Origin of the sequence: Brevibacterium sp. 2SA (assembly GCF_005502845.1) — a bacterium.
In the GTDB taxonomy this organism is placed as follows: Bacteria; Actinomycetota; Actinomycetes; order Actinomycetales; family Brevibacteriaceae; genus Brevibacterium.
This window is the reverse complement of sequence record NZ_SCMW01000007.1, coordinates 1-57671: the sequence shown is the minus strand read 5'-3', so window position 1 is coordinate 57671 and position 57671 is coordinate 1. Positions and strand designations below refer to the sequence as shown.

Annotated in this window: 46 protein-coding genes (1 of these 46 running past the window's edge); 10 read left to right on the top strand and 36 right to left on the bottom strand. The window is 64.4% G+C overall.

From position 1 onward, the window contains the following. The 4 genes from FFS20_RS04840 to FFS20_RS04825 all read left to right on the top strand — a co-directional run. Positions 1–379 carry the 3' portion of a CrcB family protein gene (locus FFS20_RS04840; protein WP_137824791.1) on the top strand. It extends 146 nt beyond the left edge of the window, so only the last 379 of its 525 coding nucleotides appear in the window; its start codon lies off the left edge, out of view; the stop codon is at positions 377–379. Next, positions 376–753 carry a fluoride efflux transporter CrcB gene (crcB, locus tag FFS20_RS04835; RefSeq protein ID WP_137824790.1) on the top strand — a complete coding sequence of 126 codons (378 nt, stop codon included), beginning with the start codon at positions 376–378 and terminating at the stop codon, positions 751–753. The genes FFS20_RS04840 and crcB overlap by 4 nt, the downstream gene beginning before the upstream one ends. A 271-nt stretch (positions 754–1024) precedes the next feature. Then, on the top strand, positions 1025–2503 hold the full coding sequence (locus FFS20_RS04830) for a catalase (RefSeq protein ID WP_137824789.1): 1479 nt from the start codon (positions 1025–1027) through the stop codon (positions 2501–2503). Positions 2504–2722: 219 nt separating this feature from the next. Next, complete coding sequence (locus FFS20_RS04825) at positions 2723–4951, top strand: efflux RND transporter permease subunit (RefSeq protein ID WP_137824788.1); 2229 nt, start codon at positions 2723–2725, stop codon at positions 4949–4951. Between the two features lie 52 nt (positions 4952–5003). Here FFS20_RS04825 and FFS20_RS04820 read toward each other — a convergent pair whose 3' ends face one another. The 13 genes from FFS20_RS04820 to FFS20_RS04760 form a co-directional block, all read right to left on the bottom strand. Continuing rightward, the gene (locus FFS20_RS04820; protein WP_349290512.1) at positions 5004–5690 is read right to left on the bottom strand and encodes a MarR family transcriptional regulator; all 687 of its coding nucleotides are present in this window, start codon (positions 5688–5690) and stop codon (positions 5004–5006) included. 49 nt (positions 5691–5739) lie between these two features. Then, the gene (locus tag FFS20_RS04815) at positions 5740–6057 is read right to left on the bottom strand and encodes a hypothetical protein (protein WP_137824787.1); all 318 of its coding nucleotides are present in this window, start codon (positions 6055–6057) and stop codon (positions 5740–5742) included. A 57-nt stretch (positions 6058–6114) separates the two neighbouring features. Next, complete coding sequence (locus FFS20_RS04810) at positions 6115–6396, bottom strand: hypothetical protein (protein WP_137824786.1); 282 nt, start codon at positions 6394–6396, stop codon at positions 6115–6117. Further along, on the bottom strand, positions 6393–7148 hold the full coding sequence (locus FFS20_RS04805; RefSeq protein WP_137824785.1) for a class I SAM-dependent methyltransferase: 756 nt from the start codon (positions 7146–7148) through the stop codon (positions 6393–6395). Before FFS20_RS04805 ends, FFS20_RS04810 begins: the two co-directional genes overlap by 4 nt. 91 nt (positions 7149–7239) lie before the next feature. Beyond that, positions 7240–7701: a DUF3151 domain-containing protein gene (locus FFS20_RS04800; protein WP_137824784.1), complete on the bottom strand. Its 462-nt coding sequence runs from the start codon at positions 7699–7701 to the stop codon at positions 7240–7242. A 103-nt stretch (positions 7702–7804) separates the two neighbouring features. Continuing rightward, positions 7805–8725 carry a hypothetical protein gene (locus FFS20_RS04795; protein ID WP_249356670.1) on the bottom strand — a complete coding sequence of 307 codons (921 nt, stop codon included), beginning with the start codon at positions 8723–8725 and terminating at the stop codon, positions 7805–7807. Continuing rightward, a complete protein-coding gene (locus tag FFS20_RS04790; protein WP_137824783.1) occupies positions 8722–9801 on the bottom strand; it encodes a glycosyltransferase family 2 protein in 1080 nt (359 codons plus the stop codon). Before FFS20_RS04790 ends, FFS20_RS04795 begins: the two co-directional genes overlap by 4 nt. Before the next feature lie 122 nt (positions 9802–9923). After that, complete coding sequence (locus FFS20_RS04785; RefSeq protein WP_137824782.1) at positions 9924–10412, bottom strand: hypothetical protein; 489 nt, start codon at positions 10410–10412, stop codon at positions 9924–9926. Positions 10413–10491: 79 nt separating this feature from the next. After that, positions 10492–11202 carry a zf-HC2 domain-containing protein gene (locus tag FFS20_RS04780; protein ID WP_137824781.1) on the bottom strand — a complete coding sequence of 237 codons (711 nt, stop codon included), beginning with the start codon at positions 11200–11202 and terminating at the stop codon, positions 10492–10494. Beyond that, complete coding sequence (locus tag FFS20_RS04775) at positions 11199–11705, bottom strand: sigma-70 family RNA polymerase sigma factor (RefSeq protein WP_137824780.1); 507 nt, start codon at positions 11703–11705, stop codon at positions 11199–11201. Before FFS20_RS04775 ends, FFS20_RS04780 begins: the two co-directional genes overlap by 4 nt. A 72-nt stretch (positions 11706–11777) precedes the next feature. After that, the gene (locus FFS20_RS04770; RefSeq protein ID WP_137824779.1) at positions 11778–12734 is read right to left on the bottom strand and encodes a class C sortase; all 957 of its coding nucleotides are present in this window, start codon (positions 12732–12734) and stop codon (positions 11778–11780) included. A gap of 123 nt (positions 12735–12857) precedes the next feature. Beyond that, on the bottom strand, positions 12858–14249 hold the full coding sequence (locus FFS20_RS04765; RefSeq protein WP_137824778.1) for a SpaH/EbpB family LPXTG-anchored major pilin: 1392 nt from the start codon (positions 14247–14249) through the stop codon (positions 12858–12860). A 108-nt stretch (positions 14250–14357) separates the two neighbouring features. Then, the gene (locus tag FFS20_RS04760; RefSeq protein WP_171006987.1) at positions 14358–16952 is read right to left on the bottom strand and encodes a SpaA isopeptide-forming pilin-related protein; all 2595 of its coding nucleotides are present in this window, start codon (positions 16950–16952) and stop codon (positions 14358–14360) included. Between the two features lie 816 nt (positions 16953–17768). On the opposite strand from FFS20_RS04760, the gene FFS20_RS04755 reads away from it, so the two are divergent. Then, positions 17769–18191, top strand: a complete 423-nt coding sequence (locus FFS20_RS04755; RefSeq protein WP_137824776.1) for an organic hydroperoxide resistance protein — start codon at positions 17769–17771, stop codon at positions 18189–18191. Between the two features lie 185 nt (positions 18192–18376). Here FFS20_RS04755 and FFS20_RS04750 read toward each other — a convergent pair whose 3' ends face one another. The 6 genes from FFS20_RS04750 to FFS20_RS04725 form a co-directional block, all read right to left on the bottom strand. Next, entirely contained in the window at positions 18377–19573 is a 1197-nt protein-coding gene (locus FFS20_RS04750) for an NADP-dependent malic enzyme (protein ID WP_137824775.1), read from the bottom strand. A 229-nt stretch (positions 19574–19802) separates the two neighbouring features. Then, positions 19803–20561, bottom strand: coding sequence for a glycosyltransferase (locus tag FFS20_RS04745; protein ID WP_137824774.1), 759 nt, complete (start codon positions 20559–20561; stop codon positions 19803–19805). Next, on the bottom strand, positions 20561–21937 hold the full coding sequence (locus FFS20_RS04740; RefSeq protein ID WP_249356669.1) for a bifunctional PIG-L family deacetylase/class I SAM-dependent methyltransferase: 1377 nt from the start codon (positions 21935–21937) through the stop codon (positions 20561–20563). The genes FFS20_RS04745 and FFS20_RS04740 overlap by 1 nt, the downstream gene beginning before the upstream one ends. Next, complete coding sequence (locus tag FFS20_RS04735) at positions 21937–22989, bottom strand: hypothetical protein (RefSeq protein ID WP_137824773.1); 1053 nt, start codon at positions 22987–22989, stop codon at positions 21937–21939. Before FFS20_RS04735 ends, FFS20_RS04740 begins: the two co-directional genes overlap by 1 nt. A 141-nt stretch (positions 22990–23130) precedes the next feature. Then, on the bottom strand, positions 23131–23703 hold the full coding sequence (locus tag FFS20_RS04730; RefSeq protein WP_249356668.1) for a TetR/AcrR family transcriptional regulator C-terminal domain-containing protein: 573 nt from the start codon (positions 23701–23703) through the stop codon (positions 23131–23133). A gap of 285 nt (positions 23704–23988) precedes the next feature. Then, positions 23989–24261, bottom strand: a complete 273-nt coding sequence (locus tag FFS20_RS04725) for a GlsB/YeaQ/YmgE family stress response membrane protein (RefSeq protein ID WP_137824771.1) — start codon at positions 24259–24261, stop codon at positions 23989–23991. A 370-nt stretch (positions 24262–24631) separates the two neighbouring features. Here FFS20_RS04725 and FFS20_RS04720 point away from each other — a divergent pair, with 370 nt between their 5' ends. Next, positions 24632–26074: a trehalose-6-phosphate synthase gene (locus FFS20_RS04720; protein WP_137824770.1), complete on the top strand. Its 1443-nt coding sequence runs from the start codon at positions 24632–24634 to the stop codon at positions 26072–26074. A 58-nt stretch (positions 26075–26132) separates the two neighbouring features. Here the strand turns inward: FFS20_RS04720 and FFS20_RS04715 are convergent, their stop codons facing one another. Further along, positions 26133–26843 (bottom strand): response regulator, encoded by a 711-nt coding sequence (locus FFS20_RS04715; protein WP_137824769.1) that lies wholly within the window; start codon positions 26841–26843, stop codon positions 26133–26135. After that, on the bottom strand, positions 26827–28593 hold the full coding sequence (locus FFS20_RS04710; RefSeq protein ID WP_137824768.1) for a sensor histidine kinase: 1767 nt from the start codon (positions 28591–28593) through the stop codon (positions 26827–26829). Before FFS20_RS04710 ends, FFS20_RS04715 begins: the two co-directional genes overlap by 17 nt. A gap of 301 nt (positions 28594–28894) precedes the next feature. Here FFS20_RS04710 and FFS20_RS04705 point away from each other — a divergent pair, with 301 nt between their 5' ends. Both FFS20_RS04705 and FFS20_RS04700 read left to right on the top strand, forming a co-directional pair. Then, the gene (locus FFS20_RS04705; RefSeq protein ID WP_171006993.1) at positions 28895–30283 is read left to right on the top strand and encodes a cation:dicarboxylase symporter family transporter; all 1389 of its coding nucleotides are present in this window, start codon (positions 28895–28897) and stop codon (positions 30281–30283) included. Positions 30284–30555: 272 nt separating this feature from the next. After that, positions 30556–31458, top strand: coding sequence for an LCP family protein (locus FFS20_RS04700; RefSeq protein ID WP_137824767.1), 903 nt, complete (start codon positions 30556–30558; stop codon positions 31456–31458). Between the two features lie 70 nt (positions 31459–31528). Here the strand turns inward: FFS20_RS04700 and FFS20_RS04695 are convergent, their stop codons facing one another. The 11 genes from FFS20_RS04695 to FFS20_RS04645 form a co-directional block, all read right to left on the bottom strand. Continuing rightward, positions 31529–32983: a hypothetical protein gene (locus tag FFS20_RS04695; protein WP_249356667.1), complete on the bottom strand. Its 1455-nt coding sequence runs from the start codon at positions 32981–32983 to the stop codon at positions 31529–31531. A gap of 193 nt (positions 32984–33176) precedes the next feature. After that, positions 33177–34985, bottom strand: a complete 1809-nt coding sequence (locus FFS20_RS04690; RefSeq protein WP_137824766.1) for an FAD-dependent oxidoreductase — start codon at positions 34983–34985, stop codon at positions 33177–33179. Between the two features lie 4 nt (positions 34986–34989). Beyond that, entirely contained in the window at positions 34990–38061 is a 3072-nt protein-coding gene (locus FFS20_RS04685; RefSeq protein ID WP_137824765.1) for a polysaccharide pyruvyl transferase family protein, read from the bottom strand. Positions 38062–38209: 148 nt separating this feature from the next. Further along, complete coding sequence (locus FFS20_RS04680; protein WP_137824764.1) at positions 38210–40144, bottom strand: hypothetical protein; 1935 nt, start codon at positions 40142–40144, stop codon at positions 38210–38212. 169 nt (positions 40145–40313) lie between these two features. Then, the gene (locus FFS20_RS04675; protein WP_249356666.1) at positions 40314–41180 is read right to left on the bottom strand and encodes a DUF6270 domain-containing protein; all 867 of its coding nucleotides are present in this window, start codon (positions 41178–41180) and stop codon (positions 40314–40316) included. After that, complete coding sequence (locus FFS20_RS04670) at positions 41177–42442, bottom strand: ABC transporter ATP-binding protein (RefSeq protein ID WP_137824762.1); 1266 nt, start codon at positions 42440–42442, stop codon at positions 41177–41179. Before FFS20_RS04670 ends, FFS20_RS04675 begins: the two co-directional genes overlap by 4 nt. Continuing rightward, complete coding sequence (locus FFS20_RS04665; protein WP_137824761.1) at positions 42429–43301, bottom strand: ABC transporter permease; 873 nt, start codon at positions 43299–43301, stop codon at positions 42429–42431. The genes FFS20_RS04670 and FFS20_RS04665 overlap by 14 nt, the downstream gene beginning before the upstream one ends. 8 nt (positions 43302–43309) lie before the next feature. After that, entirely contained in the window at positions 43310–44977 is a 1668-nt protein-coding gene (locus tag FFS20_RS04660) for a glycosyltransferase family 4 protein (protein WP_137824760.1), read from the bottom strand. Positions 44978–45048: 71 nt separating this feature from the next. Then, complete coding sequence (locus tag FFS20_RS04655) at positions 45049–46317, bottom strand: glycosyltransferase family 4 protein (protein WP_171006984.1); 1269 nt, start codon at positions 46315–46317, stop codon at positions 45049–45051. Next, positions 46314–47219: a hypothetical protein gene (locus tag FFS20_RS04650; protein ID WP_171006983.1), complete on the bottom strand. Its 906-nt coding sequence runs from the start codon at positions 47217–47219 to the stop codon at positions 46314–46316. Before FFS20_RS04650 ends, FFS20_RS04655 begins: the two co-directional genes overlap by 4 nt. A gap of 128 nt (positions 47220–47347) precedes the next feature. Then, complete coding sequence (locus FFS20_RS04645) at positions 47348–49264, bottom strand: polysaccharide biosynthesis protein (RefSeq protein ID WP_171006982.1); 1917 nt, start codon at positions 49262–49264, stop codon at positions 47348–47350. A gap of 601 nt (positions 49265–49865) precedes the next feature. Between FFS20_RS04645 and FFS20_RS04640 the strand changes: the two genes are divergently transcribed. Continuing rightward, positions 49866–51530, top strand: a complete 1665-nt coding sequence (locus FFS20_RS04640) for a glycosyltransferase (RefSeq protein WP_249356665.1) — start codon at positions 49866–49868, stop codon at positions 51528–51530. Between the two features lie 32 nt (positions 51531–51562). On the opposite strand, the gene wecB is transcribed toward FFS20_RS04640, so the two are convergent. Continuing rightward, positions 51563–52702, bottom strand: coding sequence for a UDP-N-acetylglucosamine 2-epimerase (non-hydrolyzing) (gene wecB / locus FFS20_RS04635; RefSeq protein WP_249356664.1), 1140 nt, complete (start codon positions 52700–52702; stop codon positions 51563–51565). Between the two features lie 352 nt (positions 52703–53054). On the opposite strand from wecB, the gene wecC reads away from it, so the two are divergent. After that, positions 53055–54314 (top strand): UDP-N-acetyl-D-mannosamine dehydrogenase, encoded by a 1260-nt coding sequence (gene wecC, locus FFS20_RS04630; RefSeq protein ID WP_137824755.1) that lies wholly within the window; start codon positions 53055–53057, stop codon positions 54312–54314. A gap of 90 nt (positions 54315–54404) precedes the next feature. Here the strand turns inward: wecC and FFS20_RS04625 are convergent, their stop codons facing one another. The 3 genes from FFS20_RS04625 to FFS20_RS04615 all read right to left on the bottom strand — a co-directional run bounded on the left by FFS20_RS04625 (position 54405) and on the right by FFS20_RS04615 (position 57425). Continuing rightward, complete coding sequence (locus tag FFS20_RS04625; protein ID WP_137824754.1) at positions 54405–55175, bottom strand: ABC transporter ATP-binding protein; 771 nt, start codon at positions 55173–55175, stop codon at positions 54405–54407. Then, positions 55168–56025: an ABC transporter permease gene (locus FFS20_RS04620; protein WP_137824753.1), complete on the bottom strand. Its 858-nt coding sequence runs from the start codon at positions 56023–56025 to the stop codon at positions 55168–55170. Before FFS20_RS04620 ends, FFS20_RS04625 begins: the two co-directional genes overlap by 8 nt. Before the next feature lie 71 nt (positions 56026–56096). Beyond that, the gene (locus tag FFS20_RS04615) at positions 56097–57425 is read right to left on the bottom strand and encodes an FAD-dependent oxidoreductase (RefSeq protein ID WP_137824752.1); all 1329 of its coding nucleotides are present in this window, start codon (positions 57423–57425) and stop codon (positions 56097–56099) included. Positions 57426–57671 lie beyond the last annotated feature (246 nt).

Genomic DNA, 57671 nt, shown 5'->3' with positions numbered 1-57671 from the left:
CCTCGCTGGGATCCCGGTGGCGATCTTCGCGATCAACCTCCTCGGCGCGTTCCTCCTCGGACTCCTCCTCGAAGCGCTGCTCCGCACCGGACCCGACGACGGGTGGCGCCTGAGAGCGCGAATCCTTCTCGGCACCGGGTTCATGGGAGGGTTCACGACGTACAGCGCCCTCGCCGTCGATACGGCGCTCCTCCTCGGCGGGGGCGCAACCTCCGGAGCCACCGCCGGAGCGATGACGACCGCCGGGGCGACGACGCTCGGACTCGCCTACGGCCTCGGCACGGTCCTCCTCGGCGGGCTCGCGACGTGGGCGGGGATCGCCATCGGGACGCTCACGCACCGGCCGACCGCGGCACCCGCCAAGGAGGCCGGCCGATGACGCCCCTCCTCTTCGCAGCGATCGCCGTCGCCGGCGGGATCGGCGCGGTCGCGCGCATGGTCCTCGACGGGGCGATCAAGGCGCGCACGCGCGGGGCGGTCCCGTGGGCGACGATGACGATCAACGTCTCCGGCTCCCTCGTCCTCGGATTCCTCACGGGACTCGCGGCAGTCCGCGTGCTCCCGGCGGACTGGCTGCTCGTCGCGGGCACGGGATTCCTCGGCGGATACACGACGTTCTCCACGGCCAGCTATGAGACCGTCCGGCTCATCGAGCAGCGCCGGTGGGTCGCGAGCCTCGTCAGCGGACTCGGCACCCTGGTGACGGCCACGGCCGCCGCGGGAATCGGATGGTGGCTCGGAAGCCTCGCCTGAGGAGACACCGCCGCCCGACAGGTGCCCGCCTGATTTTGCCGACAAGCCTCCTGTTCTCCAAAGGTCCACCCGACCCGACCACCTTCCCGCGTCTCACCTGCGAGGCGAGCGCATCACCGGCGCCGTTCCTGAGAAGACGCAGACCGTGGAGTATGGACAGGCTGACATGCTTTGCCGGGTGCGCGATCGCGTCCTAGAGTGGGAGCAGAGGCGGTCGCGGCACCGCGACCGATCGGTCCTCTTTCAACAGCGATGTGAACGGAGTGCAGATATGGCCACGCCCGAAGAACAAGTTGATGCCTGGTTCGACCCGAAGAAGCCGTCGACGACAGAGGAGGGGGCGCAGCGCCAGTCGGATGCCTACTCGCTGAGCGTCGGCCCCAACGGGCCGCTCATGCTCCATGACGTCGCGCTCGTCGAGAAGCTCGCCCGCTTCGACCGGGAGCGCGTGCCCGAGCGCAGCCCGCACGCGAAGGGCTCGGGAGCGTTCGGCGAATTCGAGATCACCCAGGACGTCTCGAAGTACACGAAGGCGAAGTTCCTCCAGCCCGGCACGAAGACGCCGATGCTCGCCCGCTTCTCCACCGTCGCCGGTGAGCTCGGCTCCCCCGACTCGTGGCGCGACGTCCGCGGCTTCTCGCTGAAGTTCTACACCGAAGACGGCAACTTCGACATGGTCGGCAACAACACGCCGGTCTTCTTCGTCCGCGATCCGATGAAGTTCCCCGACTTCATCCACTCGCAGAAGCGCCTGCCGGACTCCGGCCTGCGCAGCCCGAACATGCAGTGGGACTTCTGGACCCTTTCGCCCGAGTCGGCCCACCAGGTCTCCTACCTCATGGGTCCGCGCGGTCTGCCCAAGACCTGGCGGAACATGAACGGCTACTCCTCGCACACCTACATGTGGGTCAACGAGGAGGGCGAGCGCTTCTGGGTGAAGTACCACTTCCACACCGACCAGGGCGTGGAGAACATCTCGAACGAGGAGGCGGCGAAGCTCGCGGGCGAGGATGCCGACGTCCACCGTCGCGACCTCTTCGAGGCGATCGAGCGCGGCGACTTCCCGTCGTGGACGCTGCACGTGCAGATCATGCCCTACGACGAGGCGAAGGACTACCGCTTCAACCCGTTCGATCTCACGAAGATCTGGTCGAAGAAGGACTACCCGCTCCACGAGGTCGGTCGGTTCACGCTCAACCAGAACCCGATCAACCACTTCGCGCAGATCGAGCAGGCCGCCTTCAGCCCGTCGAACACGGTGCCGGGCACCGGCGTCTCCCCGGACAAGATGCTCCTCGGTCGGGTGTTCTCCTACCCGGACGCCCAGCGCAACCGCATCGGCACGAACTTCAACCAGCTGCCGGTGAATGCGCCGATCATCAAGACGAACAACTACGACAAGGAAGGGCACATGCAGTACCACCACACCGGTGCTGCTCCCGTGTACGCTCCGAACTCGTACGGTCGTGCCTACCAGGACACGGAAGGTGTCGTCGACAACGGATGGGAGGCCGACGGCGAACTCGTCCGCAGCGCCTACACCCTGCACCGCGATGACAGCGACTTCGGTCAGGCCCACACGCTCGTCCGCGAGGTCTACACCGACCAGGAGCGCGCCGACCTCGTCGACACGATCGTCGACATGCTCGGCGATGTCGAGGAGCCCGTCCTCTCCCGCGTCTTCGAGTACTGGACGAAGATCGACGAGGAGGTCGGCAAGGCGATCGAGGACAAGTACCGCGCCGGCTGATCCGCTCGAGCCTCAGTGGTCACCGTGATCGGCTGACCGCTCAGGGCACCCGCGATGCCCGGGTCCGCGCCGTCCCCAGTGGGACGGTGCCGGACCCGGGCATCGCTGCGTTCGCCTCCCCTCCAGGACTTCGCCGCGGCGGCTCCCCGTCCCCGCCCGCGCCGAGGTTGTCGAACCACCTCGGTGGCCATTTAGTTAACTTAGTGAAATACTTACCGCATGAACGACAGGACCGGCGGCACCCCACGCGTCCTTCGCGTGCTCATCCCGGCCCTGCTCATCGTCGTCTGGCTCGCGGTCTTCGCCGTCGGCGGGATGAGCTTCGGGGACATCAGCGAGGTCTCCTCGAACGAGCGGGCGAGCTTCCTGCCCGACAGCGCCGAATCGACGCAGGTGCAGTCCGAGATCACCGAGTTCACCGGCTCCGATGCGATCCCCGCCGTCATCGTCGCCGAACGCCCAGGCGGTCTCACGCCTGAGGATCTCGCGGGACTCACGACGCTGGCGGATGGGGCCGATGCGGTCGTGGCCGGTGCGACGAGTTCACCCGTCATCCCTGCTGCCGACGGCGAGGCCGCCGAGGTCGTCGTCGCGATCCCGGCGGACGCGGAGACCGGTGACGCCGTCGCCGCGCTCACCGCAGAGGCCGGGACGGTGCTGCCGGAGGATCTCGGCGTGTGGGTGAGCGGTCCGGCCGGCTTCACCGCGGACCTCCAGGAGGCGTTCTCCGGCATCGACGGGATCCTCCTCCTCGTCGCCCTCGCCGTCGTCTTCGTCATCCTCGTCATCGTCTACCGTTCGCCGCTGCTGCCGATCCTCGTGCTCCTGAGCTCGATGACGGCCCTGTGCGCCGCGGTGCTGCTCAACGTCGCCCTCGCCCGGGCGGGTCTCGTCACCCTCAACGGCCAGGTGCAGGGGATCCTCTTCATCCTCGTCATCGGCGCCGCCACCGACTACTCGCTGCTCTTCATCGCCCGGTACCGGGAGGAGCTGCGCGACGAGTCGTCGGCTGTGAGCGCGGCCGTGCGGGCGGTCCGCGGTGTGCTCGAGCCGATCGCCGCCTCGGGCGGCACGGTCATCGTCGGTCTGCTCTGCCTGCTCCTGTCGGACCTCGGGTCGAACTCCGCGCTCGGTCCCGTCGCGGCGATCGGCATCGTGTGCGCGGTGCTCACCTCGCTGACGTTCCTCCCCGCCCTCCTCGCCGCGTGCGGTCGGGTCGCGTTCTGGCCGCGGGCACCCCGGTTCGGCTCCCCGCACCCGGTGCTCACCGGACCCGAGGCCACCGGCGTGTGGGCGCGCATCGGCCGCCTCGTCGCCGCCGCGCCCAAGCGGGTGGCGGTCGGGGTCACGGCCCTGCTCGTCCTCGGGTGCGCGGGCCTGCTCGTCCTCGACGCCGAGGGCGTCCCGCAGAGCGAGTTCGTCCTCGGGGAGAGCCAGGCCCGGGACGGTCAAGCCGTCATCGACCGGCACTTCCCCGGCGGCTCGGGCACCCCCGCCTATGTCCTCGCCCCTGCCCCCGAGCGCAGCGACGTCGCCGCCGCGATCACCGCCACCCCCGGTGTCGACGCCGTCGCGCTCGTCTCCCAGGACTCCCCCTCCGGAACCATCCCCCTCGATGCCGCGGGGTCGGCCCAACCGGCCGGCCCTGCGGGCAGCGCCTCCCCCACCGAGGTGGACGGACGGCTGCTCTTCTCCGTCACCCTGTCCGATCCGGCCGATTCGCTGGTCGCCGAGCAGACGATCCTCGACCTCAGGGAGAGCGTCGGCCCCTTCGGGGCGCTCGTCGGCGGCAGCACCGCGGTCGATCTCGACACGAATGCCACCTCGGCAGATGATCGAACGGTCATCATCCCGATCGTCCTCGTCGTCATCACGCTCATGCTCGCGCTCCTCCTGCGCTCCCTCGTCGCGCCACTCGTCCTGCTCGCGACGACGGTGCTCAGCTTCGGCACCGCGCTCGGCGTCAGCGCGCTGATCTTCCAGGTCATCGGGCAGCCGCAGTCGGACCCCTCGGTGCCGCTGTACGCGTTCATCTTCCTCGTCGCGCTCGGCATCGACTACAACATCTTCCTCATGACCCGGGTTCGCGAGGAGACGCGTGCCCACGGCACCCGCGAGGGCACGCTGCGGGGCCTGTCGGTGACCGGCGGCGTCATCACGAGCGCCGGTGTCGTTCTCGCCGCGACGTTCGCGGCCCTCATCGTCATCCCCATCCAGTTCCTGCTCCAGCTGGCGATCATCGTCGCCCTCGGCGTCCTCCTCGACGCCCTCATCGTCCGCACGCTCCTCGTCCCGGCCCTCGCGCTGTGGATCGGCGATCGCCTGTGGTGGCCGTCCCAGCTGTCGCGCCGAACGCCGACGACCCCACCGGAGGGACGGGACGCGGCGGGTGAGCACGATCGTTCAGGAGCGAGGAGGAGTCCGACGCGGCTGCTCGCTCAGCGCTGAGCATCGCCGAGGCGGTCGGCCGGGCCACGTGTCCACCGCCGAGGTGGAAGGGTCAGTCCGTGGAGCTGTTCTCTGCGACCTCGGTTGAACTGTCCCCCGCGGATTCCGCCGCAGCACCGGCACCTCCCGCCGCCTCGGTGCCGCCTGCCCATGCCTGCTCGCTCAGTGCGATCTCGTTGCGGGTGTCGCGGAGGAAGCGGATGACGACGTCGCGCTCGGCGCTCGTCAGGCGGGCCGCGGCGTGGAAGCGACGGGATTGGGCGCGGCCGACGGTCTCCATCGCCGAGGCGTACGTCGCCGGGGTGATCGAGACGGTGAGCGCGCGCCGATCGGACGGGTGCGCGGATCGTGTCACGTGTCCCCCGCGTTCGAGCCGGTCGAGGAGCTTCGTCGTCGCGGCCGGGGTGATCGACAGATGGTCGGCGATGCCGCGCGGGGTGCCGAGGATGTTCCGGTGGCGGCAGACGATGAGGTAGTGGAGTGCCTTCATATCGGTTGTGCCGAGATGCATGTAGGCCCGGGAGGCTTCGGAGAGCGCGTCCTCGGCCTCGCGGAGCTCACCGAAGGCGGTCATCAGCTCGGTGATCTGGGCGACTTCGGCCGGGTCCATGCCCGAGCGGTCGATGAGGCTGTGGCTCGGGTCGCTCGCGTCGACGTCGTAGACGTCGGACCGCTCCACCGCATCGCTGCCCATGACCTGCCTTCCCGCCGGCGAACCGGCTCCGCGACCATCGGTCAATCCTATCGCCTCAGCCCGCGCGCCCCTCGGGATCCGTGCGGTGCTCGCCTCATGCGCTCGTCCGGCTGCGCAGGCAGAGCGCCGCGCCGATGATGAGTTCCCACAGTAGGAACGGGTAGACCGCCCCGCGTTCCCACACCCCGTCGGGCAGAAGCACATGGACCGTGAGGAGAAGACCGCTGACGATGCCCAGTGCCCCGAGCACTGCCCCGCTCCAGCGCACTTGCCCGAGATCCTTCAGCGGCGCGACCGAGAGGAGTGCGGCACAGTTGCCGCCGAGGATCGCAGCGACGGCCCCGAGGGCGTGGATGACGATGAGACCGTTCGCGACGTTCTCCGGCGATCCCGGAACGAGGGCGACGAACACGATGCCTGCGGCATGGAGACACCCGACGAGGAGGAGGCCGACCCGTCCGAGCCCGGGTTACAGCGCAGGCATCGCGAGAACGAGGCCGAGGAGGAAGAGCAGACCCTGGCCGATGAATCCGGCGTCCATCACCTGTGGAATCTGCGAGGCGAGTTCGCGTCCTTGGAATGTCGTCGTGCCCGGAACCCCGAGGTCGCTGATGTAGAACGTGGCGTAGTCGTATCCGGGGAAGGCGAGCGCGGTGATCGCCTCGCACAGGAGGTACCACAGCGGTGCGATGATCCAGAGGATCCCCGTCGGCAGCAGCGACCACCTTTGGGTCTCGACGAGCCCCGTCACAGCTTCCGCGCCTCGATGAGGTGGCGGGTCGCATGGGCGATGAACGGCCCCTCGGATTCGATGCGGTCATGGAGGTCGCGCAGGCGATCGCGATAGCGCTCGACGGTGAAGCCGGGCACCCACCAGATGACCTTGCGCAGCAGGTAGACGACGGCGGCGACGTCGTGGATCTCGATGCGCAGACGGGCCGTCTGCATGTCGACGATCCTCAGTCCCGCCGCCTCGGCGGCCGCGGCCTCGGCCTCCGGGCGCCGTCCGAGCCGGGCCTCGGGCTGCGGACCGAGGAAGAACTCGATGAGCTCGAAGACGTTCGCCGGCCCGACGTGCTGGGCGAAGTACGTGCCACCGGGTGTCAGGACGCGGGCGATCTCGTCCCACCAGATCGTCGCCGGATGTCGGCTCGTCACGAGGTCGAAGGCCGCCTCGGCGAACGGCAGCGGAGGTTCGTCGGGGTCGGCGACGACAACGACCCCGCGCGGATGGAGCAGGCGGGTGGCGCGGGCGATGTTCGGCGGCCACGATTCGGTGGCCACGGCCGTCGGCGGGACCACCGCCGCCTCGGCGAGGACTTCCCCACCGCCGGTCTGGATGTCGAGCGACGCCGAGGCGACCGCCAGTCGGTCAGCCAGCTGCCGGGCGTAGCCCCACGGGGGCCGCTCCTCGGTGGCCCGCCCGGCAAGCCAGGCGAAGTCCCACCCGGAGACGTCGGCCGAGCTGCCGAGTGCGATGAGGTCGTCGAAGGAAGCGCTCATACCCTGATCATCGCACCCGGCGCACCGGTTGTGTCAGCCCGCGGTGCTTACGCCTGCGTGTGGCCCTGGCTCACGCGCGCGAAACCGCAGCTCACTCCCCCGCGGTGATCGCGTCGATCGCCGTCGGGTCGGAGGAGCGGAGGAACTCCTCGATGCGCGCGGCCTCTTCGCTCTCCCCGATGCCCGCCGAGGCGCGACCGAGGGCGTAGAGCGCGCGGAGGAATCCGCGGTTGACCTCGTGCGACCACGGGATCGGGCCGGCGCCGCGCCACCCGGCGGCGCGCAGGGCATCGAGTCCGCGGTGGTAGCCGACGCGGGCGTACGCGTAGGAGTCGACCATGCGGCCCTCGTCGTGGGCTTCGTCGGCGAGCACGGCCCAGGCCAGCGAGGAGGCGGGCAGGTCGGCGACGATGTCGAGGGCCTCCTCACCGGCGTCGAGCCGGCGCTTCGCCTCGACGTCGGGGTGGTCGTCGGGCAGGAACGTCGGCTGCGGGCCGAGCTGTCCGGCGTTGAGGTTGCCGATGTGCGAGGGGTTGCCGATGGGCTGGGTCATGGTCTCTCCTGGTCGTCGAACGGATGCTCGGTGTCGGTGTCGGATCAGTACGGTGTCAGTCCAGTGCGGTGTCGGATCGGTGGAGTGTCGGCCTGGTCGTCGCTCAGTTCGTCTTCACGGCCGAGGGCTGGATCGCATACGGGTTCGTGCTCAGCGCTCCGAGGATCCCCTGGTCGGCGAGCGCGTCGAGCTGCTGCTTGTCCGTGACGTCGGTCGCCCACACCGTGAGGTCGGTCTCGGTCCACGTCGCCACGGCCTCGCTCGGCACGGCGATCATCGTGTACCCCGCGGCGGTGAGATCCTCCGGGTTCGCCGTCGACGTGTCCCCGACGAACATCGCAGCGATCCCGGCATCCGCGGCCGCGCGGGCGACGGTCGGGTCTGCGGTGCGCACGATCGCCGAGGCGGCCATGTCCGCATCTGCGATCGTCTGCAGTGCCGGACCCGCGGTGGCGGAGTCGGGGATGAGCGGGAGGATGACGGTGCTGCCGGCGACGTCGTCGACGAGCTTGTCCCACGTCACGGGTGTGCCCGGTTCGGTGTCCTGCCGCGGCGGGGTGATCGTGCGGTCGAGGAACTGCGCGGTCGTCAGCCCCTCGAGTCCGTCGCTCAGGCCCATCGTCTCGGCCGCGGTCTCCGGGTCGGCGGCGACGACCGTGCCGTCGCCGAGGACGGTGAGCGTGGGCGCGGGCAGGTACCCGAATTTGACGTTCTCCGTGAACGCGAGCTCGGAGTTCGCGGGATAGACCTCGGAGCCGCCGTCGAGCGCAGCGACCGCAGGAGCAGTGAGGGCGTCGACGGTGAGCCGCTCCTTGTGCCCGAAGACGTTGACGAGGAGAACGGCGACGACGGCGATGACGACGACGGCACCGGCCCACAGCGGGGCGTTGAACTTCTTCGGCTCCGGCCGCTCGGGCATCGGAATGCGGTCAGTGCTCAGGTCATCCTCGCCGAGGCGGCCCTCACCGAGGTCGTCCCTGTCCTTCCCGTCATCGGCCGGGTTGTGCCGTTTGCGTCGGCTCATCGGCTGCCGTCCTTCGTCGATCCGGCACCGGTGACGAGGCCGCGGAGGAAGCCCGCCCCCCAGCTCAGGTGCATGGTGGGCAGGATGAGGCCGAACCAGAAGCGCTCCCGGATCCCGCAGTCCTTCGCCGCACCCGCGGCGGCGATGATGCCCGCGACATACGTGAAGCTCGGGACGTGGACGAGGGAGGTGAAGCGGCGCAGGAACTTCGGCCAGGTCTTCGTCCGGCCGCTCAGCTGCAGGAGCGCCTCGATGACGCTCGCGGTCATGCCGAGGACGAGCAGCGGCGGCGCGAAGTAGCGCAGCGAGTTCTTCGACCCGTAGCGGCGGATGAGCTCGGCCCGCCAGATGCCCGTGGCCCAGAACTGGCGGGCGATCTTCGACCATGACCCGCGCGGCCAGTACGTGACCTCCATGTCGGGGTTGAACCAGATCCGGCCCCCGGCCGAACGGATGCGGAGGTTGAGCTCCCAGTCCTGTCCGCGTCGGATGTCCTCGTCGAACCCGCCGAGGGCTTCGAAGACCTCACGCCGGTAGACGCCGAGGTAGGCCGATTCGGCCTCGCCGGCTTCGTCACCGGAGTGGTAGGCGGGTCCGCCGAGGCCGATGGGCGACATGTACGCCCGGGCCACGGCCTTCTGGAAGGCGGTCTTCCCGCGGGCGCGCATGAGGCCGCCGCAGTTGGCGGCGTGCGTCGTCCGCAGGGTGTCGATCGCCTGCCGGGTGTAGTCGGGTTCGAGACCCGAATGCGCGTCGACGCGGATGATCACCGGGTGCCGCGTGTGGGCGAAGGCCCGGTTGAGGCCGATGGGGGTGGCGGCCTCGGGGTTGTCGACGGTCTGGATGCGGGGATCAGCGGCGGCCATGGCCGCGATGATGACGTTCGTGTCATCGGTCGAGGGGCCGAGAGCGAGGACGATTTCCTTCTCTCCGTCGTAGTCCTGGGAGAGGATCGTCGTGATCGCCTGCGCGATGTGCTCGGCCTCGTTGAGGACCGGCATGATGTAGGAGACCCCGGGCTTGTCCGTCAGCGACGGCAGACCGTCGGGGGTGAGGATGTGAAGATCGTTCGGCACGCCCTCAATCCTCCCACACGCACACCGCGCGAACCGTCCAGGCACCGCTCAGGTGACCTGTCGTCCGCGGCAGGCGACCACGGGCACCGGGTGCGGCCGCGGTCAGCCGCACCCGGCGTCGATCACATGATCGGCTTGGCGTCGGGAGCGAGCACCCACCAGGCGTCCATGAGTCCCTGGCCCTTCGTGTCGCCGGCGGCTTCGTCACCGGCGAAGTAGTAGAGCGGCCAGCCGTCGAGGGTGAGCTGCGGCTTCCCGTCGACACCGGTGATCGTTCCCGTCTCCCCGGTGACGCCGTCGAGCTCGACCTCTCCGTCGCCGGGCACCGCCGGCCACTTCGCGGCGCAGTCGCCTTCGCACGCCGAGGCGTCGGTGCCCTGGGTGTCCTTCGCGAACTGATAGACGGTCTTCCCCTCCCCGTCGACGATGATCTCACCGAGGTCGGAGTCCGCGGTCGACAGGGACATCGTCGCCGCGCCCATGTCGGCGGAACTCGATTCGGGGGCCCTCGTCTCGGCGGCGCTGTCACCGCCGTCGGTGGAGCCGCAGCCGCTGAGACCGGCGATGACGAGAGCGGAGGCCGCCAGGAGGGCGGAGAGTTTCGTGGACATCGGTGCGATCCTTTCGTCGTCGTGCAACCGCGAACGCGGTTGTCAGAGACACGAGACCGGCCGCAGAAAGGTTCACCGCTCAGACGTCTTTCGAAAGAATCGTCGTCCCGTCGGCGGTGCGGATGGTGATCGTGACGATGTCGCCGAGGCGGGTCGCCGTGGCCGCGTCGACGGTGACCTGCTTGTCGGACACGGCATTCCACGTCGCCGCCTGGCTCGTCCGGCCCTCACTGTCGGTGACGTCGAGGACGTAGCTCGGCGGCGAATCCGGATCCGGCCATGTCGACCGGTCCGGGTAGTCGCAGCTGACCATGATCTTCGTCCCCCACGCGACCTGCCGCAGCTCGAGGGCCGCGGTCAGCTGCGTGGCGACCGCCGGCTGCATCGCGGCGGTGACGTCCGGCGGATCGGTGTCGACGACGCGGGGCACGAGGATGACGGCGAGGGCGACGAGCACGGCCGCGGCGGCGCTGAGCAGCGCCCATCTCATCCGGCGGCGGCTGCGTTCGGCCTCGAGACGGTACATGGTGAGGTCGAGGAGATTCGGGGCCGGCTCCTTCTCCGCTGACTCGGGCACCGCCTCGGCGGTGGGGTTGTGCGCGTCCGGGAGCGCAGCGGGATCGGCCCGGCCGAGCAGTCCGGGAATCCCCGCGAGCTCGGCGACCGCGGTGCGGCACCGCGCGCAGACCTCGAGGTGGGCCTCGAAGCGGCGCCGGTCAGCCGGGGAGAGCGCGCCGAGGACGTAGGCGCCGTCCCAGTCCTCGAACTCGCTGTGATCGTCGATGGTCATCTGCTGACCCCTCTCTCCTTGAGCGCCAACCGCAGAGCGTGCATCCCGTAGTGGAGTCGCGACTTCACGGTGCCTTCGGCGATGCCGAGCCGAGCGGCGAGGTCGGCGACCGTCTGAGCCTGATAGTAGGCGCCGATGATGACCGTGCGGTGGGACTCGCTGAGGGTCGCGAGCGCCTCGTGGATCATCATCGAATCGAGGACGTCGTCGACGCGGTCGGCCACCGGCCGGTCGGGCAGCTCATCGACGGTCGCTTCGCGCCGCCGCGGTGCGCTGCGGGTGCGGTCGATGACGAGGTTGCGGGTGACGGTGAAGAGCCAGCCGCGGATCTCCTCGGGCGGTTCGGCGAGGATCTTCGGGGTCTTCCACGCCCGCAGCAGCGCCTCCTGGACGACGTCGTCGGCCTCGGCGGCATCACCGGTCAGGGACATCGCGAAGCGCCACAGCGAGGCGGCATGGTGATCATGCACGTCTCGCAGCGCTTGGGCTCTGCGTCCTCTCATCTGCCCTGCTCCCCCGCTTCCGCCGTGACACCGCTGTCGTCACCGACTACACGATGCCGAAGGCGGAAAGGTTCAGTGTGCGGGGCGTTCGGGGGCGGTTTTCTTCTTCTTGGGCTTGAGCGGCATGCCGGAGAACCAGACATATCCGCCGGCGGCGAGTGCGGCACCGCCCATGATGACGGCCCACCACGGGAAGCCGGGGACGTCCGGCGGCTGGGTGGCGTCCTTGAGCGCTTCGGGCGGGGTGGGGATGACGCGTTCGCCGATGACGAGGATGCGCTGCGTGTTGATGCCCAGCGGCGTGCAGGTCACGAGCGTCGCGAGGTCCTTGCCGGCGACGGGATCAAGGGTCTCGGTCTGGTCGGGGTCGACGATCTTCGTGTCGATGACCCGGTAGGTGATGACCCGGCCGAAGGTGTTGAACGTGAAGTAGTCGCCCTTGCCGATCTTGTCGAGGTTGGTGAACATCTCCGCCTCGGCGAGACCGCGATGGCCGGTGACGACGGTGTTGTTGCCCTCGCCGCCGACGGGAAGCGCGGTGCCCTCGAGATGGCCGATGCCCTTGAGCAGGGTCTCGTCCGAGGTGCCGTGGTAGATGGGCAGGTCGAGGTTGATCTTCGGGATCTGGATGCGCGACATCACATCGGTCGAGGGACTCGTGAGGATGTCGTTGTAGTTGAGCGCGTCGCTGCCCTCGGATCCGCCGCCGGTGGCGGGACCGTTGTACTGGGGCAGACGTTCGTTCTTCGCGATCATCGCGCTGCCGGCCTCGAGCTTCTCGTTGTACTCTTCGGCGAGTTTGAGCTGCTTGGCGTTGTCGGGCGCGTTGGGATCGTTCGTCGTTGTCGCGTTCTCGATGACCTTCGACTGGTCGATCTGGTTGAGCCACGCCGCCATCATCGGATACGTCCACACGCACGTGCCGACGAGACCGAGGACCGCGATGATGACAGCGGGCACCGACAGCCGCCACTTCGGCTTCTGCGGTGGCGGTCCCGATGCTGCAGGCTCGGTCAGGGTTGCGGTCATAGCTCCAGCTTGATGGTTGGGAGGGCCATTGGGCAAGGGCCGAGCGACGTGGTGTCGCCCGGCCCTCACGGTGTCCCGGTCCGCGGCGGCGGTTCACCGCCGCCGCGGATCAGGGTTCCGGTCTCAGTTCTGGCGAGCCCGGCGGGTGTAGCGCATGACGGCGGCACCGACTGCGAGCAGCAGCAGGGCGATGCCGATGATCATCGCCATCAGCTGACCGTTGGCACCGGTGAACGGCAGCTCACCGCGGTCCTTCTGCTTGTTCGAGATGTCGACCGTCACGGGGTTCGACTCGCCGCCGACCTTGACGGAGACGGGTCCGGTCCAGGGATCCTGCGGAAGGGTGTAACCGGCCGGTGCCCTGGTCTCCCTGAGCCAGTAGTCCTTGGCCGTGACGTCGTTGTTGCCGACCCACAGACGGATCGTCGCCCTGCCATCGGCACCGGTCGTCAGCTCGCCGATCGGCTCGCCGTTGCGGTCCTCGTAGATCTCGAAGACCGCTCCGGCCAGTGTCGCGGCCTGATCGTTGTCGGCGATCTTGAGGATCTCGAGGCGTCCCCAGTTCGTCTGCGCCGGGTTCGTCGTGACCTTCGAGCCGTTGGTCGTGACGATCGCTTCGTTCGTGATCGCACCGTTGTCGCCGAGGCTGTTCACGGTGGTGACGATGCGGGTCTTGATCTCCTGGCCGGCCTGGAGCTTCGCGACGCCGGCCGAGGTGAATTCGACGTTGGCGGTCTGGCCCGAGCAGTCGACGGTGTAGTCGGTGCCGGCAGTGAAGCCCTCGACCGTGATGCTCTTGCACGTCAGACGCGGGTCGAGGCTATCGGTGATGGTGAAGGACTTGTAGGTGTCGTCCTTGGCGATCGGCGGCACCGGCGAGGTGATCGTCCAGGTGACGTCATTGCCGATCTCCATGCCGGTGGGAGCCGAGACTTCCTTCTTCGGCTTCGTCTGGTTCGTCTTGTTCTTCGGGTAGACGTTGACGTCGTAGAGCCACTTGCCACCGGTCTGCGGCAGCGGGAGGGTGACGAGGAACGGCTCAGCCGGGGAGATGACGTTGTTGCTGCCGGTGCCGGTCTCCTCGACGAGGTAGAAGCCGTGCGGCAGATCCGCGGTGACGGTGCCGTTGGCGTCGGTCGTCACGGTCTGGGGCGTGCCGCGCGTGTAGCCGCCGCCCTTGACGTCGGCCACGGTCGCGCCGTCGATGAGGTTCCAGCCCGCATCGGTGTCGAGGTCGATCGCCTGGCCGCCCTTCTGGGTGATCGGGGTGATCGTGAACTCGACGCCGGCCAGGGGCGAGCCGAGGTTCGACGTGTCGTCGATCTTCGTGCCGTCGCCGCGCGGGCCCTGGTCGCCGTCGTACTTGTTGATCGTCAGCGACGACGGGGTGTTCGGGTTGATGTTGCCTGCGGCCGCTTCGGCCGGAGCCGGAGCGGTGATGCCGGCAAGACTCAGTGCGGCTGCAGCGGCGAGGGCGGGGATCCACCTCACTCGCTTGAACAGATTCGCTCGCATGGGGGTGTTGTTCCTTTCGGTGATGTTGTCAGATAGGTACTTCAGGGGAGCCGGTGAGAGGCGCGGAGCAGCGTCCTGTCCCCTCACATCAGGTGATGGGACAGTGCGTCAGCTCCTTCCCAGTGCTCGCCGGCGGTTGTGCCAGATCGCACCCGCGACACAGGCAAGGAGGAGGACCACCCCGCCGATGACGTAACCGATCGTGCCCGTGCCGCCGGTCATCGGCAGCTGAGGCGAATCGGCCTGCTTGTTGACGAACGGCGCATCGAACTGATGGTCGAGCCGTTCGCGGGTAATGGAGAAGTCGTGTTCGGTCTCATCGAGGACGTACCCGGCCGGAGCGCGCGTCTCCACGACGGCGTAGTCACCCCACTTGAGACCCTTGATGAGGAACTTGCCTGCCGCAGGATCCTGGTCGGGGCCATCGCAGGCATCCGCCGAGGCGGCCACACAGTCGGTGATGTCGACCTCGGTGCCGTCGGGCCCGCGCAGGGTCCATTCGGATCCGTCGAGGCTGTCACCGGAGGCGTTGACCTTCTCCCACGACACCGTGCCGGAGGAGTCCGCGTTCGTCACCGTGCAGTTCGCGTTCTGACCGGCGGCGATCGACACGGTCTTCGTCGCCTCGTTGTAGGTTCCACCCGTGCACGTGATCGACTCCTGGTCGTAGCCGGCGAGAGTGTCCTCGGAGATGACGAACGATCCAGCGGCGACGTACTTCTTCTCACCGGAGTCGAACGTCAGCCGGCTGCCGCCGTTCGGGGTCGCGCAGAGCTTCTGATTCCAGTCAGCCGCTGTCAGCGTGCCGCCGTTGTCGTTGTCGACCTGTTTGGTGATCGTCAGCGTCTGGCATTCGACGGTGTTCGTCACCGTGTACGTGTTGCTCGCGCCCGGCAGCCTCGTCGAGAAGTTGTCGGTCAACGGCACGGTGCCGGTGATGCCGGGACCCGAGATCGTGCGAGTCTTCACCGAGCAGCCGGGCACTGCCCGCTCATCGAAGGTCGTCGTCTCGCCGATCCTCACCGTGTCGTTGACCGCGAAACCCGTGCGCTTCTGCCCGAACGCGGGATCGCCCGCGGGCTGCCCGGCGGGGTCGAGGAGGAGCTTCGCGCTCATCCCCCCGGGTTGCTGCCCGTCGGCCACGGTTCTGCCATCGATGACCCAGTTCTTATTCACCGTGACATCCGCGGCCTGCTGGCGGTTGATGTAGCTGCAATCGACCTGATCTCCGGGTTGGATCGCCGAGGACAGCGTCTGACTGTTCGCCCCGTTGAGCGTGACATTCGCAGTCGTCCCGTCGAGCCGGGTGATCCGACACGTGCCGCTGAAGAAGGCGAAGCCGGACTGCTGCGTCTCCGACACTGAGAGGTTCGCCCGCGACGAGAGAGATCCGAACGTGATCGTCCACTTCGCGTTGCCGGCGGAATCGGTGGTCTGAGTTGTGTTAATCGGAGCCTGATTCGCCGTGCCCGTCGTCGCCGAGGTCGTTGCACCGACCGTCCAGCCGGACGCGTTCTGTTCGTTCCCACCTGAAGTATTCTGCGTCTTCTTGTTGATGGTGACATTCGCGGTCAGAGGCGTGTTCGTGAATCGACAGACGATTTCACCGCCGCCACTCGGCGGGATTCTCACCGTCGCGGATCGTCCATTGCCCGATGCGCCGCTGATCGGCTGCCCCCCAGCCGTGCACTGATAACTCGTGGCGTACTTGCTGAGATCGGTGGTTCCCGAAGCGGTCTCGGAGAACGTGATATCGTTCCCCCGCACCACGGGGAACGGCCCGACCACTTCATCCTGCACCCCGGTGTCCGAGCCCGCAGTCACATTCCCGCCGAGGTTGTTGGCCCCCTGGTTGAGACTGAGCCCGAACTGGTCACCGGAATTGACGCGACCCCTGACGTCCTTCTCCAGGGTGATCGTCGCCGGCGAGGAGCAGGACGCGAGGTCGGTCGTTCCGCCCGCAGTGGAGAATCGGCTGGGGGTCGTGAACTGCGGCATGTCGTACGACCAGATTTCGTTGGCGCCGCCGAGGTAGACCTTGCCGTTGGCATCGAACGCAATCCCGTTGACGTTGGCGTTGCTCGTCTGAATCGACCCTGAGGCCGATGCCTGGATATTGCCGCCGCGGGCTGCAGCCAAGGCGTCGTTCGTCACACTGAAGACCGTCGCGGTGCTGCCGACACCGCGCACGATGAACAGGTTGCCCTGAGAGTCGAAGGCGATGTCTCCATTGGGCGCCGACCTGGACGCACCCTGCGACGTATCGATCGTTCCGACGAAGGAGACGGCTTTCGTCGTCGGGTTGTAGCGCCACAGCTTGAATTCCTTGCCGATGAAGCCGTCCGACCCGGCGTTCGTCAGTCCGCCGAAGTAATAGGTCCCGTTCTGGGAGGAGAGGTCGACCGCTCCGGTCGTCAACTGACCGCTGTACCCGTCTCTGCTCGTGTCGTAGGTGACGCCGGTGGTCTCCCAACGATCGGTGCTCGTGTTGAACTTGTAGATCGTCGGCACCCGGCCGTCATTTCGAGTGTAGGCGTAGATCGATGATCCGCCGGTTCCGATGCCGAGGCCGTTGAAGGTGTCACTCCCGAGCGAGAAGCCGACGTTGGTGACGTTGCCGCCGCGTGTCTCCTGGAGCTGCCCCTGCTGGGTGATCGAATAGACGATGCCCGGCCCACAGGCGATCGTTGCCTGTGCCGGCACGGACGGCATCGGGGCCTGCGCGGGCTCGGTCGGTTCCGCGGATTCGGATGGCGCCGGTCCCGACGGCGCCGGCTCAGAGGGGCTCGGGCTCGACGGAGCAGCGTCTCCGCTGTCCTACAGGCCCGATCCGCCGGAGGTTTCACTCGGCGTCGGGGATGACGATCCTTCGCCGGGTCCCGCGCCGAGGCCGGACTGCGGCGACGCGGCTGCCGCCTCGGTCGATGCGTCGTCGCGCGTCGTCGTCTCCGCAGCATGACCCGGGTCAGGAGCCCAGAGGACACCGCTCATCGACAGGAGCACAGTGAGGGCGAGGAGCGCGCAGATGACCGACCGAACGCGAGACCGGCTGTCCGAGCTTCGTCGTGAGTTCCCAGAGATCAGGGACTGGATCGACGGCATATCGTTCCTCAATCATGGAGCTGGGGATGTCGGGGTCGAGCCGGGAGGCTCGATGCTGGGGATCTCGACTGCATCCGGCGAGTGTCGTCGCCGCCTCTCATTCTGCGACCCATGGTCCACGCACGAATCTACTCCTCAACGCATCCATATTAGGTCACGAATTGATAACTTTCACAAGTTTCCCTGCAGTTCCTCTAACGATTTTCCTTGTCAAGCCACCCTGATAGGGCACGAAAACGCCGGAGAATGTGCTTGCGACGCCCACCTGGAACTTCATCTGTACTCACTGGTAGATGACCCGAGAATTCATCTCCGATTCACCCATTGCAACGTCGTTTCAGACCGCGAGAGTACGATCACGTCATGGTCACAGCGACCCGCGATCATCCGAGAATCATGAGAAAGGAACCTTGTCTGATGAAGGCAATCTACACTGCCGAAGCACTGGCCACCGGTGAAGGACGCGACGGACACGGCCGAACGAGCGACGGCAGACTCGATGTCGACCTCGCCGTCCCCACCGAGATGGGCGGTTCCGGCAACGGAACGAATCCCGAGCAGCTCTTCGCCGTCGGCTATGCCGCGTGCTTCCACTCGGCGCTGCGACAGGTCGGCCGCCGGGAGGACGCGAACGTCGATGACTCCGCCGTCGGGGCAGAGGTGAGCATCGGTGACAACGGCGAGGGCGGTTTCCAGCTCGCCGTCGCACTCGAGATCACCCTCCCCCACCTCGATCCGGCTGCAGCTCAGTCGCTCGCGGAGAAGGCCCACGAGGTCTGCCCGTACTCGAACGCGACCCGGGGCAACATCGACGTCACCCTCACCGTCACCGACGACTGACAGACGACGCGGTCAGCACCGCCTCGGCGAATGAGGCCGCTGACGACTGACGGCACGCGAACGGGCACCCGAGATTCCTCGGGTGCCCGTTCACGCGCTCGACCAGCGCCGGCCCAAGCAGGTCAACGGCGCCAGCCGAACCAGCCCGGCGACGCGAGGCCCAGCGCAGAACCTGCGCGCGGCACTTAGCCCCTGGCGACCGCCTCGACGGCGGCGGCCACGGCGGGCGCGACGCGCTCGTCCATCGCGCCGGGCACGATGTAGTCGGGGGCGAGATCATCGCCGACGAGTGCGGCGATCGCGCTCGCGGCGGCGAGCTTCATCTCCTCGGTGATGTACGTGGCGTCGGCGTCGAGCGCCCCGCGGAAGACTCCGGGGAACGCGAGGACGTTGTTGATCTGGTTGGGGAAGTCGCTGCGGCCGGTGGCGACGACCGTCGCATACTGCGCGGCGACGTCGGGGGCCACCTCGGGGTTGGGGTTCGACAGGGCGAAGATGATCGCGTCATCGGCCATCGTCTCGAGCAGCTGCGGGTCCACGGTCCCCGAGGACAGGCCGATGAAGACGTCGGCACCGGCGAGCGCCGTGTCCATCCCGCCGGCGACACCGCGCGGGTTCGAGTTCGCCGCGATCGCCTGCTTCGTCGGGGTGAGGTCGTCGCGCCCGGATTCGACGACGCCCTTCGAATCGAGGACGACGATGTCGGAGACACCCGCCTCGTGGAGGATCTTCGTCACCGCGACACCGGCCGCGCCGGAGCCGGAGATGACGACCTTGAGCTGGTCGATGTCCTTGCCGACGACCTTCGCCGCGTTCATCAGGGCTGCGAGGACGACGATGGCGGTGCCGTGCTGATCATCGTGCATGACGGGGATGTCGAGGGCGGCCTTGACCCGGTCCTCGATCTCGAAGCAGCGGGGCGCGGAGATGTCCTCGAGGTTGATCGCCCCGAAGGTCGGTGAGATCCGCTCGATCGTCTCGACGATCTCGTCGACGTCGTTCGTGTCGATGACGATGGGGATCGCGTTGAGGCCGGCGAAGCGCTTGAACAGCGCGCACTTGCCTTCCATCACCGGCAGCGAGGCGGTCGCCCCGATGTCCCCGAGACCGAGCACTGCGGAGCCGTCGGAGATGACGGCGACGAGACGGCCGGTCCACGTCAGCTCCTTCGCCCGCTCCGGCTCCTCGGCGATCGCGGTGCAGACCTTGGCGACGCCGGGGGTGTAGGCGATCGAGAGGTCGCGCTGTGTCTCGAGCGGGCGGGAGAGCTCGACGTCGAGTTTGCCGCCGTGGTGTCCGGCGAAGATCTCATCGTCGGTGATGGCGGAGGCCGGGGTCCGTTCCTTCGTGCCGGCAGCGGAGTCGTCGGTCGGTGTCGTCATCGTTCTTCCTCGCGATCGGGTGAGCGGGCCACCGAGGTGGCCGTCGTCGTGGTCATCGAAGCGCGCTCCACATCGTCGGAGCTGCGGTGCGGTCGCCGGGAGGGTGGATGGTGACGGCTGCGCGCGGCTTCCCGTCCCGGGTGCGGGGCGTGGCCGACGCGGCGCACGACCGTTCCCGCGAGTGGGCAGGCTCGGTCATGCGTCGTGCCAGCATAACCCATGGCAGCGCCTATTCCTCCCTCGCCGAGGTGACCGTCAGGTGACGTTCGGAATGACCGTCGCGCACGAGGTCGCGCAGGTAGGCGGCGAACCCGCCGTGGCAGCGGCCCTGGAGTCTCGCCGAGGTGATCACCCGACAGTCATCGGTCCGGTGGACGACCCTGCCCGCCGAGGTGACGGCGGCGACGAGGGCCCCATCCTCGCCCACGCTGTCGGGAGGGCAGCCCCCGACCGCGGCGAAGACGGAACCGCGGATGCCGAGGTTGGCCCCGAAGACGTGGTCGTGGTCGTCGGCGAGCCGGTGGAGTGAGTACCACGCGGAGACGAGATCGGCATTGCCCGGCTCGGAGCGGGGCGCGACGGTGCCGACGACGCAGTCGGCGCCGCGGCGGGCATGCTCGAGATGGGAGATCAGCCAGTTGGTCGGCACCCGGCTGTCGGCATCGGTGAAGGCGAGCCACAGATCGGCAGCGCCCGGATCCCGGGTACCCTCGGCCGCCCACTCGAGGGCGAGCTGTCCGGCGGCATTGCGGGCCCGGCCGACGTTGCCGTAGGGCACGACGAGGGGAATGACCTCGGGCCGGTCGGCGGCGACGCGGTCGATGATGCTCAGAGTCGAGTCCGTGCAGTCATCGGCGACGGCGATGATGCGCACGGACAGGCCAGGGCTTGCACCGGCGTCGGCTGCGGCGAGGATCGAGCGCAGACAGCCCTCGATCTCCGCTGCCTCGTTGTGCGCGGGAACGATGACGACGACGTGCTCGGGCATCAGCCGCGTTCCTTCGCCGTGATCGTCAGGACGTCGAGTCGGTACTCCGCCGCCGAGTGGTGGACGAGAGAGGCGTCGGGCCAGTACGCGAGGCACATCTCGTGGACGCTCTCAGCATCGAGCGGCCAGTCGGTGATCTCGCCGCGCCAGTGGCAGAGGACGAGGGTGAAGTCCGCCGTCGTGCTCGCCTCGATCCGCTTGAGCGTGCGGCGCAGCTGTTCCCGGGAGAGGTAGTAGCCGGTCTCGGCGAGGACGACGCAGTCGAAGCGGCCGGCAGGCCAGTCGTCGGGGATCGTCATCCGCGTGAAGTCGAGGTTGGCGACGTCGGGGTAGAGGCCGCGTGCCGTCGCCAGCGCTCGGGCGCTCGCGTCGATCGCGGTGACGTGGTCGGCACGGTCAGCGAGCTCCCGGCTCAGTGCCCCGGTCGAACTGCCGATCTCGAGGATGTGGGAGTACCGGCTGCCCGGCAGCGCTCGCAGCAGTGCCGCGCGCTTCGCGATCTCGTAGTCCGATGAGCGCAGCTCCCACGGATCGACCCGCTCGGTGTGGACGCGGTCGAAGACGGCCTCGGCCGTCCGCGCATCGTTCGCCACCGCCTCGGCGACCGCCTCGGCGGCCTCCGGCGGCTCCTGCTCCTCGCCGGCGAATCGGGTCACGGCGAACGTGTCTCCCCCACGGGCGAAGTGCGCGAGGACATCCGGCGGGAGGATCGCCTCGTCGCCGGGAGCGTCCGAGAGATCCTCCATCTGGGACGGATAGTGCGCCCACAGCGCCTCCCGGTCGAGGCCGTCCGGGTCGGGCAGGAAGCGCCACGACCGCCACGCGGCATCGTCGGGGTCGGCCCAATGCCAGTACCAGATCGGGAACTCGAGCACCGTCGCCGCCCGCAGCCGCCCGACCTCGCGGGCGACCTCGCCGACGGCGTCATGATCGCTGTGACCGTCCGCGTGGTGCGGGGCGACGATGGTGAGCGGACCGGGCAGGTCCGCGGTCGCGGTCATCACCTCGGCGAGGATCGTCTCCTGGTGGGCCGCCAGCGCCCCGTCGCCGAGGTCGAAGAGGGTGCTCGCCGCGGTCGGGTTGAGTTCGGAGAGCGCCGCATCGAACTCGTCGAGGCGGATCGTCCTGAGGTCGTCCGGGGTGTGCGTCGGGGACCCCGGGTGGGAGTTCTCCCCCGCCGTGAAGAGGAGGACGGTGACGTGGGCGTCGGTCTCGCCGAGGCGGCGCAGCAGTGCCGCACAGCCGATCGCCTCGTCATCGGGGTGGGCGAGGAGCACGACGACGGATCCGCCGCACTCCTGCAGGCGCGGAAGGTCACGGACCCCGGCTCGGATCCACGCGTCTTCCGAGGTGCCGGTCTCGAGGTGGGTGAACATCAGCCAGTGACGATCGCGTCGCCGAGCGCCGCCTCGTCGCGGGCCCCGTGATGCTGGCTGAGGTAGACGGTGAGGTCGGCATCGGCCTTCGCGAAGCTCCGATCGCCGGTCAGCGCTGCGGGACCGGCGAGTTCGCGGGCGAGCTGCGCGATCCGCTGGGACGCGCGATAGACGATGTTGCGCACGCGCAGGGCCAGCTCCCAGGCCTCGTCGCGGGTGTAGGCCTCGGAGCCGTCGGCGGCCTGGGCCGCCTGAGCGAGAGCCGAGCGGGCGGCGAAGATCTCCGCGTCGAGCTGTCCGAGCGTGAGGTTGCCCAGCGGTAAGGGCTGCGGGCGGGCGAAGTGGCGCTGTGCGGCACTGCGGGCCAGGCCCAGGGCACCGCCGAACCAGCACGCGGCGACCCGGATCCCGCCCCACGCGAACGACGGTCGGTCGAGATACCAGCCGGTGGGCCCGACGACGGTGGCCTGCGCGTAGTCGAAGGTCACCGCGCCGCTCGGGATCTCGCTGAGCCCGAGGCTCGGCCACGGCGCCGTCGACGGGTGCACGCCGGGATCGGTGAGGCTCACGGCGAAGGCCCGGGACATCTGCCCGTGGTAGGCGGTGACGATGGCGTGGGACAGCTGGGAGGCCAGGGAGCACCACGGCTTCTCCCCGATGAGATGGACCGTCCCCTCGTCGAGGTCGATGGCGCTGAGGACGGTGCCCGGCGCCTCGGCGGCGAAGACACCCCACGTCGTGCCGGGTTCAGGCGTGCCGGCGCCCGCCTCGGCGAGGATGCCGAGGGCGTCGACATGTGGTTCGAGCATGCGGGCCGCCGCGACGTCGATCGCCGCGGTCGCGGCGAGTGCGTCCCACTGCTCGAGCTGGGTCGAGGTCCCGCTCAGGCCCCAGAACTCCTGCAGCCCGGTGATCCGCTTGCGCACCGGCGCGCTGGTGTTCACGCAGCTGACGAGTGCGGTGCCGCGGTCGGAGGCGAGGTCCGGCTCCCACCACGGGGTGAGCGGATCGGCGATGAGAGTGAACGGTGAGGCGGTGGTGGAGGTGTGCATGAGGAGACCGTCCTTGGGAAGCAGGGGTCACAGGTTCGGGGTCGCCTCGCGCCCCGTCGGGGGTCGCGAGGGGTGGGTGACGGGTCGACTGCGGTGCCGCGCGGCGCGCGGAAGTGCGACGGCGGAAGGCAGTGCTGGTGCTTACGTGTCCTTGATCGCGCGGATGCGCTCGATGAGATCGTCGAGGCCGTCGTCGAATTCGCGGTCCGAGTGGTCTTCGGCGAGTTTGCCCTGCAGCCGCTTGAGCGTCGGGTACTCGGAGAGTCCCTCGTCCTCGTCGCTGTCGGCATCGGCATCCTCATCGACGGCCGAGGCGATGTCGATGCCCATCGCCGAGACCTCGAGGACGAGCTGGCCGAGGAGGAAGCTCGTGAACGCCTTGTAGGTGTCGACGACGCGGTCGTCGGAGAAGCCGTACTCGGTGAGCGCGGTGAGGAAGTAGTCGACCCAGCGCACGCTGCGCAGCGGCGGGCGCAGCCAGGGCGCTTCCGGCGGCTGCGTGATCATCAGGGGGAACATCCGCGGATGGCCGAGTGCGAGATCGCGCATCGCGGTGGCGACGAAGCGCAGGAATGCCTCCCAGGATTCGGGCTGCTCCTGCATGAGCTCTTCGTCGAAGAGGTCGTCGATGAGCTCGTCGACGGCGAGGGACACGAGCTGTTCGCGTCCGGAAACGTAGTTGTACAGTGCCATCGCCTCGACGTCGAGCGACATTCCCAACCTCCGCATAGAGAGCGATTGGACGCCGAATTCATCGATGTAGGCAATCGCTGCCTTGACAATGTCCTCTTGGCGCAAACGCTGGCGGGCCATGACTACTCCTGGAATCACTGATCAGAGGTGCGAGGGGCTGCCCCGTCCCTCCATCTGTCGCGAGGTCCTGCACTTCACGTGCGACCGCGCCCGACCCGTGACCGGCGGACGCGTTCTCGGCTCAGTTTAGTCCACAGAACGCGCCCTCCGGCAGGGCTGATCAAGCGATCATCACAGGTGACTGATTCAGTCCCGCGCCGCGCGCGAACGACCGGTGATCAGGCCCCAGATGACGAGGACGATGAGCGATCCGCCGATCGCGCACAGCCACGACGAGAGCGAGAAGAACGCGTCCATCTCGACTCCGAAGATCATCCCGCCGAGCCAGCCGCCCACGAGGGCGCCGAGGACGCCGAGGATGAGGGTGGCGATCCAGCCGCCGCCCTGACGACCCGGCAGGATCGCCTTGGCGATGGCGCCGGCGATGAGGCCGAGGATGAGGTATGCAATGAAACCCATGAGCTTATTTCCTTATGTTGTTGTCCAGCACGGTGCCGACCGTGCCCGATGCCCGCTTCCGGGGTATCGGCGCGATGCGTCGCGCGGGTGCGCGCGACGTGCCGCAGCACCCGGAGCGCAGAGGCGCAGGGACGGTCAGCGTCACCGCAATCAGGCGCTGAACCTGACCGCTTGCTTACACTGTAATCCATGTTCAGACCATTAACCAACAAACTCCATCTTACGCCGTAGAGGCGGGTGGAAACCGGGCGTCCACCAGCTGTTTTATTTCATACTTTTACAACGTAAAAATAGAGGCGTATTCTCGTCGCGACGAGCGCTGCGCCGCGCCCGGCGCGCGCGTTTCGAACAGACGAGGTCGTGGGTAGGCATGAACACACATCCCTATGTCGTGGTGGCCAACAGGCTGCCGTGCGAACGCGCCGCCGATGCCTGGCGGGCATCGCCCGGCGGTGTGGTCACAGCACTGACGCCGGTCACCGAGCACAGTCTCGGCGCGTGGGTCGGCTGGGCCGGCGGGGAGACCGCCGAAGAGCCGCGCACGCACCACGGAATGCCGCTCATCCCCGTGGCGCTGGGCTCAGCGGAGATCGACGCCTACTATGAGGGGTTCGCGAACGCGACGCTCTGGCCGCTCTACCACGCCAATGTCTCGACCCCGCAGTTCCGCCGGTCGTGGTGGGAGGCCTATGTCGCGGTCAACCGCCGCTTCGCCGAGGTGACCGCTGAGGTCTGCGCGCCCGGTGCCACGGTCTGGATCCACGACTACCACCTCCAGCTCGTTCCCCGGCTGCTGCGGGAGCTGCGTCCCGATGTGCGCATCGGATTCTTCTCCCACATTCCGTTCCCGTCCGTCGATCTCTTCGCCCAGCTGCCGTGGCGCACGGAGATCCTCCGCGGCATCCTCGGCGCCGATGTCATCGGCTTCCAGCGTCGGCGGGACGTGCGGAACTTCGAGGCCGCCTGCGCGGCCCTCCTCGGCCCCGGGTCGACCGCCTCGGCGACGGTCGTCGACGCCTACCCCGTCTCCGTCGACGTCGGCCACATCCGGGACATCGCCGGCAGCGGGCAAGCGCAGGCGGAGGCCACGCGCATCCGGGCCGACCTCGGGGAACCTGCGACCCTCCTGCTCGGGATCGACCGGCTCGATCACACGAAGGGCATCCTCGAACGCCTGCTCGCCCTCGAGGAGCTCTTCGACAACGGCACGCTCGATCCGCGGACGACGCGGATGGTCCAGGTGGCGGTGCCCTCGCGGGAGAGGATCCCGGCGTACCGGCAGCTGCGTGAGGACATCGAGCGCACCGTGGGGCGGATCAACGGGAAGTTCGCGGGGCTCGCCGGGACGACGATCCACTACCTCCACCGCGACTACGCGTTCGAGTCGGTCATCGCGTGGTACATCGCCGCCGACGTCCTCCTGGCGACGTCGATGCGCGACGGCATGAACCTCGTCGCGAAGGAGTACGTCACCGCGCGGGCCGGCCGGGGTGGGGCGCTCGTGCTCTCGGAGTTCGCCGGGGCCGCCGACGAGCTCACCGATGCCCTCATCGTCAACCCCCATGACCGGGAGGCGATGGTCCAGGCGATCGCCGAGGCGGTGGCGATGGATCCCGCTGCGGCGCGTGCCCGCATCGACGCGATGGCCGAAGTCGTCGCCGACCATGACGTCTATGCGTGGGCGAACCGGTTCACCGGCGACCTCGCCGAGGTGGCGGCGGAGGATCCGGCGGACGCTGCGGCTGCTTCGACCCCGACCCCGAGCGCCGCATCTCCCGCGCCCGCAGCGGCACCGGCCCAGTGGATGATCTGAACGTCGGCCCCTGCGCCGGTGCTCCGGGTCGAGACAGTCAGACCCAGAGCGCTGATGGTCACGCCCAGCGGTATTCGTACTCCGGCCGGCCCGGGGTGCCGTGGCGGGGCTGCTTGATCGCCTGCTTCGTCGTCACGAGGTGTTCGAGGTAGCGGCGCACCGTGACCCGGGAGAGGTCGAGGCGCGTGCCGACCTCGGTCGCCGAGACGGGTGAGTCGGCCGTGCGCACCGCGGTCGAGACCGCTTCGAGGGTCTCCTCGATGAGGCCCTTCGGCAGCCGGCCGCGGGGCACCGAGCGCAGGGCGCTCAGCGCATTGTCGACGGCCTCCTGCGTCGCGAGCGCCCCCTCCCCCGTCAGTCCCTGCCGGAAGGCCCGCTGGTTCTCGAGCTTGTCCCGGAACGCCGCGAACGCGAACGGCTTGATGAGGTACTGCGTGATCCCCGTCGAGATCGCCGCGCGGATGACCTGGAGGTGCCGCACCGCGGTGATCGCGATGATGTCGGTGCCGACGTTGCGGCTGTTCATCCGCTTCGCGACGTCGAGACCGTGGGCGTCGACGAGGTTCATGTCGAGGAGGACGATGTCGACGGGCTGACCGGCGGCGACGAACTCGTCGTAGCGGGCGAGCGCCTCGACGCCGCCGAGTGCGATCCCGGCCACGGCGAACCCCGGCACCCGGCGCACGAAGTCCGCGTGCGCCTCGGCGGTGAGGGGGTCGTCCTCGACGATGAGCACGGTGAGCTCCCGCTCCTCAGACCTCTCGACCATCGCGTCCTCCCCTGTCATCGTCGGCGGCTGCGTCGTCCGCCGCAACATCGCCGGCAGCCGCCGCGCCACCGTCTTCTTCGTCCCCAGCCTGCCCGCCACCAGCCGCTGCGTCGTCCGTCGCCGCCGTCAGCGGCAGGGTGACCGTGATGATCGCCCCCGCGTCGGAGTCGACGGTGAGCTCCCCGCCGAGGCGGCCCACCGCCTGCCTGACGAGCGCGAGTCCGAATCCCCGACCGCCCGCGTCCGGTGGGGCCTCCTTGTCTGTGGCCCCGAGCCGGAAGAGCGCGTCGACCTCGGCGGTGGCGATGCCCGGACCGGTGTCGGCGATCGTGATGATGAGCTCGCCGCCGGCCCCGGTGGCGACGAAGTCGGCCCACACGTGCCGCTCGGCCGAGTCCGCGGCGGCGTCGAGGGCATTGTCGACGAGGTTCCCGGCGATCGTCACGAGGTCGCGGGCATCGAGGCTGCCCGGCGGCAGTTCGCCGGCGGCGGTGACGGTGAACTCGATGCCGCGCTCATGGGCCTGCGCGGCCTTGCCGATCATCAGCGCGGTGATGAACGGTTCGTCGAGGGAGTCGACGAACGTGTCCGTCAGCCGCTGGGATTCCTGCTCGTCGCGGACGGCGAACTCGAGCGCCTCGTCGAGGCGGCCGAGCTCGATGAGGGTGGAGACCGTGTGGAGCCGGTTGGCGTGCTCGTGGGTCTGCGCCCGCAGAGCGTCGGAGAGGGTGCGCAGGGTCTCGAGCTCCCCGGCGAGCTCCGAGAAGTCCGTGCGGTCGCGCAGGGTGACGACGGTGCCGCCGGTCGCCTCGGGGTCGCGGTCATCGGGTTGGGTCGCGGGCTTCTGGCTGATGACGAGGACACGGTCAGCGGTGAGGTGGGTCTCGTCGACGGCGACCCGACCGGATTCGACAAGGGCACGGACAGAGGCCGGGAGGGCCACCTCGGCGAGGGGAACCGGCTGCCGCTCATCGGGCGCGGGCAGGTCGAGGAGGCTTGCCGCCTCATCGTTGTAGAGGACGAGGTGGCCCGAATCGTCGATGAGGATGAGCCCCTCGCGCAGGGAGTGGAGGGCGGAGTCGTAGAACGCGAAGAGGCGCTTGAGCTGTTCGGGACCGTAGCCGAGGGTGACCCGGCGCAGGTAGCGGGCGAGGATCCACGACCCGAGCCCTCCGAGGGCGATCGCGACGGCCGCGACGATGATGATCTGGGGCACGGCCGCGGCCTGGGCGACGGAGATCGCCGTGAGCGTGACGCCGACGGCGACCATCGCGGTGACCTCGCCGGAGTCGTCGACGATCGGGACGATCGCCCGGATCGAGGGGCCGAGCGTGCCGACGTACTCTTCGGTCTGACTCTGCCCGCTCAGGGCGGTGTCGATCGTGCCGAGGTAGTCCTTGCCGAGCTCGCTGGGGTCGGGATGGGTGTAGCGGGTGCGGTCGCGGTCCATGATCGTCACGAAGTCGACGTCGGCGGTGCTCACAACGGTCTCCGCATACGGCTGGAGGGCCGCGGAGGGATCGGGGCCGGCGACCGCCTCGGTGACGTAGGGGTCGTGGGCGAGCGTTTCGGCGATGCTGAGCACCCGGTCACCGGCGGCGTCACGGGCCGCACTGCGCGTCGAGGCGTAGCTCGTGATGCTCAGCACCGCGCAGACGATGACGATGAGGACGAGCTGGGAGACGAAGAGCCGACGGGCCAGCGGCAGGTGCCGGGGGCCGCGGCGACCGGCGCGCAGTCCTGCTCGCATCGCACTCCTCCTCTCTCCATGAACACTATGAACGCAACCGTGACTCAGATAACGAATCTTGCCACTCTTGGTGCACTGACCACCCATCCGGTGCACGGTCGCCGGGGACACGCACCACGACTCGACCATCATCACCGAGTCCACCACTCAATGAGGAGGGAAGGCAATGCCGCCTGAGAACACCACACCGACCGGGGCCCACCACGGAGCGGCAGGGACCGCTCCCGCCGGCGCCACCGCCCACGAGACCACCGGGCAGGCCCCTGCGAAGAAGAAGGACCGCACCCACTGGCTCTACATCATGGTCATCACCGCCGTGTTCGCCGGTGCCGCGATCGGCCTCATCACCCCCGAGGTGGGCATCGCGCTCAAACCGCTGGGCACCGCGTTCGTCGCGCTCATCAAGATGATCATCGCCCCGATCATCTTCTGCACGATCGTCCTCGGCGTCGGATCGGTCGCGAAGGCCGCGACGGTCGGCAAGGTCGGCGGTCTCGCGATGATCTACTTCCTCTGCATGGCGACCTTCGCCCTCATCATCGGGCTCGTCGTCGGCAACCTCATCCACCCCGGTGACGGCCTGCAGCTGCGGCCCTACGAGGATGCCGCGGGCGGGGAGTCGAATGCCACCGTCGCGTTCCTCCTCAGCCTCATCCCCGGGGACATCCCCGTCCTGCCGACCCTCGTCCTCGCGCTCCTCGTCGGGTTCGCGCTCCAGTCGATGGGCAAGGCCGGCGAGCCGGTCATCACCGGCATCCGCCACATCCAGGCCGTCGTCTTCAAGATCATGATGATGATCATGTGGGTCGCCCCGATCGGCGCGTTCGGTGCGATCGCCGCGGTCGTCGGTGCCACCGGGTGGGCCGCGATCGGGTCGATGGCCGTGCTCATGGGCGCCTTCTACCTCACGTGTGCGCTCTTCATCGTCATCGTCCTCGGCGGGCTGCTCAAGATCGTCACCGGCCTCAACATCTTCAAGCTCATGAAGTACCTGGCCCGGGAGTACCTGCTCATCTTCTCGACCTCGTCGTCGGAGTCCGCGCTGCCGCGTCTGCTCGCGAAGATGGAGCACGCGGGAGTGTCGAAGCCGGTCGTCGGCATCACCGTGCCCACCGGGTACTCGTTCAACCTCGACGGCACCGCGATCTACCTGACGATGGCCGCGCTCTTCGTCTCCACCGCGATGGGCATGCCGATGGACCTCGGCCAGCAGATCTCCCTGCTCGTGTTCATGATCATCGCCTCGAAGGGCGCCGCCGGTGTCACCGGCGCGGGACTTGCGACGCTGGCCGCCGGCCTCCAGGCGCACCGGCCCGAGCTGCTCGACGGCATGGGCGTCATCGTCGGCATCGACAAGTTCATGTCCGAGGCCCGGGCCCTGACGAACTTCACCGGCAACGCGGTGGCGACCCTGCTCATCGGCAAGTGGACGAAGGAGATCGACCTCGACCAGGCCCGGGCGGCGCTCAACGGCGCGAGCCCGTTCGATGAGCTCAGCCTCGACCCGGAGAACCACGGTCACCCGGTGGCGGGCGACGCGGGTGACGCGGGTGCCGATTCCGGCTCGGGTGCCGGTTCCGTTGCCCGCGCGGGTTCTGCGGCTGATTCCTCGGCGGGTGCGGGTGCGGGTTCCCCTGCGGCCCCCGGCGCCGAGGCGACAGACCGGACCGCGGCCATGTCGCGGCCGTGATGGGCTGCTGTTCGGCGTGAGACCGAACAGCCGATGAACTCTCGGGGCGGGTGCAGCGCGAGCACCCGCCCCGAGTCTCTTCTCCTCCGGATTCGCGGACTCTTCGGGGTGTGGGGAGATGGAGCCGGACGACCATTGGCGATAGAGTTTGAGAAGACCCTGTGAACCTCTCACCTGCAGTGCCGCGGGTGCTGACGTCGATGGCCGCGGTGCCCTCCGGCGCGGGGTGAGGCAGGCGAATCGGCGGACGCGACAGAGGAAGAGGCAGCGCAATGGTCAAGCTCAAGACGGTGGCGTCGGCGCTCGGGTCGCTCGGCGGACTCAACAGGGCTCGCAGCGAGTTCGACGACGCCGCCCGCAAGTACACCGACGACCGCGCGTTCCCGCCAGCCGACATCCGCCCGGTCGCCTCGGAGGCGCAGACGATCGCCGTGCGGATCACGACCGATGATGCGACCACGAGCCAGGGCGACACGTTCGCGATCATCCATGTCGCCGCCGCCGGTGACATCGCGGCGATCCTCGTCCTCAACCCCGCCGTCCAGGTCGAATCGGGGCTGACGCTGGCCGCTCTCGTCGACGAGGGCGGGTGGCCGGTGTTCGTCGCGATCGCCGAGGAGGTGCTCGGCATCCGCATCGACCACATCATCGAGCTCACGGCGACGGCGCTGGCCGGGGTCATCGATGAGCTCGGGTCCGTCGCGGTCTACAGCCGGTCGGCGTTCAGTGCCGGGGACGCGACGTTCACCGAGGGCACGAACACCCTCGGCGGCGCCTCGGCGATGTCGTTCGCCGCCGCCGAGGCGGTCGACGATGCCGGTCAGACGCGCACCCGGAATCAGCGCGCCCTGCTGCGGGCGCTCGTTCAGGCGCTGCGGCAGGGTGGCCTGGTCAAGGATCCGGCGAAGCTGACGACGGTGCTCGGGACGGTGTCTGCCGGGGTGCTCACCGATGCGGGGCTGACGACGGTCGAACTCGGCAAGGTGGCGAATGCGATCCGGCAGATCCCCCAGGATGATGTCGTCACGGTGACCGTGCCGTCGAAGTCGGAGCGCCTCGACGATGGGACCGTGCAGGTGACCTTCGACGCCGAGGCGGTTCCGGCCCTGCGTCAGGCCCTGGCGGGAACGGACCTCAAGGAGTTCCTCCACTACCTCGCGTCACTGGGGTACTGAGCGGCGCGGATTGCCCCGATCGCGCCCACTGTGGACGCGGTTCACCCATTCGCGCCCGCTCCGGCCGCGGTCAGTCCTTCGTCATGATGAAGACGGTGGCCGAGCTCGCCGCGAGGTCGATCCGCAGGTCGTTGTCGGGACCCTCCCCCGCTGCGGCCGTGCCATCGCTGGCATTGGAAGTCGGGGTGGGGCCGCTGAAGGGAACGTCATCGGGCAGCGGGCTGGATGGGATGACCGAGGTGGCGCTCTTCGCGTCGTTCGATGGTCCGTAGATCTGTGAGGCCTTGTCGACGGAGTATCCGTCGGGAATCTCGAGCGTGACGGGGTTGGCGCTGATGGCGGCGGCGTCGTTGGCGTTGATGATCGTCGTCACGAGGGTCCGGCTGTCGTCCTTGGTCACGGTGTAGGCGCTCATGTCGTCGCCGCCGTCGACGGATGTCGTCGTGAAAGTGCCGCCGATGCTGGGGACGAGGAGGCGGAGCGCGGCGAACTGGGGTCGGCCTTCGAAGGTGTTCGAGGTCTGACCGAGGTCGGCAGGGTCGCAGACGAGTGACATCGGTGCCCCGCCGTTGCAGGCTCCGAGCATCGAGTGCATCGCCATGCGTTCGACGCCGAGCGATGCGGCGTAGAGGGTGTAGTCGGCGGCCCAGAGGGAGACGGCGTTGGTCAGCGAGGTGTCGTTGGTGCCGGCGCAGCTCGTCGGGCCGGTCTCCTCCATCCAGAGGGGCAGTCCTGCGGCGTCGGCTTTGGCGAGTCCGATCTCGATGTTGTCCTTCGCGGCCTGTTTGGCGAGCGGATCGACGAGGTTCTCTGCGTAGGGCCCGCGGCCGGGGATCTGGGTCGAGTCGCATTCGTAGAGCTGGTACCAGTGTTGGGAGAGCGCGGTCTTGTTGCTCACGTCGGAGTTGAGGAAGGCGTCCATCCAGGCGCCGTCGTAGGCGTCGGGGCCGATGATGGGGGCATCGGGCCGCTGGGCGTGGATGGCGTCGGCATAGGCTTCGAGCTGAGTGACGTATTCGGCGCGGTTCCAGTCGTCCCCGCGGACCGCGCCGTTGGGGACGTCCTTGACGGTGTATCCGTTCGGTTCGTTGCCGATGGCGAGACCGACCAGGGAATCGCCGAGGATGTCGATCGCATTGACGGCCATGTCGGCTCCGCGTTCCGGGTCGTAGGTGCCGAGCGGAATGCCGATGGTGGCCGTTGAGCCGGTGCGGTCGAGGAGTTTCTTGAGACGGCGGAGGTCGTCGGGGGTGACGGCGACCTGTTCGGCCTTGGGCGGCCGCTCCCCCGTCGAGGTCCAGAACGTTCGACGATCGAGGCCATTGCCGCCGAAGCGCAGTGCCGGCGATCCGATCGAGTTGAGCAGATCGTCGAGGTTCGAGGTATCGGGGTCCAGCCGCGGATCGGCGAGGTCCGTCGCCTCAAACGAGATGCCGAGGTTTTCAGCTCCAAACTTATGTTCGGCACTCCCGCCCATTTCGATGACGATTCTTGAGTTCGAGCCGACGACCTCGCCGGAATACACTGGAGTGAATTCCAGGGGACTACGCTCCTGAAGCCTAGTTGGATCGGAACTGTCATCTAAACGGATTGCGCAACCGGCACTAGTCGCAAAAACACAGGCAGCTACAATTACGCCATATATGCGATTCATGAGTACACTACGATCTGTGCCGTTCTGGAGTTCCTGCGGGATGAAGTTGCTGACAACACCAGAACTAGGAATGCTTTGCCAACGGAGAGACAGTGAAGTCTCTGACCGAATTCATCAACTCGCGCCCAATTCGTGCCGAAATTTCGCGATTGACCTCGAAGACAGGTTCGCTGCTTTCGATTCTGGACGGCGTCGATATCGCAACGCTTCGGGCGAGCGCTAAGGCAATGTCAGGAAAGTCCTCATCGTCACGGGATACGCCGAGTATCGCGTGCTGAGCGGGCAATGCTCCACCGCGGGTCAGGCTCGCCTGAACAGCCGTCGCCGGCACGTCGCTGGTGTCGATCTTCTTGCGCACGCTAATCGCAGCAAGAGTGCCTGCTGCCTCACCGATGGCTACGACGGTCGGATGCAAGCGAACAGCCCCGCTGGCGATCCTTGACACCGAGATATTCTTCTCGGCCAAGAGTAGATTTGGATAATCAGCGTGGATGAGAGTGCCCATTGGTATCGCAAATGGTCCTTCGCGCCACGTTGCAGGCTTGTCAGAGAGACTCTCATTTAGATCCGGTTCCAAATCCGACTCTTCACGTCCTCCATGGAGGTCGGGCGGATAGGTGCCGACTGCGATCGCATCGCTGTTCCATCGCGCCGTTCCCCGGTTGGACATCCGGAAAATATCTTTCGCAGTGAGCGTGGTGAGGCCGATACCTCGGAGCGACTCACGAATATACGGTTTCGGGGGAAAATGGCAAAGTACAGCGTCAAAAGCTCGCAGATCCGGGAATCTGCGTGGCCGCCGCACTGCGGCGAACCCTTCGTCTGTTGCCACACTCCAAGGCTGACCGCATTCCTTCTGAAGGAAATGAATGAGCGCCAATGTTTTCTCCGCCGCCTGCTGATCCTCAAAATCACGTCGCGAAGGATTGATGAGATATGAGGCAGTAATGGCGTGGTCGTTTCTGAAATTGAGCGCCGTGCGCGTCACTTTCTCCCATTCGGAGCCCATATAGGGGTAGGCGCCGTCGGTTAAATCCGGAGTAGCCCGATATCCCGCGAAACCACGCGGGTGGTCACGGCTGCCGTTAGGGTCCGAGGGGTAGCTACGGGCGAAAAGCCTCCGATGAAGTCTGTAGTTGGGCGGTTCGTCAACGAGAAGCTCGCTGGGCACTCCACCTTCGTAATACTGTAGGCACGCAACCTGAGTGATGTCTTGAATACCACATCGTTCAGGATCGGAACCGACGTAGTTCTCGCCATCAAACTTCAACCGACCAGCACGATGTCGGACACGCAATGTGCTCAACAAGCTACCGTCCTCAGTCGCGTCAATAGCGATCTGACCGGTGATGATGCCTCGCGAAGTTGCCAGAGAAACTCGCCCAGCTTGGATCGTACCACTGAGCACAGCCGTTCTGCGCAAAACCGACACATTGGACTGTTTTGCCATTCTCGAGAGGACGAGATCTGTGACCACAGGATTGGCCGCCAACGAGTCATTACGGTATCGACACGTATTCGGATTCAGTCCCCGTGAGCGATACTCCGCTCTGAGTTCGGATACCAATTCTCCCCACAGACCGTATCCATTGATCAATCGTTCGAATCCGAAGGTGAGATCGAATGCGCAGACGCCAGACGTTGTCGCTTGACCACCCAACATGTGAGATTCCTCAACGACGAGAACCCGAACGCCGCGTCTTGATGCAGCGATCCCCGCAGCGAGGCCCGACAATCCACCCCCGACTATGAGCACCGCGCACTCACGATTTTGCGTCGCGGCACCATAGTCCCATGCGGTTACCTGCTTCTCCGAAGCATGAATTCTCGCTCCGGGATCCGGGTTCCAATGTTCCGCACCGGTCGAATTCATTTAGTCACCAGAACTTCCACCAGGGTCGCTGAGGAGCAACGACCGCGCTCTCGTTTACGTCTTCGCCCGAAGTCGGTTTCTCGATGTGCGAGGAAGCGACTCTTGCGTCATTTACCACAACAGCATCGATTTCTTTTTGCGGGCCCGTCAACGTGCTGTCCACATCGTTCTGCGAATTGTCGGATTCGAAAGTACGTACATTCGCCAACGGCCTGTCGACATTCGCAAACGGGCTTGATGCGCCCCAAAGAAGATCTCCAGTTGGCTCCCACCGCAGTGCCCTGGCGGCTTCGATCGTCAGAGCAGTGGCCTTCCCCCAGTTCCAGTCCTCGCAGTTTCGCATCGCTTTCAGCCTTATGGTGATCTCGACCGTAGGCTCATTGGCACCGGCGTCTACAGTGGGCCTCCTCGCCGCGATCCACACAGAGTTCCGTGGCTGCCAATCAGTGACATCTTGGGCGAACAATAACGTACCGTTGACGAGAACTTCATAGGCAATCCTGCCCGCAAATCGACGTTTTTCCGCGTATTTTTGTTTGATCCAAAGTTCAATACGCAATCCTGGATTGTCACCGAACGGTACTGAATACCTCCACTCGGCGGAGTCTCCCGCAACAGGTGCTCGAACGTCCATGAAGAAGGTCGACCCCGTGTGACCAACCCGATGAGACACCGGAACTTCTCTGCTCGAGTCCAGTGAATTCCGCCCAGACACCTCGGCCTTGGTTAACGCCAGACCCTCCTCTTGCGGCCAGGCACTTCGTGGTTTAGCCGCATTGGACGCGCGTGAAGGTTCGTGAACCATTGAGCTCGAGTCCGGTACCCTCACCGGTGCCGACGCGAGATCACGGCAGAGAGCATCGAGACTGGCAATCGCATCGTCTTCGGCACGGCGCACTCGCTCGCTTACCCTGGCAGTTTGTGCAGGATGATCGATTCCCTGATTGACGATTCGTGTAAGAGTTTCAGCCTGAACTGGCATAGGAACAACGGCGGCTTCTCGACCAAGCTGTTCAAAGTGTCCAACCAATTTGGGGTCGTATGCAATTCCTACCGGATTCTTCCCCAGCCTGTGAGCGAAGAGGTTTAGATGCAGCCGCATAGACACGATAGCGCTGGCATCGCGAAGGACTTCAAGGAATTTCTCGTAGGGAACGTCCTGCGGAAGTATCGAGAACGGCACCGGTGAGTGCTCTGCCCATTGCGCCATAGTTGTTTCGTCGATGGGTTGCATCGGTACGCCCACCACTCGCCAATTGCGAGCAGCGGCGGCCCCGAAGACGACAGACCGAATGGTCTCGAGCGAATCAGCGTCATCGCGAAACGGTCTGACGTTTACGACGATGTAGCGATCGTGCTGTTCAGACCGAGGAGTACTGGTTGTTTCCGCCTCAGGTAAAGGGAGTGAATAAGCCACATCAGGGGAGATACTCGGGGGATTCGGCCAGTCCGTAGCGACCTCGTTCAATAAGTCGAGGGATCCCTGATCTCGAACGGTAGTGGAATCCGCCAAACTTCCGGTGAGTCGGATCGCCGCTTTCGCCGCTGGGTCGGCAAGAGGTCCAACCCCCATGCCATGGATGTGGAATCTTCCGCCGTGCGCTTTCACCATGAGCGGAAGTTGCGCAAGATGAGCGGGTGACAAAGTTGCTCCAGTGAAGATTCCGGCCACTCCGCCAGCCGCCTGGATAGTGTAATCGTGCCAAAGACCCCCGGGACCGAGGATCAGCCCAGTTGCTTCGGAGGCGTAGTGTTCCGACACCCAGAGGTCAGTCCGTTTGAACGCTTGGATGCCCTGCTCGCGTTCGACGACTTGCTGGTTGACCGCTGCAGCGACGATTTTCGCGTCAGGAACTGCTGCCGTGATTCGATTTGCAAGCGCGTCGAGGAGGATATCGTCCCCTCTGTTGCGGGCACCGAAGTATCCGCTGATGATGATATTGCGCGGTCGGTCGCGCGTCCCTTCGAGCATTTTAGTGAATCGTTGCGCCGATCGAGTTTCGATTAGGCTAGATTTCCCAGACAAAGATGTTTCGATCTCTTCGAAAAGTGATAACCAACGCTGTTCGTAGAGGTGTTCAGTCACAAGCCTTTTGAAACCACGACGACGTATCTGCTCCATCCGATCAGGATCGGCGATCAAACTTACCAAAGTGTCACCGAGGTCCTCTGCACCCGTATATCCAATGATCTCGTCACCGTAGGAAAACAGGTCGGCCATCTCGTCGAAACGCGTGGTAGCGAGGATCGCACCGGCGCCGATGGTCTCGAACACACCACACTTGACGTTCGTGAATCCGGCTCTCGTCGCGGGGAAGTTGACATGGACTGAGCCTGCTTTCGCGGCCTGAAGCAACTTGTCACCCGACACTGACTCAGAGTTCGGTAAGGGCCATCCAGAACCATAGGTTCGGACAGCGACCCTCTCGGCAAGAGGCACCATCACTTCGTGTCGATCCGGTCGTCCCTCGGCATGCCCGATACAGATGGCATCTGCTCGTAGCTCTGGTGCAGGCGCAACGTCGCGCAGGACAAAGCTTCGATCGATGCCGAATGGCATAAGTACAGTATTAGTGTGGCCCTCCCTCCGATACCGTTCGAGCGAAAGCTTTGCGTTTGTAGTATGTACGTCGTAATTTCCGACGTAATCGATCACCGAATCTTGAACATCAGGATCGGACAGCGTCAATCCTATAGTTAAAACATCGCGGTCACGAAAATACTCGGCCGCATCCGAATCGAGCACAATTCCGCCGGCACAAAAAACAATCACCTGCGGCGCGAACACCTCGAAGATACGTTCGACAGCATGAGGGCGGAAGAATACTGGCCCGTAGCCACCTTTCGCCCCACTCGACTTGTCAAGGAAGTTCTTGTGCACGGCGGTGTCAAACTTGAAGACGGTATGACCAACGTTCACTAGGCCACGATGCAGTGACGCAACGATTCCCGTCGGGCCTTGGAAGAAGTTTCCGACGAAGACAATGCGGTACTTCCGCGGTGCTTCGAAGACGGCTGTCCGTAACTCTTCCCTCTGCTCGTCGACGCTGGGAAGATCGAAAGATTCAGAGGTCACCGTAGAGACCTTTCAACAGACTTGGATGGTGGAGGGGGGTAGGTTGAGTTGTCGAGCTTGTGCATCTCAAAGCTTTTGAACCTTCCATACGAACAGTTTCTTGACCTAGCACTCGGTACGACCGACGCCGTTCCATGACCGAGCCACCTCATTGAGTAGCCCTGCGCTCACACTGCGGAACCGAGTTGCTGTTCGGCGTAGTCCTCAGAAGCACACCGTGAATCGTATCAGTGAATGAGAAAGCAGCCATCGAGTCACTGTATGCGTTCGCGTAATCTTTTCCGAGCGCGCCAATGGTCCGATACAGGTCGATCTTCATGCGGGCTTCGCCAAAGGATCCGAACTCTGGAAGGAACGGTAATGACTGCGCCCATGGCATGTTCCCGAACCGCGCCAGCGAATGTAGGGGAACTTCTGCCTCAATCATTGGTGCGTAGACCTGCGGAAGTCGTGGTGCAACTCCCGATAGGTCGGGGATGATAACGACGACGTGCGGTTCCTCGTCAAGCGAACAAAGCTGGAAGTCAAGCGCGGACGCAGTGTGCGAATCACGCATCCAGGGAGCGGAATCTGTGACATCAGAAGGTCGATCGGCGGCGAAGGCAATGCGCACAGTATCCGGGATCATTTGCGGCTCAGGTCGCGCCACTTCGGTTGTGGCCAGGATGAACGGCAGGTGGTACACGTTCGCATATCCGAGCCGGCTAAGGTTGTCGCGGAGCTCCTCATTCGCCACCACGAGAGCCGAATACGTCTCGGCTTTCCGTGCGACCCGCCGAGATAATGTCGACGAGTTATCGAGCATCGCGATTACCGGCAAGTCCCCAGCATGACGAACGAGATAGTCGTCGCCAACTGCGATGATGGCATCAACTTTCGTACCGCTCAGCACAGCCCGAACGTCAAGAACCCCGGAAAAATGTCCTAGGACATCGTCTGTGATCCGGTCCGCGTAAGAGAACGGGTTGACGTCGACGACTTGGTGCCCGCTGCTATGCAATGCGCGCTTGATCCGTGAAAGGACTGACTGCTCGTTGGTCCACCCTTTCCCGATTAAGGCAAACGACCTTTGCGGAACACTTGCCGATGATCCGCGGACATTGAGGGCCGCGCGACCATGGTCCACCGTGCTTGACTCGAATGAGCAATCTGCGGCATGGGAAGAACCCTTGCCTGCGAATGCTACCGACCTATCGGTAATCGACCATCGTCTCCAGCTGAATTCCGAGACGAGCTCGAGAAGGAACGCCGCCCTGCTTTCAGCCGTGAAAGATTCCTCAAACAGCTGACTTGCCTGGTTCGAAGCGTGGGCCCAGTCACTGTCGTCAAATTCCTGGGACAATCGCACAGCGGCCCGCGAAGTCTCAGCATGCATGACGCCGGGAAGCATCCTTTTGGTGTAGGGCGATTGGTCTCTACTCATCACTGGCAACCCAATCGCCAGATATTGAATCAGCCGACTTGGCATCGGAAACTCACGCACAGCGCGGGTGGCGACCGATTCGAACTTCGTTCCTGCATATGAACTCAGCCTCTGTGAAAAGCTCAGCCCGAATCGGCACTTCCCTGCAATTGCTCTCAGTTCACCCTCGCGAGTTAAAATTCCGAGGTGATTCACCGTTTCGCGGGCATCAGGAGGTTTTCCGAAAACTGCCGCTCGAGATCCTAATTCGCGTAGATAATCAACTCGGTCTCTGCGAAATCGATCATGAAGATTTCCGTAGAACAGCCAGTCGTAAGATGGCTCGAACGCGAAGTCTGCTCGGGGATGTTCGATCTGGTCAGTCCAGAAAGGAAACTCGACACCGTTACCTAGGCCGAGCGCCTCACTGTAGATACGAAGATTGTCCGGCCCTCCCGTGTGGAGAACCAAATCGTAGTGCGGGGCGACCGTTGCATAAACTGTTGAGAAATACACCGGGTCGTCCGAGAACCATGTGATCGTCATCCCGGCAACCGCTTTCACGCGCTGAAGAAGCGGGAGTGGGACACTAGCGGGCCGGAAGGCCAAGAAGACGTCGCAACCTTCTCTTTCGAGTAATTCGACCTCTGACCTGCAGACTTCGTACTGCTCTGCGCTCATAGGAAAGTCCGTAAGGTGGGAGAACTTCCCTGTCATATGGACTTCATGTCCGTGAGCTCGAAGAGCGCGAGCGAGCGAACGCTGCACGTGGTGCTCGCTGATGTCATCATGTAACCAAAATTTCATGTATTAATCACGCCACTTCATCTTGAGCATGCAAAGCGAAGCCTCATAAATCACCGACGATGCCCTCAATACGTGCCGCAACGGAAATATAATCTCTGTCCCTGTAATGGAACGGCTGCGGACCCCACTTATGGTTCTTTCCGATCCGAAGCTCACTGCTTTTACGACTGATTGAATGAGGAACGGCTGCGCTGACAATTTGACGGTAACGCGTAAAACTCTTGTTCGCGACAGTAGCTCTCAGATTGAAGTTTTCTGCCTCTGTCGGCTGCTGTGTAAATACGGCCTCGATTCGCGATTTCACAGTGGGATAGTTCGAACCCGAGTTCCTAATGTCCCTGAATCCGCGCTGCGTTCGCCTGAATGCGCGAGAGAACTTAGACGTCGCAGCGCTAAACGGATGTGAGTTTCCCTCAAGAGCGCGCGCCCATTCAAGATCGAGGAATATTGTTCTGGCGATTAATCCAGACTGATGCAAGCCGACAATTAGACGATTGAATCCTACGAGCCACCGGCGAAAATGCAGGTCGGTCCCGAAGTTGACAAGTTCGGCACCACTATTCTGGGCGTTCCGTGCCGCCCCACAGGCCTCAACTTCGATCGAGTTTGTCATAGATGAGCCGTCGGGCCACATCCAGAATCCACGTCGTTCGTCCACCAGATCGATCAACAAAGCATCGATCCCTGTCGCGCATCCGAGTAAGCGCTCGAGTCCATCGCCATTCAGGTCGCCTTCAACCATTCTCCTCTGAAACTCCGAGTTCAATCCTTGGACAATGCTGTCGGCTGTACCATGCGGAGCGTCCAGACTGACTACCGACTGGCGTGCTACATATACATTTACATTTGATTCATTAACGAACTCGGCTGTATCCCGACTCACGCAACTTCCAAATATCGCGATGTTCATTCGGCGGTATTTCTGCTGGAATCATCTAATGATCCGTGATATCTGCCTTGTGGAACCCTCAAACGTGGACGATTTCTACTTGCGGCTGCGATTGCTGAGTCTCTGATATCAGCGGGCCGAAGAATGATCGGTCGAGAGCCTGGACGATATCGCACCGGGTTCGCCGTCGACATCGTGCCAGCGGCGACCTGGTCGAAGGCTGGTTTGGGCAACGCAGGAGTCCTGACCGGCGCTTGTTCCAGTTCCTCAGAGCCGGGCTCAAAGCCAGTGGGCGGGGCTTCCGATGTTCTCGATCCAAGATCGTCAGAACGAATCTGTTCGGCGGTCATACGCTTAGACAATCTGTACTCACGCCGCTTGCGATTTGGTCGAAGACGGGTGGCGTGCCGTGGAGCTGCCACTGCCTCTACGTCAGGATCCAGCACGTTGATTTCGTCGAACTGTGCCGTCCTGACGACGTCAGCGAGAAGCTTGTCGGCAACGGAAGACTTGTTCTTCGCAACGTTCCAAGCCCACCATCGGTACTTCTCTGCCACCGATTCAGCAGGTCCGTCCATAATGAGTTCGCCCCTGTGCATCCATACCGCTCGTGAACACATCTCTTGAATGACCTTTGCCGCATGGTTGACGAGGAAGACTGTCCCCGCGTCGTCTAGCATATCGTTCATTGCGCTCGAGCTTCGCTCGGCAAATGTCGCATCGCCGGTGGACAGAGCCTCGTCAATGAGCAGTATTCGAGGTCGCGCTGCAAGCGCAATTGCAAAACGCAACCGCGAGGACATCCCGGAGGAGTAGGTTTCCATCGGGCGGTGAATCGCTGAGCCCAACGCGGACAGCTCGACGACGAACTGGTAAGCGGCATCCAGTTGGTTGGGAGCGAGACCCATGGCCAAGCATCCCAGGCGAACATTCTCGCTCCCGGAAAGTGTCTGCTGAAGAGACGCATGGACTCCGAGAAGGACCGGCTGATATCGAGCTAGTATCCGGCCTCGATCAGGTTGTTCGACCCCGGCGAGAGTGCGTAGAAACGTTGACTTGCCTGAACCGTTCGCGCCGACGACTCCGATCATCTCACCCTCGTTGGCGACGATGCTGACCCCCCGCAAGGCTCGCACTGTTGTCCTGCCCTGTCGACCAAGGAGGCGATCACCGATACGTTGCAGCCCACTCGACCTGAACGACGGGTCGTTCGTTCCCACCGTATATCTCACCTGCACATTCTCAGCGACTACGGTGGGGACGCCCCTCTCACGCGCGTCCATACTTCTCCTCCCCCTGCCAGAAGAATACAAAGCCGACAACAAGGAGACCAATCGACCAACCGATTGCTATCAGCCAGAGATGCATGGGCGTATCCACACCGTAGAGCAGAGAGTTACGCGCGATTGTGAGAAAGGCATACATGGGATTGAACTGCATGATCGAGAGCACTGTGGGGAAAGCCGCGAGACGATCATCGATTGAGAAGAACACACCTGAGCCATAGAGCCAGAATCTGCTTAAAACGCTTGCGACATTGGTTAGATCAGGGACAGCGTGTCCAAGCCGTGCGAGCAGACATGCCAATCCAATGTTGAATGCTGTCTGCAGCACGACCACAGGAATGATCAGGACCACTCTCCATGTGACCACCTCCAGTGGGGGGATGATCGCCAAGAGAACAACCATGACCGCAAGCGACGGAATGAAGTCGAGTAGATTCCGCACGACTGTCGAGATCGGAACCGCGACGCGAGGGAATTGGAACGCGCGAATCATCGATGAACCGGCGCGAACTGAGGCGATTCCTCGCGTCATTGTTCGGGAGGTGTACTGGAAGAAGAACACTCCGATGACGAGGAAGCCAATGAAATTGTCGACTCCTCGCGAGGTTCCAAGTACTAGACCGAAGATCGCATAGAAAGCAAGCACGGACAGAATCGGATTGAGAAAGAGCCAGGCGTATCCTAGGATATTTGACCTAGTGGAACCGCTGGCTTTGGCCCTGGAGTCGGCAATGATGAAGTGGCGCCGTTCCCAGAGCCTTTTCAGGTAGACGTCGAACCGGGTGCGGCGACCAACCGGAGTTAGGCCGTCGAGCTTGACTGACGGGATCGTCGTTAGCCCCAATGGGTTCTTCATGCTGTCCTTCACTGTGGCACCTGTGCGAGCAAATTACTGTAGAGGTTACTGTAGCGAGACCCAACCGTCTTCCACCGTCGGTTCTCCAGCACATGAGTGCGCCCGGCGGCACCCATCGCTCTTCTCAACTGCTCATTCCCGGCGATCCCCATCAATTCTAGCGCTAGGCTCTCCGGATCCTCTGCAGGAACCACGACTCCTGCGTTGCAAGGGACCAGCTCCCGCAGTGCAGGGAGATCTGAGAATATGATCGGCCGCCCGAGACCCATCGCTTCAATAGGCTTGATCGGTGTCACTAGCCTGCACACCGGTTCGTTCTTCCGCGGCACGACGATGGCATCGAGGGCCAATTGGTACTCGATCGCAGAGGTCTGTGACACGCGACCTGTGAACACGGCGCTGTCCCCGAGCACAGCGGCCCGTTCGCGCAGGGTGGGAAGCGCGACACCGTCTCCGGCGATGAGGAGCCGGAGGTCGACTCCCTGGTTCCGAGCGATGGCCACTGCCTCGACGAGGTCGTCGAGACCTTCGTATCCGACGATCGAGGCTGCCGTTCCGACCCAGATGCCGTCTGTGGGCAGTCCGAGTTCGGCTCTCACCTCTGCGGGGGACCGTGTGACGTCGGCGCCGACCACGGTCTCCGAAACCGAGTTGGGGATCAGAGTGATCGTGTCCGCGGGAACGCCATTGGCGATGAGATGCTCACGCATGGTCTCTCCCAATGTGATGACGGCATCGGCGGCGCGGGCGACCTCGATCTCCTTCTCTCGCATCATGGCGAAGCGCTGGCTGGCGCGTCGGGCCGCGCGCGCCGCGTCTCCGCCGCCAGCTGCTGCCCAGGTCTCTTCGAGAACTCCCCTGACTTCGTAGACCCAGGGAATGCCCATGGCGCGCGCTGCGGCGCCGGTGGCCAGCCCGTTGACGTAATGCGTGGTGGTGTGCAGGACTTCGACTCCGCGCTCGGAGACTTGTCCGGCGATCCAGCTCGCCTGCTCGCTCAGCCGCGCAGTGGGTGTGTCCGTCGGCAGCAGCGGAACGTGGCGAAGATAGTCGACTCCGTCCACAGACTCGACGGGAGTCGGACTGAGCCGGCCGATCGTCATCGGGTACGACGGACGGGTCGCGGCCACGACGGAATGACCGGCATCACGCAGGGTCCTGAGAATGAGGTGGCTCCGGTAGGCATAGCCCGAGCGTGTGTGCGGCAGGGAATTCGTCAGTACGTGCAGCGACGTCGGGAGCGCGGAGCCATGGCCGTTCAGGCTGCGGTCCGGCAGCGCACCACTTGGCACCTCCGGCCACCAACCGGGCTCAAGGGACTGCTTCTCCGCGACGAGACGCCGGCGCCGGCCGCCCTTGGACAGTGCTGAGATCGCATCATCGATGTGACCATCGCTCCAGAGGATGCGTGAGCGCAGTGACGAGCCGTTGGCGATGCGATCCGCTATCCGCGCCGCCGGCTCAAGCTGTCCGAGGTTGAGCGCGATCTCGCCGAGGAGACGCGAAGGTCGCGCCTCTTCGTACTCGCAGACGAGTTCGCGGGCGTGAGACTCCTGCCCGAGCAGCCATGCCGCCGCTGTGCGCGACGCAGGACCGGGCAGACGATTGAGCAGTCGGCCGACCGTTCGCGATGCCGAGGAGGGCAGACGCCGGGCGAGCTGCATGCCGAAGAACACCCTGTCCTCACGGACATGAGCCGTGGTTGTGGCGATCGCATTGACGATCTGGCGGCCGAGAAAGAGCGGATTCACAGACACACATCCTCCAGCAGAGCCTCGTAGGCACGGCCCATGACCTCGACCGAGGCGTGGTCGATCGCCCACTGGCGTGCCCGGTGGCTCGGTTCGACGACGGAGGTGGAGAAGAGCCGCATCGCCTCGGCGATCGACGCAACGTCACCAGGATGTGCGACGGCTCCGGCACCGTTGACCGTTATGATCTCCGCAGCCTCGCCGGCGACGATGCCGAGCACGGGGACGCCGCGCACCATGAGCGAATAGAGCTTCGACGGCACGGTGCGCGTATGTGCGGGAACGTCGCCGAGGCTGACGAGGCCGGCGTCCGCCCACTCCCAGTGCGCTGCCAGTTCGGTGCCCGTCGTCTGCGGGAAGAAGTCCACCGGGGCACCGAGCTCCTCAGCGAGTGCGACGAGGGCGGGCTTGTCCGCGCCGTCTCCGACGATCCGCAGGCGGACGCCGGGCACCAGTACCGAGGCGCGGATGGCAGATCCCAGATCCTGTGACCGGCCGACGGTGCCGACGTAGAGGAGATTCACGCGCTCGCGGCCCTGCAGCGGTTCGACGATGTCAAATGAGCCGGAGTCGATCTCCGCACGGCTCACCCCGCTGCGCACCACTGTCGCGTTGATCCCCCGCTCACGCAGACGACGGGCGAAGCTCTCGGTGGTCACGACGACGGCTGCGGCGCGGCGCTGTGCGCGAGTGAGGTATCCGGGCAGCACGGAGTCTTCGAGTCTCCCGGTCAGCGTCGTCGGGAGGAACCGTCCCGTCGCATTGGTCACCAGGGAAAGTTCGTGGATGAGATCCGGCCACGCATCGCGCACCTCGGCGATATGGGGCACGCGGAGAAGTCGGGACACGAAGTCCCCCGCCAGCAGCGTCGGCAGCGCCGGTGTCGTCGAGATGATGACGTCAGGGCGATGTGCTCCGGCCATGGTGCGCAGCGAAGCGCTGATCGCCCCGGTCGCGGCAACCGACTGGTCGAGCAGCTGCCGGGCCATCGATGTTCCACTGTGGAGATAGGGCACGCGGATGATCCGTTCACCGAATTCACCGGTGTCCCAGCTGCCGCCCAGACGGGCTCGGACACGGGTTCGCCGGTGCCCGACCGACGACCCGAAGAATTCGTCACGCCGGGTGTAGGGGTAGTGAGGGTGTGGGGCGGCGACGACGATCTCATGGCCTCTTGCGGTGAGATGACCGACCATGGTGCCCCATCGACGCTGCGGCGCTCCGACCTCAGGCCAGTAGTAGTGCGAGAGCAGGAGGATTCTCATGCCGGCACCGCCCGCACCGAATCGCGACGTCGCAGCCACAGCGGAACGAGTGCGTAGAGCGCAAGCAGACCCACCCAGAACACGTGGGCCGGATAGGTCGACGCCGTGTTCCCGGAGATGAGAGTCGGAACGGCGAGCACACAGGCCAGCACGGTGAGCGCGGCGTGGAAGAGCGACACCGTCCCGTGGGACCAGCCCGCCTGCTGAATCCTTTGATAGATGTGCTTCCGATGGGCCAGAAGGATGTTCTCTCCCTGGAACAGCCGCCACACGATCGTGGAACCGACGTCGAAGAGCACGAAGACGAGTGGAGCGATGACGACGACGATGGGCACGCCCGAGACGAAGAGCCACACGGCGAGAGCGAAGACTGCGGCTCCGATCCCGTAGCTTCCGGTGTCGCCGAGGAATGCTCGCGCCTTCCCGACGTTGAAGGGCAGGAAGCCGCATGCGGACCCGGTCAGCGCCAGGGCGAGGATCATGACGTCGTCCTGTCCGGTCCAGGAAGCGACGAAGGCGTACCAGGCCCCGGTGACGATCGCCCAACCGGTGACGTAGCCGTTGAGCCCGTCGACGAAGTTCACCGCATTGACGAGGGTCACTCCGATGACGGCGAAGACGATCACTTGAGAGATTCCGTGCTCTGAGACCAGGGCGATGCAGCCGCTGAACACGAGGGCCAGCGCCACTTGTCCGATGAGACGTGCCACTGGCTGGAGAGAATCGAGATCGTCGCTCATTCCGATGACCGAATAGCACCAGGTGAGGACGAGAAAGCCCACCGACATGAGGATGCCGCCGAGACCGAAGGCACCGTTCTCAAAAATGTTCCAGACGGTGGCGACGATTGTGGCAACGGTGACGCCGCTACCTATGGCAACCCCTCCTCCACGCACGGTCACCTCCGCATGGGAGGACCGATGCGATGGCACGTCGACTATACCTTCTCGTTTGAGCAGCGGGAACACCGCGATTGCGGTGCCAACCGTCGTTGCTGCCGCAATGATGAGGACAGCAACGGAAAGCACAATCATCCGCGCGCGTCCCCCGAACCGGGGATCTCGTCGGAAGCAGAAAGTGCGGCGATGCCTGTCAGTGGGGAGGCCGACAGGGGCAGAGAGCGAGAGATTGTGTCATCCGATGGAAGCTCTCGGTCTGCGAGGACGCTCACAAGCTCAATAGCCAACTCTGTTCGACGGCCGTATGCAGTGGTATCGCGAGCGGAAGCGACTAAGGCGCGCAGGGCCGGGATATCGACAGGCTCGATCTTGACCTGGGTAATTAGTGGATGTACCGGGCGATTGTCACCTTCGCCCGGAGAGAGCAAAGCTTCTGCAAGCTTCTCGCCCGGACGTAGACCTGTGTAGACGATGCGCGCATCGGAACGGCCGCTGAGCGCGATAACTCGTCGGGCCAAATCATCGATCTTAATGGGAACTCCCATGTCGAGGACCAATGTCTCGCCTGGTTCTCCGATTGCCGCCGCCTGCAGTACCAACTCACAGGCTTCGTCGGCAGTCATGAAGTATCTGGTGACCTCGGGATCAGTCACCGTGACCGGATCGCCAGCGGCGACCTGAGCTACAAACGTCTCGAGCACGGATCCTCGTGAACCGAGGACGTTCCCAAAGCGGACAGACATGTAGCGACGACCAGACTCTGCGGCGACCGTCGCAACAGCGCGTTCGATCGAGAATTTCGTACGGCCAAGCACGGACATCGCGTTCGCCGCTTTATCGGTCGAAATGTGAATAAACGACTCAACATTATTCGTGATCGCCGCGTTGAGCAGGTCCAAGCTCGCCCCGACATTCGTGCGGATAGCCTCTTCGGGAAAACGCTCGAGGAACGTTAGATGCTTGAGCGCGGCCGCGTGGAAGATGATGTCGGGTTTGACCTTAGCCACAAGTGAATCGATGAACGCCTGGTCGCGCAGATCCCCGAGCACAAGATCGTCGCTGGTGAGGAGCGCCGACCCTTCAAGACCGAGCTGGGTTGCGTGCAAACCAGATTCATCCCGGTCGGTCATCACTAACCGTTCAGGTGTAAATCTCGCAACCTGTCGACAAAGCTGAGAGCCGATCGATCCACCGGCTCCGGTCACGAGGACAACGCGTCCAGTGATGGCCGATGAGATCTCTTCGACATTGGTCGAAATCGGCTTCCGTCCGATGAGGTCTTCAAGACTGACGTCGCGGAAACTCCTGGAACGGAGGTCCGACACGGCTAGGGATTGCAATTCTTGGCGGCCGAGATCTGATTCAGCCAGCGTGGGCAGAAGCTTGATCTTCACAGGACGTTCATCGAGGCTGGATGCAATTCGCTGAAGATGCTCCGGAGGAAGGTCCGCGATGGCGATGATGACTACGGTTGCCCCGGTCCTGTCTACCTGTTCTGCGACGTCGGAGATTTGGCCGAGCACCCGGATTCCGTTGTATCGGAGGTGACGTTTGTGCGGATCGTCGTCGAGGAGCCCGGCAGCAGAATACTCACTATTGCGATCCTCAGCGATCATGTCCAACGCCCGCATGCCCTGAGTCCCCGCACCGATAATCAATGCCAACTTGGATGACCTCGACCCGGACCGTGATCTCTGTCTATAGTTCCGTCGGACCCAGTTCTCCAAGCTCTTGACCACTAGCATCATCGCACCTGCTGCGATGGGCACGCTCGTGGGAATGAGAAGGTGGGAGACAAACGCGAATTCGGCGACCCACATCAGACCCACGGCAAGAGCTGTTGTACCGGCGATCGCGGCGAACTGGTCGGGCGATCCATCGTGATATCGACCACGGTAGATGGCAAGGGGCCCGCAGAAGAGGAATACGACGATCCCGATCCCCGCGCAAACGAGCATGCCCATCAGACTCAACCGGGTGACCTGAAAGTCGAATCGAAACAGCATCATCGCGCAAACGACAATTGCGAAGATCAGTCCGTCTGCCAATGACCGGACGAGAGCTACGAGGTCTTTGGCGAAACGTGTGCGCGAGGCTCCCGGGCCAGTCCTGCTTCCCACAATCCTCATCTCACTCAGCCCATGCAGCTGTACCCATTAACTCCTCCAACAGACCGAAGTGCCCACGGAGCGCTGGTCAGCGCCGATCAACTCCACGATTGTACTATTGATCCCGGCAGGCCGATATTTACCTCGCTCATGCCGAGGCCCATACGCCTCAGCTCGAATGCCGACAGGTAACGACTAGGGCATTTTGACATCATTATGTTCAATCGATCGGTTTCAGGGTGAGAGGTTCGCGCTGGGGTCAGATCGCACCTGCAACCACGAAGCGTCAACTGCCTCGGAAAGGACTACTACTTTGAGCGCGACGCTACTGCGCACTTTCAGGACTGCTCTTTGGCACCTGCGCCAGGGAGGCCTGTCCCAAGTACGAACATGGCAGCGCAGGCGCAACATCCAACAAGCCAGTACCGATGCTTCCCCAACAATCCCCTCGGCGCGCCTTCAGTCCTCCTCGCTGACCGACTTGTTCCCTCCCCTGCCGACCTCTGCTCGACAGCCAGTCTTTGAGCACGTGCGTGTCGGAGTGATCCTCGACGAGTTTTCGATGGAGAGCTTCGGTTACGAGTGGGAGCTGGTGGCACTGAAGCGCGGCACGTGGAGCCGCCAGCTGGACGATCTCGACTTCGTCTTCCTCGAATCGGCGTGGAACGGCAATCAGGGGGAATGGCAATACCAGCTGACCGGGACATCTGGTATCAAGCCCGACGCAGTCGCGCTGTTGGAGGAGTGCAAACGTAGAGGTTTACCCGTGGTGTTCTGGAACAAAGAGGATCCACCGCACTTCAACGACTTCCTCCCGCTTGCACGACTATGCGATGTCATTTTCACGAGCGACGTGCGACTAGTTCCAAAATATCAAATGGAGCTCGGACACGGGCGTGTCGATGTGTTACCGTTCGCGGCGCAGCCCGCAATACACTCACCCACGAGACCCTCCAAAAACTTCGCTGCTCGCGACATCGCGTTTGCCGGCATGTACTTCGCTCACAAGTTTCCAGAACGACGCAAACAGATGGACTTGCTCCTTGGTGCCGCAGCCAAAGTCTCAGGGCGCATGGCGCACGGGCTCGAGATCTTCTCTCGATTCCTCGGTAACGATGAGCGGTACCAATTTCCTGGAGAATTGGCTGACCATGTCGTAGGGTCTCTTCCGTATCGAAACCTCCTAACCGCATACAAACACTACAAAGTCTTCCTCAACGTCAACTCGGTCATTGATTCTCCAAGCATGTGTGCCCGGAGAATCTTCGAGATCACAGCAACCGGCACCCCGGTCGTCACAACGCCGAGTGCTGCCACAAAAGTATTCTTCCCGCCAGACGAAGTTCCACAACCAGCGACGGAAGAGGACGCCGAGTGGACGCTTAGAGCCCTAGTCAGAAGCCGTGAGCTCAGAGACCGCACTGTTCACAAGGCGCAACGACGAATCTGGAGGGAACATACATACAGCCATCGGGCCATGACTGTGATGGACTCTCTGGACATTCAATATGCAGACCCATCAGATGCTTCCGTATCGGCAATCGTTTCGACCAACCGCCCCAAACTCGTGGCAACGATTCTCGAAACTCACTCGCAACAAGCTTCGGTTGCCAAGCAACTCGTACTCGTCGCTCACGGGTTTACCTTGCCCGCGGACATCGCCGCTCGCGCCAAGGATGCGGGAATCGACGAACTCGAGATCGTTCATGTCGACGCCGATGAATCGTTAGGGACGTGCTTAAACCTTGGTATCGCGGCGGCCGATGGGGATGTCGTCGCTAAAATGGACGATGACGACATCTACGGGCAGAACTATCTGGCGGATCAGTTGGCCGCTCTGCGATATTCGGGAGCGGAGCTGGTCGGTAAGCAAGCCCACTACCTGTACCTGAAGAACCGCAATATCGTCATGTGCCGTTTTCCCGACCGTGAGCATCGTTTCACCGACCTCGTCATGGGACCGACTCTCCTCGGTCGTCGAGAGCTATTCCTTGAATACCCATTCGCTGAACGAACAGTCGGTGAGGATACAGACCTCTTACGTCGACTGGTGGCGGCAGGAATTCAAATCTACTCTGCAGACCGGTTCAATTTTGTCCAAGTCAGAACTGATCATGCGCACACTTGGTCAGTACACGACAACCTGTTGCTCGCCAATAGCGAAGTTCACTCGTTCGGGTTCGCGCCAGACCACTATCTCTTTTGAGGCCCTGTGCCACGAACTCGGATACGGAAGGGCTATTTCTCGAGAAGCTTCTTGACGATGGCAACACTCCGCCCTGCAGACAATCCATCGCCGTAAGGGTTCACTGCGTTCGCCATTTCTCGGTAGGCACCTTCGTTGTCGAGTAATGCTGACACTTCGGCAACAATTCTGTCTCTTGCCGTGCCTATCAACTTGACTGTTCCTGCGTCAACCGCCTCCGGCCGCTCCGTATTCTCGCGCAGCACAAGGACGGGCTTTCCCAGGCTAGGCGCCTCTTCCTGGATTCCGCCTGAGTCAGTGAGAACAATATCTGATCGAGCGATGAGGTGAGAGAACTCGCCGTATTCAACAGGCTCAATCGAAATGACATTGTCGAGATCCTCAATCTGGGGTGCAATCGACGCCCTGACCTTGGGATTCTTATGTGCTGGCCAGACGATGACAAGGTCGGTATATCGCAGAGCTAGCTGCCTCATGGCCTGTCCGATATTGACCATGTTCTCACCAAGATTCTCGCGGCGATGTGTTGTCACCAGGAGTATTCTCTTTTTCTCGGTATCGATGTCGATAAGTTCGGGAATCGAGCCAACGGATGGATGAGATACAGCCCAGTGAAGAGCGTCGATGACAGTATTCCCAATGACGTGGATGTTCTCGTCCTGCACCCCATCGGCGAGTAGATTCGCTCGAGAAACTTCTGTCGGCGCCAGATGGACCCGAGCAATCTGCGATACTATCTTGCGGTTCGCCTCTTCTGGGAACGGTGAGCTTATGTCCCCGCTGCGAAGACCCGCTTCGAGATGCACTACGGGGATTTCTCGATTGAAAGCGGCGACTGCCGCGCCCATCACAGTCGTGGTGTCACCTTGCACAATGACAGCGTCGGGACGCTGAGCTTCAAGCACTTCGTCGATCTTCTTAATCACTGTACTGGCAATACCATTGAGTGTCTGACCATGCGCCATCAGGTTAAGATCAATATTGGGTGTGATCTTGAACACTTCATTGACTTGATCGAGCATCTCTCGATGCTGCGCAGTAACAACGACAATCGGCGTCAGATCCGGATCGTCTTCCAAAGCCTTGATCACAGGCGCAACCTTGATAGCCTCCGGCCTAGTACCGTACACGACCATAACCGTGGGTTTCGCTGCCGCTTCGGCACCGTTCATAGGAACTCCTTCATCCGGACGTTGCGTACGTCGTCAATTAGCTGATGGCGTTGAGCTTACTTGAGCCTGGTTCAGCACCTTCCAAGGCGTTTCCTGACCATGGAGGAAACTCGGTACTCCCCGCGAGAATATATCATTGCTAAAGTCATTTCCGCGCGACACATGCTCGTTCCTTTCAGGGTCACCCAATGAGCACGGAACAGGTTGCTATAGTTAAGCCTGAATCCGGTCGCATCGTCATCCTCTGGTCTGACGATGACGTTCTCAGTCAGAAGCGTGCGACGGATGGAGGCACCTGGCGAGCGGCCCGGTGGGAAATTTACTTCGTTTTGACAGCTTGGAGCCACCGTTCATGAATGCGCCCAACTACGGCATTCGCCCCTCCGTCGCCGTCATCGGTCTCGGCTACATTGGCCTGCCGACTGCAGCGATCTTGGCCAGCACAGGCGCGGATGTCGTCGGTGTCGACATCAATCGGAACAATGTCGATGTCATCAACGCGGGCAACATTCCGTTCGTCGAGCCCGATATGGCGACCACCGTGGCCGGCGTCGTCTCGCAGGGATTCCTCCGGGCAACGACCGAGACGCCCCACGCTGATAACTACATCGTCGCGGTACCGACGCCGTTCACCGACGGGCACAAGCCGGATCTGTCCTACATCGAGACTGCGGGCAAGCAGATCGCGCCGCTCCTCGAAGGCAACGAGCTCATCATCCTCGAGTCGACGTCACCTCCCGGTGCCACCGAGTTCCTCGCCGACACGATCCTCGCCGCGCGTCCTGATCTCACTCTCAAGCCGGGGACCTCGCAGTCGGTGTACTTCGCGCACTGCCCCGAACGCGTGCTTCCCGGTCGCATCATGATCGAGCTGCGGACGAACGACCGCATCGTCGGGACGCTCAACGGCAACGCCGGCGAACGTGCCCGCGACCTCTACCAGCTCTTCTGTGAGGGCGAGTTCCTCATGACCGATGCCTGCACGGCTGAGCTGTCCAAGCTCACCGAGAACGCCTACCGCGACGTCAACATCGCGTTCGCCAACGAACTGTCGATGATCGCCGACAACCTCGACATCAATGTCTGGGAGCTCATCGACCTCGCTAACCATCACCCGCGCGTCAACATCCTCCAGCCGGGTCCCGGCGTCGGCGGCCACTGCATCGCCGTCGACCCGTGGTTCATCGTCGCAACCGCCCCCGAGCACTCGTCACTCATCAAGACCGCGCGCGAGGTCAACGACTCGAAGCCGCAGTTCGTCCTCGACAAGCTCCTCCCCCAGGCGAAGCGGATCTCGGACGTGAAGATCGCGGCACTCGGACTCGCCTTCAAGCCGAACATCGACGACCTGCGCGAGAGCCCCGCCCGGCAGATCGTCAACCAGCTCTCCGACGAGCTGCCGGACGCGACGATCATGGCAGTCGAGCCGAACATCGACGAACTGCCCTCTGACCTCTCGGCACGTGCGAACGTCACCCTCACCGAACTCAACGAGGCAGTGAAGGAAGCAGACATCGTGCTCCTGCTCGTCGACCACAACGAGTTCGCCCGCATCGATCGCACTCTGCTCGCGCAGAAGATCGTCCACGACACCCGCGGGGTCTGGAACTGACACTGGTGAGAGACAGCGGAGGCCGCCCGGTTCAGCCGGGCGGCCTCCGCTGTTTGAGCATTCAGAGTTCTGCTCTGAACGCGGCAGTGCCTACTTGAACGACTCGTACTCGTTGACGACGTCGTCGGTGGGGCCGTCGGCGCGCAGGACGCCCTTCTCGATCCAGATCGTGCGGTTGCACGTGTCGCGAATCGATCGCATCGAGTGCGACACGAGGAACACCGTTCCCGCGTTCTCACGGATCTCACGGATCCGGCCTTCGCTACGCTGCTGGAACTTCTTGTCACCCACGGCAAGCGCCTCGTCGACGATGAGGATCTCATGCTGGACAGCCGTGGCGATCGCGAACTTCAGCCTCTGCGACATCCCTGAGGAGTACGTGCGCATGGGCATATCGATGAAGTCACCGAGGCCGGTGAAATCGACGATGTCGTCGAACTTCTCCTCGACCTGCGACCGAGACAGACCCAGCGCCAGACCACCGAGGATGATGTTGCGGGCACCGGAGAGATCCGGGATGAGCGCGGCACCGACTCCGAGGAGATTCGGCCTCGCGCTCGCATAGACCGCGCCCTCCGAGGTCGGGGTGAGACCGGTGATCGCCCGCATGAGCGTCGACTTGCCGGAGCCGTTGCTGCCGATGACGCCGATCGACTCATTCGCGTGCGCGATGAAGCTCACGCCCTTGAGCGCATGCACCTCGCGCAGTCCGCGGGTCTTCTGCAGCAGCCCACCACCGGCGCCGAGCTTGAGCCGCTTGCCCGTGGCGAGCGTCTTGTACCGAACGTGGACGTTATCGGCGATGACGACGGGCGGGGTCGTTTCGGTCACCTCGGCGGGGACCTTCTCTGTTTCACTCATCGCGACCATACCTTTCCTCTGCCAGCCAGAAGAAGACGAAGCCGAAGGCGAAGATCGCGAACGCCCAGATCGCGAAGTAGCCGAAGTACTCATACGGGATCTCGTAGCCGTTCATGAGGATGCCGCGACTGATCGAGAGCACCTCGTTGAGCGGGTGCCAGTCGGCGAAGGGCTGCAGCGACGGATAGGTCTTCGCGATCATCTCATTGAGGGAGAAGAAGACACCGGACGTGTAGAAGATCATCCGCGAGATGAACGGCGTGACCTGACTGAGGTCCCTGAAGTGGACGGTGATGCGCGCGAAGATGAACGCAATTCCCTGGCAGAAGATCCAGAAGAGGATGATGAGCGGGATGAAGAGCAGCCACTCCCACGACGGTCTGGCCCCATAGATCACCGCGAGAATGATCATCAGCGCCATCGTCGGCATGAAGTTGAGCAGGTTCTGCATGACCGTCGCGATCGGCAGCACGATGCGCGGGAACGGCAGGGATTGGACGAGCGAGGCGTTCGAGATGATCGACTTCGCACCGCCGTTCATCGACGAGTTGAAGAACTCGAGCATGAAGACGCCGATGACGACGAACGGCACGAAGTCGTCCGGTCGCATTCCAGCGCCTCCGAGGATGACGCCGAAGATCACGCCGTAGATGATCGCCGAGAACGTCGGTCGCAGCACGACCCAGAGCATGCCGAGGCGGTTGCGTTCGTTCTCACTCTGAATGCGATACCGGGCGAGCGTGAGCGTGAAGTCGCTTCGCTTCCACAGCTGCTTGAGGTACGCAGGGAGCGACGGACGCCCACCCACTCTGTCGAGTCCATGCTCGGCAGCAAGCTTGGCCATGTCCATGTAGGTGAAGATTCTCTCGTCGGAAACTGGGACGGAACACAGGAAGTCTACGCGATGACCCCTGCTGGAACTCACAAGCGACTGTGAGCCTTGAAGTCGAATTCGGGGTCCTCGAGCTGCGCTCTCGTCGGCATCGGCCGATCAGCGCCGAGCACCCGCCGAGCTGCCGCCTGCATGGGCGGCCAGTTGAGCGTCTCGACCCCGATGAGCGCAGCCTCCGGCTCGGGCCCGGCGAAGTGGAACACCTGGAACTTCGTTCCGCTCGGGTCGCTGCGCTGCACCGTGTCCTGTGCATCAGGGCTGGTCAGACCGGCAGTGAAGACCTTCTCCGGGCCCTGGAAGCTCCAGTGCCAGGGAACGTCGGACCACGGTGCGGGCTGACTGGGAGCGGGGCCGTCGGCACTCGGCGTGAGGTCGTCGTCTTCGCCGAGGATGTGCTCGGCCAGGTACTTCCCGTGACTCTCCGCGACCGGTTCGCACGCCCACGGGTGATCGATCGCGAACCGTCCGCCGGTGATGTGGGCACAATCACCTGCCGCCCATACGCCCGGGTAGGCCGTCGCGAGGTGTTCATCGACGTCCCAGGCGAACGTCGGCACCTCACCCGGGGCCGGGCCTTCCGGGTCGGCGGAATGCTCGTCCGTCGTCGGCAGCGCCCCGTTGATGGGGATGCGCACGGGCCGGGCGCCCACGCTCGTGACGAAGAGCGTGTGCTCACCGGCCGGGATGTCCGCGTTGTCGGTGTGGTCGGTGACGAAGCGGACTCCCGCGGCCTTGTGCTTCTCGAACAGCGCAAGTCGCACCGGCGCCGAGAGCTGCCGTCGCAGCGGCTCGTCCCCGCGCAGGTACACCGTCGCCTCATGTCCGGCGGCGACCGCGGCGGTCGCGACCTCCATCCCGAGGTACCCCGAACCGAGGACACCGACGTTGAGAGGGTCGGTCGCCTCGGCGACGAAATCGCGGATCCACTCCGCCTCGCCGAGGTTGTAGACCGGCAGCGCGTCCGGGTACCCGGGGATCTCCGGGCGGTTGGCCTCCATCCCCGTCGCGAGGATGCAGTGCGTGAAGTCGAGCGTCTCCCCCGACCCAAGGTGGACGGTGCCGGCGAGGCGCTCGGAACCGGGCTGGAAGAGGGCTTCCGGCTGGGACTCAGGACTAGCCTCGGCGAGGGTGATCGAAACGGCCCGGTCGCGGACGAACGTGATGAGCTCACTGTCCTCGAGATGATAGGGAAGGTGGTAGCGCGAATCGTCGAAGAGGTGCTTGGACAGGGGCGGACGCTCGTACGTGTCCCCGGCCTCCGGATCGATGAGGGTGACGGGCTGGCCGCGCTGGCTCAGCTCCCTGGCAGCGGTGGTTCCGGCGAGGCCGGCACCGATGATGACGATCTGTTTGCCCATGGTCCCCATGCTAGTCGGGGTCCGGGAGCTGTTTCCTCACCCGACGAGCAGGCGGGGCAGCGGGGATATCAGCCGCATTGTCAGGGATGCTTGGCGGGGCAGGCCACGGCTGTGGAGAGGCACCGAGGGGCGGCCCGCACGGCTCGATCAAGCGGGAGCGCGGATAGCGGGCGGTGCACGCGCCGCTATCCGCGCTGCCGCTTGATCGAGAGCCGGGGATCGGGGAATCGACTCTCAGGGATGGGT

Bases quoted from the DNA above. Each gene is read 5' to 3' on its own strand.
- crcB (WP_137824790.1), top strand. From the start codon at position 376: ATGACGCCCCTCCTCTTCGCAGCGATCGCCGTCGCCGGCGGGATCGGC.
- FFS20_RS04830 (WP_137824789.1), top strand. From the start codon at position 1,025: ATGGCCACGCCCGAAGAACAAGTTGATGCCTGGTTCGACCCGAAGAAG.
- FFS20_RS04825 (WP_137824788.1), top strand. From the start codon at position 2,723: ATGAACGACAGGACCGGCGGCACCCCACGCGTCCTTCGCGTGCTCATC.
- FFS20_RS04805 (WP_137824785.1), bottom strand. From the start codon at position 7,148: ATGAGCGCTTCCTTCGACGACCTCATCGCACTCGGCAGCTCGGCCGAC.
- FFS20_RS04800 (WP_137824784.1), bottom strand. From the start codon at position 7,701: ATGACCCAGCCCATCGGCAACCCCTCGCACATCGGCAACCTCAACGCC.
- FFS20_RS04795 (WP_249356670.1), bottom strand. From the start codon at position 8,725: ATGAGCCGACGCAAACGGCACAACCCGGCCGATGACGGGAAGGACAGG.
- FFS20_RS04785 (WP_137824782.1), bottom strand. From the start codon at position 10,412: ATGTCCACGAAACTCTCCGCCCTCCTGGCGGCCTCCGCTCTCGTCATC.
- FFS20_RS04780 (WP_137824781.1), bottom strand. From the start codon at position 11,202: ATGACCATCGACGATCACAGCGAGTTCGAGGACTGGGACGGCGCCTAC.
- FFS20_RS04775 (WP_137824780.1), bottom strand. From the start codon at position 11,705: ATGAGAGGACGCAGAGCCCAAGCGCTGCGAGACGTGCATGATCACCAT.
- FFS20_RS04770 (WP_137824779.1), bottom strand. From the start codon at position 12,734: ATGACCGCAACCCTGACCGAGCCTGCAGCATCGGGACCGCCACCGCAG.
- FFS20_RS04765 (WP_137824778.1), bottom strand. From the start codon at position 14,249: ATGCGAGCGAATCTGTTCAAGCGAGTGAGGTGGATCCCCGCCCTCGCC.
- FFS20_RS04755 (WP_137824776.1), top strand. From the start codon at position 17,769: ATGAAGGCAATCTACACTGCCGAAGCACTGGCCACCGGTGAAGGACGC.
- FFS20_RS04750 (WP_137824775.1), bottom strand. From the start codon at position 19,573: ATGACGACACCGACCGACGACTCCGCTGCCGGCACGAAGGAACGGACC.
- FFS20_RS04745 (WP_137824774.1), bottom strand. From the start codon at position 20,561: ATGCCCGAGCACGTCGTCGTCATCGTTCCCGCGCACAACGAGGCAGCG.
- FFS20_RS04740 (WP_249356669.1), bottom strand. From the start codon at position 21,937: ATGTTCACCCACCTCGAGACCGGCACCTCGGAAGACGCGTGGATCCGA.
- FFS20_RS04735 (WP_137824773.1), bottom strand. From the start codon at position 22,989: ATGCACACCTCCACCACCGCCTCACCGTTCACTCTCATCGCCGATCCG.
- FFS20_RS04730 (WP_249356668.1), bottom strand. From the start codon at position 23,703: ATGTCGCTCGACGTCGAGGCGATGGCACTGTACAACTACGTTTCCGGA.
- FFS20_RS04725 (WP_137824771.1), bottom strand. From the start codon at position 24,261: ATGGGTTTCATTGCATACCTCATCCTCGGCCTCATCGCCGGCGCCATC.
- FFS20_RS04720 (WP_137824770.1), top strand. From the start codon at position 24,632: ATGAACACACATCCCTATGTCGTGGTGGCCAACAGGCTGCCGTGCGAA.
- FFS20_RS04715 (WP_137824769.1), bottom strand. From the start codon at position 26,843: ATGGTCGAGAGGTCTGAGGAGCGGGAGCTCACCGTGCTCATCGTCGAG.
- FFS20_RS04710 (WP_137824768.1), bottom strand. From the start codon at position 28,593: ATGCGAGCAGGACTGCGCGCCGGTCGCCGCGGCCCCCGGCACCTGCCG.
- FFS20_RS04705 (WP_171006993.1), top strand. From the start codon at position 28,895: ATGGTCATCACCGCCGTGTTCGCCGGTGCCGCGATCGGCCTCATCACC.
- FFS20_RS04700 (WP_137824767.1), top strand. From the start codon at position 30,556: ATGGTCAAGCTCAAGACGGTGGCGTCGGCGCTCGGGTCGCTCGGCGGA.
- FFS20_RS04690 (WP_137824766.1), bottom strand. From the start codon at position 34,985: ATGAATTCGACCGGTGCGGAACATTGGAACCCGGATCCCGGAGCGAGA.
- FFS20_RS04680 (WP_137824764.1), bottom strand. From the start codon at position 40,144: ATGAGCGCAGAGCAGTACGAAGTCTGCAGGTCAGAGGTCGAATTACTC.
- FFS20_RS04675 (WP_249356666.1), bottom strand. From the start codon at position 41,180: ATGAACATCGCGATATTTGGAAGTTGCGTGAGTCGGGATACAGCCGAG.
- FFS20_RS04670 (WP_137824762.1), bottom strand. From the start codon at position 42,442: ATGGACGCGCGTGAGAGGGGCGTCCCCACCGTAGTCGCTGAGAATGTG.
- FFS20_RS04665 (WP_137824761.1), bottom strand. From the start codon at position 43,301: ATGAAGAACCCATTGGGGCTAACGACGATCCCGTCAGTCAAGCTCGAC.
- FFS20_RS04655 (WP_171006984.1), bottom strand. From the start codon at position 46,317: ATGAGAATCCTCCTGCTCTCGCACTACTACTGGCCTGAGGTCGGAGCG.
- wecB (WP_249356664.1), bottom strand. From the start codon at position 52,702: ATGAACGGTGCCGAAGCGGCAGCGAAACCCACGGTTATGGTCGTGTAC.
- wecC (WP_137824755.1), top strand. From the start codon at position 53,055: ATGAATGCGCCCAACTACGGCATTCGCCCCTCCGTCGCCGTCATCGGT.
- FFS20_RS04625 (WP_137824754.1), bottom strand. From the start codon at position 55,175: ATGAGTGAAACAGAGAAGGTCCCCGCCGAGGTGACCGAAACGACCCCG.
- FFS20_RS04620 (WP_137824753.1), bottom strand. From the start codon at position 56,025: ATGGACATGGCCAAGCTTGCTGCCGAGCATGGACTCGACAGAGTGGGT.
- FFS20_RS04615 (WP_137824752.1), bottom strand. From the start codon at position 57,425: ATGGGCAAACAGATCGTCATCATCGGTGCCGGCCTCGCCGGAACCACC.